General features: G+C 52.3%; 46 protein-coding genes. 29 read left to right on the forward strand and 17 right to left on the reverse strand.

Annotated features, from left to right (window positions below):
- On the forward strand, positions 1–125 hold a 125-nt coding region (locus AC3Y2E_RS23880; protein WP_379214987.1), incomplete at its 5' end, for a winged helix-turn-helix domain-containing protein.
- 190 nt (positions 126–315) lie between these two features.
- On the opposite strand, the gene AC3Y2E_RS23885 is transcribed toward AC3Y2E_RS23880, so the two are convergent.
- The gene (locus tag AC3Y2E_RS23885) at positions 316–4,071 is read right to left on the reverse strand and encodes an S-layer homology domain-containing protein (RefSeq protein WP_379214856.1); all 3,756 of its coding nucleotides are present in this window, start codon (positions 4,069–4,071) and stop codon (positions 316–318) included.
- A 546-nt stretch (positions 4,072–4,617) separates the two neighbouring features.
- Here AC3Y2E_RS23885 and AC3Y2E_RS23890 point away from each other — a divergent pair.
- The 5 genes from AC3Y2E_RS23890 (at position 4,618) to AC3Y2E_RS23910 (ending at position 11,106) form a co-directional block, all read left to right on the forward strand.
- Entirely contained in the window at positions 4,618–6,723 is a 2,106-nt protein-coding gene (locus AC3Y2E_RS23890; protein ID WP_379214859.1) for an MMPL family transporter, read from the forward strand.
- Positions 6,724–6,774: 51 nt separating this feature from the next.
- A complete protein-coding gene (locus AC3Y2E_RS23895) occupies positions 6,775–7,449 on the forward strand; it encodes a response regulator transcription factor (RefSeq protein WP_190927436.1) in 675 nt (224 codons plus the stop codon).
- Positions 7,446–8,819 (forward strand): sensor histidine kinase, encoded by a 1,374-nt coding sequence (locus AC3Y2E_RS23900; protein ID WP_379214861.1) that lies wholly within the window; start codon positions 7,446–7,448, stop codon positions 8,817–8,819. Before AC3Y2E_RS23895 ends, AC3Y2E_RS23900 begins: the two co-directional genes overlap by 4 nt.
- 24 nt (positions 8,820–8,843) lie before the next feature.
- Positions 8,844–9,242, forward strand: coding sequence for a hypothetical protein (locus AC3Y2E_RS23905; protein ID WP_379214863.1), 399 nt, complete (start codon positions 8,844–8,846; stop codon positions 9,240–9,242).
- Between the two features lie 697 nt (positions 9,243–9,939).
- Positions 9,940–11,106, forward strand: coding sequence for a DUF4317 domain-containing protein (locus tag AC3Y2E_RS23910; protein ID WP_379214865.1), 1,167 nt, complete (start codon positions 9,940–9,942; stop codon positions 11,104–11,106).
- A gap of 194 nt (positions 11,107–11,300) precedes the next feature.
- On the opposite strand, the gene AC3Y2E_RS23915 is transcribed toward AC3Y2E_RS23910, so the two are convergent.
- Positions 11,301–12,743 (reverse strand): extracellular solute-binding protein, encoded by a 1,443-nt coding sequence (locus tag AC3Y2E_RS23915; RefSeq protein WP_379214867.1) that lies wholly within the window; start codon positions 12,741–12,743, stop codon positions 11,301–11,303.
- 295 nt (positions 12,744–13,038) lie between these two features.
- Between AC3Y2E_RS23915 and AC3Y2E_RS23920 the strand changes: the two genes are divergently transcribed.
- Together AC3Y2E_RS23920 and AC3Y2E_RS23925 are read left to right on the forward strand one after the other, a co-directional pair.
- Positions 13,039–18,081 carry an S-layer homology domain-containing protein gene (locus tag AC3Y2E_RS23920; RefSeq protein WP_379214869.1) on the forward strand — a complete coding sequence of 1,681 codons (5,043 nt, stop codon included), beginning with the start codon at positions 13,039–13,041 and terminating at the stop codon, positions 18,079–18,081.
- Positions 18,082–18,295: 214 nt separating this feature from the next.
- Positions 18,296–19,009 carry a hypothetical protein gene (locus tag AC3Y2E_RS23925; protein ID WP_379214871.1) on the forward strand — a complete coding sequence of 238 codons (714 nt, stop codon included), beginning with the start codon at positions 18,296–18,298 and terminating at the stop codon, positions 19,007–19,009.
- Between the two features lie 53 nt (positions 19,010–19,062).
- Here the strand turns inward: AC3Y2E_RS23925 and AC3Y2E_RS23930 are convergent, their stop codons facing one another.
- The 5 genes from AC3Y2E_RS23930 to AC3Y2E_RS23950 form a co-directional block, all read right to left on the reverse strand.
- A complete protein-coding gene (locus tag AC3Y2E_RS23930) occupies positions 19,063–19,368 on the reverse strand; it encodes a hypothetical protein (RefSeq protein WP_379214873.1) in 306 nt (101 codons plus the stop codon).
- Between the two features lie 349 nt (positions 19,369–19,717).
- The gene (locus AC3Y2E_RS23935; protein ID WP_379214875.1) at positions 19,718–19,936 is read right to left on the reverse strand and encodes a helix-turn-helix domain-containing protein; all 219 of its coding nucleotides are present in this window, start codon (positions 19,934–19,936) and stop codon (positions 19,718–19,720) included.
- 7 nt (positions 19,937–19,943) lie between these two features.
- Positions 19,944–20,114 carry a YvrJ family protein gene (locus tag AC3Y2E_RS23940; protein ID WP_379214877.1) on the reverse strand — a complete coding sequence of 57 codons (171 nt, stop codon included), beginning with the start codon at positions 20,112–20,114 and terminating at the stop codon, positions 19,944–19,946.
- Positions 20,101–20,514 carry a sigma-70 family RNA polymerase sigma factor gene (locus AC3Y2E_RS23945; RefSeq protein WP_379214880.1) on the reverse strand — a complete coding sequence of 138 codons (414 nt, stop codon included), beginning with the start codon at positions 20,512–20,514 and terminating at the stop codon, positions 20,101–20,103. Before AC3Y2E_RS23945 ends, AC3Y2E_RS23940 begins: the two co-directional genes overlap by 14 nt.
- Before the next feature lie 383 nt (positions 20,515–20,897).
- Positions 20,898–21,488: a hypothetical protein gene (locus AC3Y2E_RS23950; RefSeq protein ID WP_379214882.1), complete on the reverse strand. Its 591-nt coding sequence runs from the start codon at positions 21,486–21,488 to the stop codon at positions 20,898–20,900.
- A gap of 173 nt (positions 21,489–21,661) precedes the next feature.
- Between AC3Y2E_RS23950 and AC3Y2E_RS23955 the strand changes: the two genes are divergently transcribed.
- From AC3Y2E_RS23955 to AC3Y2E_RS24000, 10 genes are all read left to right on the forward strand, one after another.
- Positions 21,662–22,411 carry a phosphodiester glycosidase family protein gene (locus AC3Y2E_RS23955; RefSeq protein ID WP_379214885.1) on the forward strand — a complete coding sequence of 250 codons (750 nt, stop codon included), beginning with the start codon at positions 21,662–21,664 and terminating at the stop codon, positions 22,409–22,411.
- A gap of 225 nt (positions 22,412–22,636) precedes the next feature.
- Positions 22,637–23,461 (forward strand): alpha/beta fold hydrolase, encoded by an 825-nt coding sequence (locus AC3Y2E_RS23960; RefSeq protein ID WP_379214887.1) that lies wholly within the window; start codon positions 22,637–22,639, stop codon positions 23,459–23,461.
- 21 nt (positions 23,462–23,482) lie between these two features.
- The gene (locus tag AC3Y2E_RS23965; RefSeq protein ID WP_379214889.1) at positions 23,483–24,145 is read left to right on the forward strand and encodes a DUF998 domain-containing protein; all 663 of its coding nucleotides are present in this window, start codon (positions 23,483–23,485) and stop codon (positions 24,143–24,145) included.
- Between the two features lie 176 nt (positions 24,146–24,321).
- Positions 24,322–24,756 carry a YciI family protein gene (locus tag AC3Y2E_RS23970; RefSeq protein WP_379214891.1) on the forward strand — a complete coding sequence of 145 codons (435 nt, stop codon included), beginning with the start codon at positions 24,322–24,324 and terminating at the stop codon, positions 24,754–24,756.
- A gap of 41 nt (positions 24,757–24,797) precedes the next feature.
- A complete protein-coding gene (locus tag AC3Y2E_RS23975; protein WP_379214991.1) occupies positions 24,798–26,018 on the forward strand; it encodes an RNA polymerase sigma factor in 1,221 nt (406 codons plus the stop codon).
- A 117-nt stretch (positions 26,019–26,135) separates the two neighbouring features.
- Positions 26,136–26,594 (forward strand): YciI family protein, encoded by a 459-nt coding sequence (locus AC3Y2E_RS23980; RefSeq protein WP_190927400.1) that lies wholly within the window; start codon positions 26,136–26,138, stop codon positions 26,592–26,594.
- Positions 26,595–26,623: 29 nt separating this feature from the next.
- Positions 26,624–26,965, forward strand: coding sequence for a DUF1801 domain-containing protein (locus tag AC3Y2E_RS23985; RefSeq protein ID WP_379214894.1), 342 nt, complete (start codon positions 26,624–26,626; stop codon positions 26,963–26,965).
- Between the two features lie 160 nt (positions 26,966–27,125).
- Complete coding sequence (locus tag AC3Y2E_RS23990) at positions 27,126–28,133, forward strand: DUF1186 domain-containing protein (protein ID WP_379214896.1); 1,008 nt, start codon at positions 27,126–27,128, stop codon at positions 28,131–28,133.
- 412 nt (positions 28,134–28,545) lie between these two features.
- The gene (locus AC3Y2E_RS23995; RefSeq protein ID WP_379214898.1) at positions 28,546–30,474 is read left to right on the forward strand and encodes a ligand-binding sensor domain-containing protein; all 1,929 of its coding nucleotides are present in this window, start codon (positions 28,546–28,548) and stop codon (positions 30,472–30,474) included.
- Between the two features lie 96 nt (positions 30,475–30,570).
- The gene (locus tag AC3Y2E_RS24000; protein WP_379214900.1) at positions 30,571–33,609 is read left to right on the forward strand and encodes an FIMAH domain-containing protein; all 3,039 of its coding nucleotides are present in this window, start codon (positions 30,571–30,573) and stop codon (positions 33,607–33,609) included.
- 584 nt (positions 33,610–34,193) lie between these two features.
- On the opposite strand, the gene AC3Y2E_RS24005 is transcribed toward AC3Y2E_RS24000, so the two are convergent.
- Positions 34,194–35,615, reverse strand: a complete 1,422-nt coding sequence (locus tag AC3Y2E_RS24005) for an extracellular solute-binding protein (RefSeq protein WP_379214902.1) — start codon at positions 35,613–35,615, stop codon at positions 34,194–34,196.
- Positions 35,616–36,259: 644 nt separating this feature from the next.
- Between AC3Y2E_RS24005 and AC3Y2E_RS24010 the strand changes: the two genes are divergently transcribed.
- Positions 36,260–37,000 (forward strand): Fic family protein, encoded by a 741-nt coding sequence (locus AC3Y2E_RS24010; protein ID WP_379214904.1) that lies wholly within the window; start codon positions 36,260–36,262, stop codon positions 36,998–37,000.
- 99 nt (positions 37,001–37,099) lie between these two features.
- Here AC3Y2E_RS24010 and AC3Y2E_RS24015 read toward each other — a convergent pair whose 3' ends face one another.
- A complete protein-coding gene (locus AC3Y2E_RS24015) occupies positions 37,100–37,639 on the reverse strand; it encodes a hypothetical protein (protein ID WP_379214906.1) in 540 nt (179 codons plus the stop codon).
- A gap of 331 nt (positions 37,640–37,970) precedes the next feature.
- Here AC3Y2E_RS24015 and AC3Y2E_RS24020 point away from each other — a divergent pair, with 331 nt between their 5' ends.
- The gene (locus AC3Y2E_RS24020) at positions 37,971–39,380 is read left to right on the forward strand and encodes a GNAT family N-acetyltransferase (protein WP_379214908.1); all 1,410 of its coding nucleotides are present in this window, start codon (positions 37,971–37,973) and stop codon (positions 39,378–39,380) included.
- A gap of 250 nt (positions 39,381–39,630) precedes the next feature.
- Positions 39,631–40,221 carry a S26 family signal peptidase gene (locus tag AC3Y2E_RS24025; RefSeq protein ID WP_379214910.1) on the forward strand — a complete coding sequence of 197 codons (591 nt, stop codon included), beginning with the start codon at positions 39,631–39,633 and terminating at the stop codon, positions 40,219–40,221.
- Positions 40,222–40,238: 17 nt separating this feature from the next.
- Here AC3Y2E_RS24025 and AC3Y2E_RS24030 read toward each other — a convergent pair whose 3' ends face one another.
- The 3 genes from AC3Y2E_RS24030 to AC3Y2E_RS24040 form a co-directional block, all read right to left on the reverse strand.
- Positions 40,239–40,982 carry a stalk domain-containing protein gene (locus tag AC3Y2E_RS24030; protein WP_379214912.1) on the reverse strand — a complete coding sequence of 248 codons (744 nt, stop codon included), beginning with the start codon at positions 40,980–40,982 and terminating at the stop codon, positions 40,239–40,241.
- A gap of 109 nt (positions 40,983–41,091) precedes the next feature.
- A complete protein-coding gene (locus AC3Y2E_RS24035; protein WP_379214914.1) occupies positions 41,092–41,232 on the reverse strand; it encodes a hypothetical protein in 141 nt (46 codons plus the stop codon).
- 141 nt (positions 41,233–41,373) lie between these two features.
- Positions 41,374–43,302 (reverse strand): hypothetical protein, encoded by a 1,929-nt coding sequence (locus AC3Y2E_RS24040; protein ID WP_379214916.1) that lies wholly within the window; start codon positions 43,300–43,302, stop codon positions 41,374–41,376.
- A gap of 568 nt (positions 43,303–43,870) precedes the next feature.
- On the opposite strand from AC3Y2E_RS24040, the gene AC3Y2E_RS24045 reads away from it, so the two are divergent.
- The 4 genes from AC3Y2E_RS24045 to AC3Y2E_RS24060 all read left to right on the forward strand — a co-directional run bounded on the left by AC3Y2E_RS24045 (position 43,871) and on the right by AC3Y2E_RS24060 (position 50,297).
- Complete coding sequence (locus AC3Y2E_RS24045) at positions 43,871–44,752, forward strand: helix-turn-helix domain-containing protein (RefSeq protein WP_379214919.1); 882 nt, start codon at positions 43,871–43,873, stop codon at positions 44,750–44,752.
- Positions 44,753–44,894: 142 nt separating this feature from the next.
- On the forward strand, positions 44,895–45,731 hold the full coding sequence (locus AC3Y2E_RS24050; protein ID WP_379214921.1) for a hypothetical protein: 837 nt from the start codon (positions 44,895–44,897) through the stop codon (positions 45,729–45,731).
- A gap of 323 nt (positions 45,732–46,054) precedes the next feature.
- Entirely contained in the window at positions 46,055–47,389 is a 1,335-nt protein-coding gene (locus AC3Y2E_RS24055; RefSeq protein WP_379214923.1) for an ABC transporter substrate-binding protein, read from the forward strand.
- 70 nt (positions 47,390–47,459) lie between these two features.
- A complete protein-coding gene (locus AC3Y2E_RS24060) occupies positions 47,460–50,297 on the forward strand; it encodes a glycosylhydrolase-like jelly roll fold domain-containing protein (RefSeq protein ID WP_379214925.1) in 2,838 nt (945 codons plus the stop codon).
- 479 nt (positions 50,298–50,776) lie between these two features.
- Here AC3Y2E_RS24060 and AC3Y2E_RS24065 read toward each other — a convergent pair whose 3' ends face one another.
- Complete coding sequence (locus tag AC3Y2E_RS24065) at positions 50,777–51,655, reverse strand: alpha/beta fold hydrolase (protein WP_379214928.1); 879 nt, start codon at positions 51,653–51,655, stop codon at positions 50,777–50,779.
- Positions 51,639–52,289, reverse strand: coding sequence for a TetR/AcrR family transcriptional regulator (locus AC3Y2E_RS24070; RefSeq protein WP_379214930.1), 651 nt, complete (start codon positions 52,287–52,289; stop codon positions 51,639–51,641). Before AC3Y2E_RS24070 ends, AC3Y2E_RS24065 begins: the two co-directional genes overlap by 17 nt.
- Positions 52,290–52,572: 283 nt before the next feature.
- On the opposite strand from AC3Y2E_RS24070, the gene AC3Y2E_RS24075 reads away from it, so the two are divergent.
- Entirely contained in the window at positions 52,573–53,481 is a 909-nt protein-coding gene (locus AC3Y2E_RS24075) for a phosphotransferase (RefSeq protein WP_379214933.1), read from the forward strand.
- Positions 53,482–53,684: 203 nt separating this feature from the next.
- On the opposite strand, the gene AC3Y2E_RS24080 is transcribed toward AC3Y2E_RS24075, so the two are convergent.
- The gene (locus tag AC3Y2E_RS24080; protein WP_379214935.1) at positions 53,685–54,194 is read right to left on the reverse strand and encodes a DUF4188 domain-containing protein; all 510 of its coding nucleotides are present in this window, start codon (positions 54,192–54,194) and stop codon (positions 53,685–53,687) included.
- Positions 54,195–54,209: 15 nt separating this feature from the next.
- On the reverse strand, positions 54,210–54,860 hold the full coding sequence (locus AC3Y2E_RS24085; RefSeq protein ID WP_379214937.1) for a TetR/AcrR family transcriptional regulator: 651 nt from the start codon (positions 54,858–54,860) through the stop codon (positions 54,210–54,212).
- Positions 54,861–55,159: 299 nt separating this feature from the next.
- Between AC3Y2E_RS24085 and AC3Y2E_RS24090 the strand changes: the two genes are divergently transcribed.
- The 3 genes from AC3Y2E_RS24090 to AC3Y2E_RS24100 are packed head-to-tail and all read left to right on the forward strand — an operon-like array spanning position 55,160 to position 57,009.
- The gene (locus AC3Y2E_RS24090; protein WP_379214939.1) at positions 55,160–55,657 is read left to right on the forward strand and encodes a DinB family protein; all 498 of its coding nucleotides are present in this window, start codon (positions 55,160–55,162) and stop codon (positions 55,655–55,657) included.
- Positions 55,658–55,712: 55 nt separating this feature from the next.
- Positions 55,713–56,705 carry a helix-turn-helix transcriptional regulator gene (locus AC3Y2E_RS24095; protein ID WP_379214941.1) on the forward strand — a complete coding sequence of 331 codons (993 nt, stop codon included), beginning with the start codon at positions 55,713–55,715 and terminating at the stop codon, positions 56,703–56,705.
- Position 56,706: 1 nt separating this feature from the next.
- Positions 56,707–57,009, forward strand: a complete 303-nt coding sequence (locus AC3Y2E_RS24100) for a putative quinol monooxygenase (protein ID WP_190927324.1) — start codon at positions 56,707–56,709, stop codon at positions 57,007–57,009.
- Positions 57,010–57,180: 171 nt separating this feature from the next.
- Here AC3Y2E_RS24100 and AC3Y2E_RS24105 read toward each other — a convergent pair whose 3' ends face one another.
- Positions 57,181–57,666 carry a VOC family protein gene (locus AC3Y2E_RS24105; protein ID WP_379214944.1) on the reverse strand — a complete coding sequence of 162 codons (486 nt, stop codon included), beginning with the start codon at positions 57,664–57,666 and terminating at the stop codon, positions 57,181–57,183.
- Between the last annotated feature and the right edge of the window lie 5 nt (positions 57,667–57,671).

Consider the following 57,671-nt stretch of genomic DNA (forward strand, 5'->3'; position numbering starts at 1 on the left):
CGAGAACGGTCGCCGTACACATCAGTAATTTGCGCAAAAAAATCGAGGCTGACCCTGCCAATCCGGAGAGAATCATTACGATTCGGGGAGCCGGATATATGCTGGTTGCCAGAACTGCGTTGTAAGCGCGAACTTAGCGTTAAGGTTGGTATTTTGACAACGACTGCCGCTAACACAATACAGCGATTGTCATCCCAATCAAACCTAAAGATCGAAAAGAGGGGCAGGCTGAGCGAGACGATGAACTTCTTACGATCACACAGATGGTAGCAAAAAAAAGAAAGCCCCCGATGGAATCGGAGGCTGACAGGCGGGCTATTCCAGGATAGTGACGTCGTCTATAATAAATTCCTTGGATAAGAACGTCACTATAATTCTCGTGCTGCCCGGTTTGAGCGCCGTAAGGAAGCCATTGGCATCGATTGTGGCTAAGTCCGGATCTTCAATTTCAATCGTCGCCAAAGTGGTCGCGTCTTCCCTCGATTCGTCGTCAAAGTCCGCGAAGACTAAGAGGTTAGTTGTCGCCCCTACTCTCAGCGGGTTTGAAGACAACCAGGCGTCGATGGACACCAATTGACGCGATGCCGTCACCATTACCGGCACGTTCTTTGTTAAGCCGCCATAGGTGACGACGATGTTCGTGGTTCCGTTTGCGACCGCGGTCACGACGCCTGTATGACTGACCGTCGCAACGCTCGGGTCGGTGCTCGCATATTGCGCCACTCCGGTTACGTTGAGCGATGTGTGGTCATTGAAGCCCGCCGTAATGACGAGCGCATATGTCGCACCAGCTGCCGTCAACGTAACATTGGCCGGATTGGATGTCAGAAGCGTCAAGGTCGGGGCAAGCGGTGCGATCGTCACCGTCACCGGCACGTTCTTCGTTAAGCCGCCATAGGTGACGGCGATGTTCGTGGTTCCGTTTGCGACCGCTGTCACGACGCCGGTATTACTGACCGTCGCAACGCTCGGGTCGTTGCTCGCATATTGCGCCACTCCGGTTACGTTGAGCGATGTGTGGTCATTGAAGCCCGCCGTAATGACGAGCGCCTCTGTCGCACCGGCTGCCGTCAACGTAACATTGACCGGATCGGATGACAGCTGCGTCAAGGTCGGGGCAGACGGCGCGATCGTACCCGTATATTGCTTAGTTACTGTTGCCGGAGGCGTTGCCGAATCCGTCGCGCTGATCGTAAAGTCATACGCGCCGCTCACGGTTGGAGTTCCGGTAATTGCTCCCGAGCTTGAATCCAAAGTCAGCCCCGCAGGCAGTGTTCCATTCGTCACTGCATAAGTAACGGCTCCCGTTCCTCCAGACAGCTTCGCTACGGTGCCGGTATAGAGTTGTCCTTTAGTCAAAGGTGAAATCGAGTCTGGCAAAACGATGGGCATCGCGACCGTATATTCAAATGTCGCAACCGAGCTATTCTCCGAGCCAGGCTGAACGGCGATGGCTTTGATCGTTGTACGGCTCGTAATGATTATCGGTCCCGTATACGGCGTGCTGGACGTGGTCGGCGTGCTGCCATCTGTCGTATAGTAGATTGTTGCGCCAGCCGTTGCGCTAAGTGCTACTTGCGTACCTGACACGACGGCTCCGCTAGCAGGGTTGGCTGTCGGTGTCGCGAGAATCTGTACTGGCGAGTTGCCGACATAGAAAGTGTGGTCGGCGGTTCCATGACCTATATCTAGCGTGAAGGTATAAGGGCCTTCCGGACCATCATTACCTAACGTGAGGGGCAGCGATAAAGTACCGGGCTCACCGGCAGGTGCTGCGGCGAGCGATCCGGCGGAGATCCCAGCCTGATTATCACCAATGATAGTAATTTCACCAATGTACGGTGGTAAGGGATATAGCATCAGATCGCCGTATAGATCATACAAATCGAAGTTTATATGGTAAGTATGCTTCCAGTTCGCTTGCGAGACTTCTTGCCCGTTTAGGCGAAGCGAACCTCTGAACGTTATATCTCTGGCGTACGTAGTCAGAAAGACTTGGAAATTTTTAGTGACTGTGACTTGGCTAGCCGTATCCCTCACTGTAATCGGAATTGACTTTAGCTCGGACACGGACGAAGTATCCACGACAACGATCTTACGATTGGAGTCAATTGTAGCAGGAACAGTACTGATTACTTCAAATCCGGACAGATTTGACATCGACTCGCCGTACTGATTTTTAGCATCCACCATAATGCCGATCTGAGTCCCTTTGGAAATTGTATCCCTACTCTTAACAAAAGAAATCATAACCACTCTCTCGTCAGATACATCTACATTCTTTGAACCTATGACTGCTGACGAATCGGTGTAGCTTGCGGTCACGGTGTATGTTCCGTCCGTCAATTTCTCAGCGAGGTTCAAGTAGACTTTCTCATTATCCGGGACGGCTTGAAAATCTATAGGAGAGCCATTCTTTGAGACGGATAGACGAATCGCTGCTGGATCGATGCTCCTATTGAACATCACTTCAAACTTCTTCGCGCCTACCGCCTTCGCATCCCGCATGGAGAGAGTCGTATCAGTATCAGTATTAGTATCAGTATTAGTATTAGTATTAGTATTAGTACTAGTATTAGACGTAGTATTAGTAGGCGGATTCGTAGAGCTAACGCCTGTATAAGTTGATCCGCTTGTTAATGGAAAGTTCCTCGTATTGCCGTCCCCATCGACTACACTCAACGTATTGTTCGACGAGCCAGGAGCAGTGGTAATGTTCCCGATCTCACCTTGACTCCCAATTGTGTTATTGTTCCCGAAAATAGTAACTTGACTTATGTTACCTATTATCGTGACATTCGCATCGTTCCCGGTAACATTAAGGTTATTGACATCGCCTGTTACACTCGTTTGGGAATTACTTCCGGTAACATTAAGCTGATTTAAGGCAGCTTGAATTGCAGCCCTCGCATCTGCTCCAACAGAAGCAGCGACTACAACTGGAGTCGTTATTGCCGCTGCTCCAACTCCTGCACTTGCTCCACCTGCTGCAGCTGTTGAAATTGTTGTAGTTGTTTCACTTGCTGCAGCAGGTGGAAGTGCAACTGCTAATACTTTTACTTCTTGCTTCTTAGCGATTTTTGGTGATACTGCTGCCTTCGCTTCTGCTGCAGTTATAGGTGTTATTGTCGTATTGGTGTACATCATAATATGATTTATTTTACTCTGGACATCTATCGCGACTTTAACATCACCAGATGGCTTATTCACTTCAACCTCGCCAAGATCCGATTCTACGATATAGATAGAATGCAAGCCTCCGCCGCGAATGAAAGTATCTCCGTCTACCTTAACGCCTAGAATCATGGCTTCGCCTTCGCCAATCTCCCCGCCAAAGGTTAGATTGCCTTTGATCGTCACGTTTCTTAGTAACACTCCGCTAGCGTTAAGAAGAACGTCGCCAACAATCGTCTCATGGCCAGTTTCAGGTCCGTACGCGCCTGCTTTATCATATACTACTGTGACTTTGACGCCCAACGCACGATCAAGCATGACGATCGCCTCGGCGCGAGTCATCATTTTATCGTATCCAAGCGTGCCGTTGTCATAACCGTTATATATCCCTTTAGCAACAGCTGCACCAATCATTGCCTTGCTCCAATCGGGAACTTGAGCGGCGTCTGTAAATTTGCTCAGATCGGCACTCGCGGAAGTGTCCAGCTTGAGCAGCTTAGCAATCATCACAGCCGCTTCCTGGCGTGTGACCTTATTGCCCGTTCTCATCGTGCCATCGTCATAGCCGCTAATAAACCCGGCATGCAAAGCGATTGCGACCTGCTCGTACTCCCAATTTTGCGGATCTACATCTTTAACGGTCACTTCTGACTTGTCATTCAACCCGAACGACCGGTTCATCAGAGCCATGAATTCTGCTCTTGTGATCGCTCCATCCGGCTTAAATGAGCCATCCCCATAACCATGAATAAGTCCTTTGCCGATCCAATCCGCCAGCTGTTTCTCCGCCCAATGCCCTTGGATATCTGACTTTGTACCCTCGCTTGCTGCGTAGGCAGCAGGGAGGGGCAAGCTCAGTAGCAACGCTAACAACAAACAGACTATTCGCCTTTTCATAGCGTTTTCCTCCTAAGTATGATGAATGATGTCGATTTTCAATTCTATCATGGTAGATTAGCCCATTAGTGAAACTTAAAGAAAACTTTAAGTTCGCGCTCTAGATTAAGCATGCCAAAGAAAAAGATCCCGCATACGTTGCATGTGGAGTGTCTAATATTGATAGTGCTGAAAGAATAGATGAGATGTGACAGTATTGCTCAAGCTAATAAACGATGAACCGTATTACAAAATAGTGGTAAAGGTGGAGAGTGGAGATGTCCATTAGTTTATCACTTAGTTGGTGAATAGAATTATTACAACAGCCGTGGATGTTGACCACGGCTGTTGATGTCTTAACCGTTAAATAAAGTTGTGGTTAAAGATATGGGTCTTCGATACAACCGGATTCGTGGGGCGGCGCATGCAGGTTTATTTAGAATTCGTAACAGCTTCAACTTAGTATATTTCAAAAAGTTTATTTTGAGTTTATATGAAAAGAATACAATGCAATACGTAGACTATAAGGTTCATTCGTATAGATGATTCCGAAATCAAGGAGGAATAATGAATACTCTATTAAAGTCAATAACAGATTGGGTTTCGACAAAGAGGGGCATGTGGATTACAATTATCGTTTGGCTTGTCCTCATGATTGGTTTAAGTGCTGGACCCAAATTAAGTGACTACAAAGTGACGAACTTTCAGTCATTACCTAACGAAGCACAATCCATCATTGCTAACGAAAAGCTCGAACAGTTTTTTCCAAACGATCAGGGTACACCTGGGATTCTCGTCTTTCATAATGAAAACGGGGAAATAAATGTGGACGAAGTAGCAGAAATAATGGATGCGATTCTAGCTGCTGATGTGGAGGGCATAGACGAAATCATTAATATTGCCAATCTGCCGCCTCAAGCGTTAGAATCTTTTAAATCAGAAGACAAATCAACAATGATTATTCCGATGACATTAGACGCCGCTGCTGACAGTCGTCAGATCGGCGAAACCGTTGATAAAGTTGCAGAGATCGGAAACCAAGCAGCGCAAGGATTTACTGATACCCTATTTCGAATAACAGGACCTGCTGGTATTGTGGGCGATACGTTAAAGCTCTTTGAGCAAGCGGATTTTGTGTTAATAATGGCAACGATCGGAATTATTTTATTGCTTCTAATCGTTATTTACCGTTCACCTTTATTAGCGCTCATTCCATTATTAGCAACAGCGATTGTATACCAAGTTACAAACCAGGTCATTGGCTTAATGGGGGCAGGGGGGTTAGAAATTAATAACTCGACAACCTCGATTATGAGTATTCTGCTGTTCGCAGCCGTTATTGACTATTCCCTATTCGTATTCTCGCGCTTCCGTGAGGAGTTGAATCATCACGAAAGCAAGTACGATGCTATGAAGCATGCTATGCGTGCTACAGGTAAGCCAGTATTCCTTGCAGGCGGTACTATATTCGCAGCCATGCTTGTTTTATTCTTTGCAAGTTTCCGTGATTACCAGAATTTTGCACCTATTTTCGGTACAACGATGGCAATTATAATGTTAGCATCGATCACACTATTACCAGCATTATTCACATTATTCGGTCGCAAAGCATTTTGGCCAAAGGTACCTAAGTTCGGTATATCCAAAGAAGCGAAGCATGGTTTCTGGGGCCCTGTGGCTAAGTTTGTAGTAAACAAGCCAGGATTATCAGGTGGACTTGTTGGGATTATTATGCTTGTGACAGCACTGAATGTATTTAACTTAAATTATGAGTTCGATACAGTGAAATCATTCCCGAAAGACTTACCATCTCGTGAAGGATATGAAATTGTTGAAGCCCAATATAAAAAAGGGGAATTAGCACCGACTTCGATCTTGGTAACAAGCGATAAAGCAATATCAGAAGATCAAATCAAAGCGCTTAGTTCGAGATTTATTGATGAGGATAACGTTGCGTCTGTTAGACTGATTGGTGTAACTGAGGATAGTACCGCTCTAAAATATAGCATGACGCTTGATTTTAATCCTTATTCGGTAGAAGCGATCGATTTGATCAAAGAGCTAATTAATGGTAGCGAAGACTTGTTAGCGGATGTTAACATATCTGGAGAAATTCATTATGGTGGTGTTACACCGAAATTAGTTGATGAACGTGGTGTAAATAACCGCGATATATGGTTGATCGTTGTACTTGAAACGTTACTAATACTCGTATTATTGTTCGTATTGACCAAATCGGTTAGAATGTCAGCTTACATGATGGCTACGATTCTGATTTCATTCGTATCTGCATTAGGACTCGGTATATTCCTAATTGATGTATTATTCGGGTACGATGCGGTAAGTACGCGTGTTCCTGTGTATGCCTTTATTTTCTTAGTCGCTCTTGGCATCGACTATAATATTATTCTAGTGTCACGATTCTTAGAGGAACGTAAAGTACGTAAAGTGAAGGAATCATTAGAAGTTGCAATTCGTAACACGGGTGGTGTCATTTCATCGGCTGGTTTAATATTAGCGTCAACGTTCGCAGCATTAATGACGATGCCCATCGCAGATTTGTTCGTTTTCGGTTTCATCGTTGCCATCGGTATTCTGATGGATACCTTCTTAGTTCGTGGTATGCTGTTACCAGCGGTAATCTTATTCTTCGAGAAGGATAAGGATAAGTAATCTGACAAATGCAGAGACTATGTATACAGCCTCTGCATGGGGGGGATTCAGCTGAGAATCATTGTAATTGATGATGACAAAAACATCTTAGAACTTGTAAGCATTCATCTAGCACGCCAAGGATACTTAGTGCTAAAAGCAAATAACGCAGCAGAAGCATTAGATATTCTGGAGAAGGAAGTACCTGATTTGGCAGTCGTTGACGTTATGATGCCCGGTATGGATGGCATTGAATTAACTAAAATCTTAAGTCAAGACTACGGTATTCCTGTTCTCCTCCTAACAGCAAGAGGCGAACTAGAGGACAAAACAAAAGGATTCCTAGCGGGATCGGAAGATTATGTGGTGAAACCGTTCGAACCGAAGGAATTACTATTTCGCATCGCAGTCATATTAAGAAGGTATGAAAAGGAATATCAATCGATCATTCAAATAGGTAACGTAACCATTAACCGTAAAATATTTGAAGTGTCGACGGGTGAGCGTTCCGTTATCATGCCGTTAAAGGAATTTGAATTACTCGCTTTATTGGCAAGTCGTTCGAATCATGTCGTTGAGCGGAGCACGATTATGGAGCAAATTTGGGGGCATGACTATGAAGGTGATGATCATACGTTGAATACTCATATGATGCGAGTTCGCGAACGTCTAACTCATCTTCGTGCTAACATCGAAATCAGAACGACTCGTGGTGTTGGCTATAAGCTAGAGGTTCATAATTCGTGAAAACACTTTATCGGCAATTTTTCGTCACCACTATTTTCATTATATTGTTGAGTACGATTGTCGCCTTCTTCTTGGCGAATATGTACTATTATCAGGTTACTGAGGAGCTCAATGATCAGAAGCATGTAGCAATTGCTCAAGAAATTACTAGGTTTATTGAAACGAATGAAAATGTTAATATGGAGCATTATTTATCTTCGCTTGGTCAGGTCGGCTATCAGTTCTACGTTGCAAGCGAATCGGGCTATTCCCATTTTTTTGGGAGTGAGTTTGAAGTAAAAGATTTACTGGAATCAACGAAGTTATCTGTATTTAATGGGAACATCTATCACGGAATGAAAGACTTCCCGAGCTACATCTTTATGAGCGGAATGTTTGCTAATGAGCTTGAAAACACAGTGGGTCTGCCGTTTAAATACGAAGGCGAGAACTTTGGATTATTCCTGCGACCGAATATTGATCTGCTGGTTACAGAAGTGCATATCATTTTTGCTGGAATGATTGTATCGATGGCTGTCATTAGTCTTCTTGCGATGCTCATCGTAGCCAAGCGGCTTATTCGCCCGATTACGCAGCTCACGGAAGCGACGAAGCAAATTTCGCAGGAAAAATACAATCATATGCTTGAGATTGATCGAAGAGACGAGATTGGACAGCTTGCCGAGAGCTTTAATGAAATGACGAAGCAATTACAGGAGAACGATCAGTCACGTAAAGAGTTCATTAGCAATGTGTCGCACGATTTTCAGTCTCCTCTTCTCAACATCCAAGGTTATGCGGATTTATTAAGGGCTCAGACGATTACAGAAGAAGAAAGATCAGCTTATTCTTTGGTCATCCAAACAGAAGCCAAACGACTATCGATTTTAACGAAACAGCTGTTGCTTCTTACTTCATTAGATCAGTCAAACCGTAGATTGAAGCGGGAGTCCTTCTCGTTGGATGTGCAGCTCAAAAGCTTGTCACAGAAATATCTATGGAGGATCCAAGAAAGAGGGATTGAGCTTTACTACAAAATATCTCCTGTACTTTATCAGGGTGATAAGAGCTTATTAGAGACGGTATGGGATAACTTATTTACTAATGCATTAAAATATAATAAACCGAATGGTTCCATACAAATCGAGAATGAAGATTGCGGTCCTTACGTGACCATTCAATTCAAAGATACCGGGATAGGTATTAAAGAAGACGAGCTTCCACATGTGTTCGATCGTTTCTACCGAGCAGATACTTCTAGAACGGAAGAAGGCACAGGTCTTGGTTTGACGATTGTTAAACAAATTATTGAATTACATGAGGGGAGCATTCAAGTGTCAAGTGAGCTTGACGTTGGAACTTGTGTATTGATTACATTGCCTAAGGAATGAACTTTGAAAAGGAGCGAGAACAACATGGCGTTTTACAGTAAATGGTTAATTCGCATTTCGGCAGTATATGCTTTGATTGGCGCAATGCTCGGATCGGATATAGCGGGGAGAAAAGACTATACAATGGTTCCGGGTCACGCCCATATTCTAGTTGTCGGATGGTTAACTCTTTTTGCATACGGTATTTTCTATTATGTATTTAAAGAGATCGGCATGAAAAAAACAGCTAAATTACATGCTTGGTCCAGTCTGATTGGTGGCGGACTTATGCCGCTCAGTATGCTTCTGTACTATAAGATGGAGAACACGTTTACAATGATTACGTTTATTACGTCAGCATCGATATTGTTGTTAGGCATCATTCTCTTCACCATCCTTTTATTTTTTGATAAAAAAATATTTCAAGATAAGAGCAATGTATAAAGTGGCCCCCCCGGTTCAAGAATTAATGAACTGGGGGGAATTCGCTCATGCTGCAATTGTCCGGCAACGTGCTCAATTGTGATTCAATTGTTGATTCTGCTTTGAAGAAGGCAAGGGTGAAAACGTCTCAGGCTAAAAGTGATTTACTAACGATTCAGAAGGATCTTAAATAATTACAACAAGAACAGATGGAGTTAGTTCGTCACTTGACCCGCAAAACGCTTGATGAGGAAACATTCAAAATGAGCAATGAAACATTAAAGTTCCGACATTCAGAAATTGGAAACAAGGGCAAAGGAACTGGAGGCGGTCATATCCCAAGAAGAGGATAACGAAGACATTATGAAGCAGTTCCAAGAGGAGATTAGTAGGTTTGCAAGTCTAGAAATCACAGACGAGGCAATGCTTCGTGAACTCTTTCAACGATTGATCGAACGGATTGAAATTGCAGTGGACGGCAGTATTACGATCCATTATAATCGATCCATTATAATTTCAAAAATCCGTTATTGCTAGGGGCTTAAGCTGCCCCCTAATATTTTATCTATATTAAGCACTCCACACATGTGGAGTGTGTGGCGGTGTTGGTTTGGAACGGAACTGAAGAGAAGTAACATTAACAGCCCTCCTAGCGAAGGGCTGTTATATCGTTTATACTGATAAAACCAATTTACTCTTAGGAGTTGTCTAGCGAATCATGATAAAGAAAGAAATCGCGCATATACGCAAGCAATTTAAGCTGGATCACGATATGATGACTATTGACGACATTCTCAACGTGTATATTATGAAGGATAGCAACGAGGTCTATCATTGGGAGCGCCAGGCGTTTGCTCTGGTGGATCGAGAGAAGCAGGAGCTGTATATGGGGAATTTCAAAAAACTGCTGACCGGAGAATTGGATCAGAAATTGTTCGAGTTGAAGTTTCAGGAGGAAGCAGAGGATCCAACGCGAGTGCTGCTTCACCAAGGTTTGGTGACAGGCGATCCTGAAGAATGGAAGGACCTGATGCTGCTGTTGGTGGATAAAATGTTGGTGGATGCCAAGTATGAACAGGATACAGTAGTCACGTTCATTCGTGGACAGTATTTCCGGCCGACCAAGGGCAGAAATGAAGAAGCCGAAGAGAGCGGGAAGGACGAACTGTTCGCGAATCCGTTCATTCTATGCAGCGTGAATTCCACGGAGAAGCAAAAGAAAACCCTCTTGTTCGATTATGTGGAGAGGGAATTTAAGTACAATGTCATTGTAGATCCGATTATCAAGTTAAGTTCGCCGGAGCACGGGTTCTTTTATCCTAGCGTGACGGATAACTATTCCGATGTGAACCGCATTCTGTATTGTACGGCAAAATCGAATTATCCGGATCAGCACTTCATCGAACAGGTCTTAAATGCCGAAAGATCCATGACGGCCATGGAAGAGAGGGCTATTTTCGAAGACATCGTGAAGGAAGTGGTGGGCGAACAACTCGACGTAGCCACTCTCGCACAGGTGTACGAGGAGATCCACCAGGTAATCGAAACCAACGAAGATGAGGAAGAACCCCCGAAGTTGGATTATAAAGAGGTGGAACGTGTGCTGACCGTAAGCGGCATAGAGAACGTGACGACGGAAAAAGTGGAACGCGCGTTTCAAACGATCGTCGACGATCGGAACTATGAAATGAAGGCAAGCAGCGTTATGCCGAAATTCACTTCAAAATCGATTAAGATCGATACAAAGGTAGCCTCGATTTCGGTCAGCCCGCAGGATTTAAAGTATGTGAGACAGGTGAATTATCAAGGGAAACGATGCATCCTGATTGAGATCGACGAAGATGCCGTAATCGAAGGATTTACGCTCAGTACAGAGACGTTATAGACTCAGTTGACAGCGTTGGTTCATGCGGTTGCAGCCTTTGAATAGGTCGGCGCAGAGGAGACGTTCTCCGCTTCTTCAACGACATTTCCCCAGCCGTAATCGTCTCCAAGAATAGAGACCCAGCCCGGCGGACGTTGCGAAGCGGCAGAGCGTGATTAGAGTTTACGAAGCTTAATCATTTTGATATCCGATCTCTACCCACCCAACCCATCCAAAAACTCCCCAACCCGCTTCTCCGTCGATTCCCGCGTCTCGATCCCCATCAAGTAAGAAGCAAAGATCGACTGCAGGCGGCTCTTCTGCTCCTGGCTCATGTGCAGGTCGGTGAGCAAGCTGTAGCTCGTCTCCAGTTCCTTGAAGAGTCTGTAATTGTCCGGGCGGTAGATGCCGGCTCCGCCAGCCTCGTTATCTTGCTGCTCGTCCTCTTGCGGTTCGTCGTCTTGCTGCTCAGCCGCTTGCCGCAGGGCCGGGATGCTGTAGGTGCGGGTGCGCATGTAACGCTGGGTGGCCTCTGAGGTCAGGTGCCGGATGAACAGCTCGGCCGCTTCAGTGTTCGGGGTGTGCCGATTGATGGCGAAGCCGATCGAGAGCAGCAGCGTCTTCGGCGCGTTCACGTAAGGCAGCGGGGCGAGATCGAATTCGACCGATGTGCCGCGCAGCTTGTTCAGGTTGAAGTAGGTGGTCATGATGACCGATATTTTCTGCTCGGCGAACAGGCGCTCGACGTGGATGTCGTGCTCGGACAGCAAGAGCGAGAACAGGCGCTGGCGGTGGACCAGGTCGTAGCAGCTCTGGATGCTGTCCATCAGCCGGGCCGTTTGTTCCTCCCGGTGCCGGGGGTCCAGCTCCCCAAACGTCAAGCCGCTTTGCAGCATAAAGACCGGCCAGCGGTTATCCGTCACCGGGTAGAAGTAAAAGCCGAGCTTGCCGCTGTCGCCCTGCTCCAACTGATGGAGCAACTCCATAAACCGGCTCCACGTCCATTCCCGGGGCGGGGCGGTCCAGTCGAGTTCTGCGAAGTGCCGCTTGTTATAAGCCATCACCACCGGCGAGAAGATGACCGGCTGCACGTACAGCTCCCCTTCGTAGGTAAAAGGAGGGGTCAAATAGTCGTAGATTCCTTCCGCCGGACGCAGCGGCAGCAAGTAGCTGCCGATAGGAGCAAGCTTCTCGGCCAACTGGCCGAAGTTGATATAGTTCATCGCGATCACGTCGACGATGTTGTTCTCCAGATAATAGGTCGCGACCTCGAGATAATCGTAAAATTGCAGCGGGATGAGCCGTACCTGAATGTGCGGATGGTGTGCTTCGAATTGCCCGATCAACGCAGGGAGATCCATATCGGTTGCCATCGAAGGATAATACCCGACGGATAAAGTAACCGGCTGCTGCCCGCCGGGGAGCGCTCTCACCCGAATCCCGACCCGCGGAATCCGTTCGACCAGCCCGTCCTGGACGAGCTGCTCCAGCCCTTTTTGCACCGAATTGACACTGAGCTGGTATTGCTTGCTGAGCTGCGGGATCGCCGGAAGGTAGGCGTCCGGCTCCAGCTGTCCGCTCTCGATCTGCTGCCGCAGGCTATCCACCATATCTTTCAATCGATCCCGAAAGGTCGATCGGCTAGGTTTGCTTGACAATGGGGAACCTCTTTTCCGGGAAAATCTGGTCTCGTCCTCCGATCATACCGAACGAAACTGCCAGTTGACAAGCACCGGGTCCTGTCATAAAATCACTTACATATGATACAGATATGATACAGTACATAGGGAGGAGCGTCAAACCATTTCGTTCGTTCGATCGATCCAAACACGGACTGTCCGCTTGAGAGGATTGGAGAGCAACAGAGCAGCAGCGCAGGGTGTTTTACGCAAGCGTTCTCAGGAGTATGGAGATGTGCCGCGATAAACCCATTCAGGCTACGGGAGTGATGGTATGAGCAAGCGAGTGTACAAGCAATTATTTATGGTGTTTCTCTCTTTATCGATTGTTTTGGGAGCGTTCCCAGTTTCTCCATGGACAGGAAAAGCCAGTGCTGCAACCGCAGAGCCGGTGCAGCTGCTCAACCCCGGCTTCGAGCTGGGCCGCAATGGCGACGGTACGCTTCCCGGCTGGAAGGTGACGACGGCCGCGACGGTGCAGGATACGCTGGTGGACCTGAGCACGGACACGGTTCGCTCGGGCCAGGCCAGCCTGTATTTCCGCAACAAGGATACGAACGCTTCGTTAACGGTATCCAGCGATCCGATCGCGGTATCCAAGGGCGATAAGGTGACGGTAACCGCTTACGTGTACGGGGTGGACATCAGCTTGAACTTCGGGCTGGAGTTCACGGGCTACAACGCCCAGATGACGACGACCGGCGTAACCGGCTCGTACTTGCGGGTTCCTACGACGGCGGCTGTGATCGGTAAAGGGAAATGGGTGCAGATCAGCGCGGAGTATGAGGTACAGGAAGGCGCGGCTTTTGTCGTCGCGGCGCTTAGCGGCGGCAGAACGACGCAGACGGTCGCGTATGTCGACGATGTGGCGGTATCTGTCGTTCGTGCGAACACCCCTGGACCCGGACCTGGGCCAGGGCCTGGACCGGATCATCCGTATTTGCTGAACCCGGGCTTCGAGCGGGCGGCTAATCCGGACGGGACGCTGCCGGGCTGGAAAGTGACGACGGCGGCGAACGTGCTGGACACGTATGTGAATTTGAACCAGACCGTCGTCCGGTCGGGCGCGTCCAGCTTGTACTTCCGCAACAAGGATACGAACGCTTCCTTAACGGTATCCAGCGATCCGATTGCGGTGTCCAAGGGCGACAAGGTGACGGTGACCGCATACGTATACGGAGTGGACATCAGCTTGAACTTCGGGCTGGAATTCACCGGCTACAATGCCCAGATGACGACGACCGGCGTAACCGACTCGTACTTGCGCGTCCCTACGACGGCGGCTGTGATCGGGACGGGCAGATGGGTGCAGGTAAAAGGCGAGTATACGGTGAAGGAAGGCGCGGCGCATGTCGTGGTGGCGCTTAGCGGCGGCAGAACGACGCAGACGGTCGCTTATGTGGACGACGTCGACGTTCAGATTGAGCGCGCCGGCACCGCGCCTGTAGTAGCCGATACGCTGCCTAATCCGAGCTTCGAATCGCCGCTGGTCGGCGGCAACATCCCGAACTGGGAAATCGTGCTTGGCAGCGGGACCGCCCAATTGGCGCAATCTCCGGTGCTGGACGGCGCGTCCAGCTTGTATTTCAAAGACAGCTCGGCGACGGAAGGGTTCCGTATCATGAGCGACCGGTTCAAGGTGAATCCGGGCAGCAGCCTGACGATTAATACGAACGTGTATGTCATTCGTCAGACGCATAATATTATCCCGCAAATCTACTACTATTCTTCTAACGGGACTCATCTCCGCACGGATGAAGGGTTGTTCGGCTCGGTAACGCTGGGGACGAATAAATGGTCGGCGATGCGGCTGTATACGACGGTTCCGGCGGGAGCGGCTTTTGCCCGGATCGCGTTGTACTCCGGCGAGCCGAGTGAAACGGAGGCTTATATGGACGACATCAGCGTAACGGCGGCGCCGCCGGAAGTTCCGCTGGATCGCGAGTACCCGGCTCCCGAGGCGATCGGGCCGATGGTGAACGTGAACCTGGGGCAAGCGGGCGCCATCCAGACGAATGCGCTCGGCGAGAATGAGATTTATTTCGTAACCAACGGCTTGCCGGGTACGTTCTACGTGGTCGATGCGGAGACGGGCAAACGGAAGTTCAGCCAGGTCATCCCGAATACGGAAGCGACCTGGGCGATGACGGTCGGCTCGGACCAAAACGTCTACTTTGCAGGGACGAAGGACGGGATGCTGTACCGGTACTTGCCTGCGGAGAAAAAGCTCGAGAACCTCGGCTACAACACGGCCGACGGCTGGGTATGGGATCTCGAGGCGATCGACGACAAAATCTACGGCGGCACGTACAACAGCACCTCGAGCGGCAAACTATTCGAATACGACATCACGAACAAGACGTTCCGCAACTATGGCATTCTGAAGCAAGGGCAGCAGTACGTGCGCGGGATCGCGGTGGACGGCGACTATGTGTATGCGGGCCTCGGGACGACGATCGAGCTGCTGAAAGTGAACCGTCATACCGGCGCGCAAGAAGTGGTTCCGATTCCGGGTCATTCGGGCGGTCCCGGCGGTCCGGTCGCGGACGTGTTCGTGATCGGGGATCTGCTGTTCGTATCGGTCAGTACGATCAATATGGTCGTGCTGAATAAGAACACAGGCGAGGTCCTCGCGAATTTCCAATACAGCAACATGATCTCCGAGCCGGACCCGGCCAATCCGAAGTACATGTACTACAAATATTTGACGAACCTGTACCGGTTCGACCTGACGACGTACGAATCCACGCGGATCGAGCTGTCTTACCCGCTGCCTGATACGACACGCGTCAAGGATATGACCTGGATCAAGCTGACGAGCGGGGCCAAAGCCGGGCAAACGGTACTGGCGATCGTCACCCAATACGGCGAGTATATGTGGTACGATCCAACCGATGGCAGCGTAACGTTCGTTAGTCTGGAGATCGATCCGCAGCCGGTGCGGATTCAGGCGTTCGAGGTAGGCTTCGACGGCCGTCTCTATTTCGGCGGTTACCAGCGCGGGATGAGCATCTACAACCCGTTTACGAAGCAGATCGACTTGAACGTCTCGGCCTTCGCACAGCCGGAGGGGATCGGGTTTCTCGGCGAGCGGGTGTTTTACGGTACGTATGTATCGGCGGTGATGTACAGCTATGACCCGACGAAGCCTTTTGTGATGAACCAGAATCCGAACTACGAGTACAAGATCGCGCATCAGGACCGGCCGTTCGCGATCACGTCAGGGGATAACAAGCTGTTCGTAGGCACGGTGCCGGATTACGGCTATCTTGGAGGCGCGCTCGCGATCTACGACGAGAAGGCGGACAAGTGGACGCAGTACGATCACGAACAAGTCGTCCGCAACCAGAGTATTATCGGACTGGCGTACAAGGACGGTCTGCTGTACGGCGGGACGTCGGTCTGGGGCGGGCTGGGCGTCGATCCGTCCGAGCCGGAAGCGAAACTGTTCGTCTGGGACGTGGAAAAAGGGCAGAAGATCGACGAGTTCGCACTCGACATCCCGGGCATCGATGAAACGCCGAAGATGATCGGCGAGATTTCGTTCGGTCCGGACGGTCTGTTGTGGGGAGTCGTGGACGGTACGATCTTCGCGATGGACGTGACGACCAAGCAGATTGTGAAGAGCAAAATGATCCGCCCGAGCTCCTACAACACGAGCAAATGGCTGCCTTACCATCTGCGTTGGGCGCCGGACGGCATGTTGTATACGACTTTGGCGCGTAAGATCATTGTGATCGATCCCGAGACGCTGCAGTACAAAATTATTGTGAATGACTTCTTGAACAGCATGTCGATCGGGGTGGACGGCAGCATTTATTATGCGCCGGATGCGGGAACCGACCTGGCGCGGATCGCCGTACCGCAGACCGATGCAACATTGTCCTCGCTCACCGTGAAAGGCGAGGGGGTCCCAGGGTTCTCCCCGGGAATTGCAACTTACAAGCTTCCTGCGGCTTCCAAAGATACGGTTCAAGCGACGGCGACTCAGCCGGGGGCAGCCGTTCAGGTGGAAGAAAGCGGGGAGGAAGCGAAAATAACGGTCGTCGGCACCGACGGCAAATCGACACGGGTGTACCGGATCGTGTGGGAGCAGAAGGATGACGGCACGACGCCTCCGACGGAGGAGCCGAATGAAACGGAGACACCGCCGGCCGGACCTGGCGCGCCGATCGGAGGGGGACAACAGCCTTCCCCTGGAGATGACGGAGAGAAGACGCGGGTTGTCGGCAGCAGCGATCTGATCCCGCAAAGCAACGGCTCTCTGCAGGTGAACGTGCAGGAGAAGACGGAACAGGTGCAATTGCCGGCTAACGTGGCCGAGCTGCTTAAAGAGCAAGGACTTCTGACGATCGCCGCTCCTCACGCGAGCTTGTCGCTGCCTTCGCCATTGTTCGCGGAGTTGCAGCAGAAGGCCGGTTCGTCTCAGGGCGGGATACAGTCTGTGAACGTATCGCTGGCCAAAGCGGACGAGACGTTAACGTCGCAGGCGGTCAAGCAAATCGGCGAGCAGCGGCATGCGTTAGTAACGGCACGGTCGGCATGGATGGACGTGCAGGTTACAGCGGCGACGAGCCAAGGAACGATCCGGCTGGAGCAATTCGCCGAGCCGATCGTCGTGTCCGTTAACGTCCAGGGCAGCGGGCGGCCGGAGCTGACGCATCTGTATCGCCTGTCCGAGGACGGCAAACTGGAATATGTCGGCGGGCAGCTGGCGAATGGCGTGTTGACTGCGCAAGTAACCGAACCGGGGCGGTATATCGCGCTGGAGTTGAATAAGACGTTCACCGACGTGGCCGGTACTCACTGGGCGTCGAAGGTCATTCAAACGATGGCGTCGAAGCTGGTCGCCGAAGGAGTGAGCGACGACCGGTTCGCTCCGGATGCTGACGTGACGCGGGCCGAGTTCATCGCCTTGATCGCGCGAAGCTTGAAGCTGCCGGCATCGCCGGGCGCCGCTTCCTTCGGAGACGTAGCGGCGGACAGCTGGTACGAAGACGCCGTTCAGGCGGCGGTCAAGGCCGGTCTGATCGGAGGCTACGACGACGGGACGTTCGCCCCGGACCGGACGATCTCCCGGGAGGAGATGGCCGTCATCCTCGTTCGCGCTTACGAGTACCAATCCGGCAAGCTTACCGGCGCGTCCGCCGGGACTTCGTTTGCCGATGCGGACCAGATGAGCGAATGGGCTCGAGACGCGGTTGGGCACGCAGCAGCGCTGGGTCTTCTGAACGGCCGCGACGGCGGACAGTTCGTCCCGCAAGGGCAGCTGACCCGCGCGGAAGCGATACAGGTTTTATCTAAGCTGGTTAAGTAAAGGTGATTGCAGACAAGGCAGCCCGGGAGCTTATGCTTCCGGGCTGTTTTGTTTTTGCGTTTTTAACGTTTTTTTTCGAAAAGGTTGTTGCCGGATACCCTCTAAACACTTTACTAGTAACCGGCCGATACCTGACTGTTCGAGATAAACAGGAGGGCTATCTATCTCGTCGGGAAATCAAATAGTTGGAGGGAAATGCTCATGGCGATTAATCATGTATTTAAGGAAACCACCGATTTCTTTCTACATTGTGACTCCAGTTTCCAATATTACTACAAGGAAGATCTCGGATAACATTACAGCTGTCAATGATTACGGAATGAATGGCGGCTTCTTCTATCCCGGGAATGGTTATAGCAATCCGCCGACAGAATCCCTTTCTATTGGTTGGAGCAGCATCTATGGAGACCATGGATCAACTAACGCGTACGGGAATAAATCTCGTGGCACCGTAGTTATTTTCGAGGACTACTTTGACAATTACAATTTAAAAGCAGGGATCGTACGGGCAACGTCCATCGATGATGTAAAAAACCAGCTTGGGCATAACCATCGATACAAAGCAATGATTGGTGGAGGGAGCTTGTCCCTAGGCATTACTAGCGATACGACATGGAAAGATACCGTACACGCATCTGAAGATTGGACCGCACTCTTTCCTAATGTTGCATATACTGCAAGATCGTGTCTGGGGCTTAAAATCAGCGGTGGACAATACTATGCATTTCTTACTATTTCAAAAGGTGTTTCGAGTCTTTATGCGTGTAGGAGTTATCTAACAAGTGAAGGATGCTTCGATGGTATTTTCCTTGACGGAAGCGGATCCGCACAAATGCGATGCTTGAAAAATGATAATGTAAACATCTTTGTTGAGGATGGTGACGGCCGAAAAATTTGGAATATCGTCATTCTTATTAATAAATCGTAAAAAGTTAAAGAGCGAAGAGCTTCTCGTAAGATGAAGTTCTTCGCTCTTTACTATTAAGGAGCAATGGCAAAGTAAAAATACACCATATAGCTTAATCCTATAATGACCGGCGTGAGAATTACACCTAACAAATATCCGATGAACCACAACTTTTTCATTTTCCGTTTCCATCCGAAAGCTACCCCTGCAGGGATGCTGACAATCATGGCAACCATCATTCTTAGCATATATTGGATATGCCATTCAGAAACTGAATTAGAATAATTCATCCAGCGAACAGGATCGATATAAATAATTGGTAATAAGAAATAAAGTATTGTTGTGGCAACGAATGAGACGATAACTCCTCTTAAGAGCACGATTTCCTCCCCTTCCACCCCGTATGTAATATAAACGCAAATACCGGAGAAAAAGTTGTGAAACAAAGGAAATATATAGAGTAGATCCAGTGTGAAAATGGGATTCAGCTGAGTATTGTAGATGTGCCCGTCCGAAACCGAAATGAAAAATCGGAGTGACCGCTATAAGGAAGGGATGTATATTTATACTATGGGAGATAGAAGGGATTGAGAATGGTCATTTCGATGAAAGATGGTAAATGCAAAAAAGGCATCGTAATAAAGAAATCGCTTGAAGGTTACGATGCCTAGACCGTAATTCAACTTCGGTAATATCTAAACAGGAGCTTCCGTTCATCCAATAAATTGGCTAGTTTAATGTGGAAGTTGGTGTATAGGTTGGTTTTGTTTTATAGGATAGGACAGCATTAATGACTTTTATTACGATTTCTTGTTCGAGATCGTCCTTATCCACCGGATTGGCTTTTCTGACTTCTTTTAATATAGCTGGTTTAAAATTGTTAATAATCTCAAACAAAGCGTCTTTATTACCGTGTTGAGCTTGTTCCATCAGGTGGATCAGACTCATTGAAAGTTCACTTCCTTTCTGTTTGCTCACAGATTAATTGATTTAATTGTTGGATCGTATGATTTAATGCTTCAAGCTTTTTTTCAAACCGAATCAACAGGTAGGAAGTAATAACAATGGGGAAGCCGAAGTTACCTATTGCAGTGATAGCGTATGCGAACTGATTAGTCTCGTCCATGTTCTATCATTCCTCTCATTTTTTTTAATGCCGAAGCTCTCGATTTTGAAACACTTTGTTGGGAAACCTTTAAATGTTTTGCAATTTCCGTATCATTAAACCCTTCAAAGTAGTACTGGTATAGTATGATTTTCTGCCTTTCGGTAAGCCGGGATAGTGCTTTATAGACATCGTCGTTTTCCAAAAATCCGTCACCTAAGAAGTTGTCAGACAAGCAGGATTGATCCAGTAATAAATTTTCAGTGTCACTTGAAATAGGAAAAGAAATAAATTTTTCATCTCGTCTTTTCTTTCGATAGTAATCAATGGCGCTGAATTTTATGGTTGAGCTAATGTATTTGATCAGCGACCATTCATAGTGTCTAGAAAACTGATTCAATAAATCCGCTCGATTATTCATAATAACCCCTCCCTTGGAAAATAAAGTGATAATAAATTCGAAAACACAACCTCCTTCCAAAATTTTATGGGAACATACGTTCCTTATTAATAAAATACTAAATATCACCCTACCAAGAAATAAATGTAAATATTGTAAAGTTTGATGGAGGTGGGAGTTTATCGTCAGGTTTGATCACCCTTAATCAACTACGATTCAAAGTAAGAAATGTACGAGAGAGGGGAGGGTGAAGAGGGATTAGGATTAAAGGTGGTTAGGAAATACTCTTATGCCAAATAGAAACCAACTTGTTTTAGCAGTGCGAGTTGTCCGGATAGAATCGGCAACTAGAACAAACGAGCCGCCTTTTCAGGTTTCCTGAAAGGCGGCTCGCTGTTACTCCGTTAATTTTTAAATTTACCAAAACGTATATGTGCCGGTCCGGAGGTGCTTCCGAATTGCTCTAAGACGTACTCTCCATTTATCTGACTGATTTGGCCAAGCATATGCTTTTGTTTCTCACCCTCGTTAGCAGTTCCGTTAGTTGCATATTCTTTTGCTGCGTTTAGATCACGCCAAAAAGCGACCTCTTCGCCTTCAGGAAACTCAAGTGCCAGCCGGATAAGGAATATACCCCGGGCCCCATAATCGCTCGGTGCATTTTTTACGAACACAACGCTTTCGATTCCCGTTGAATTTATAATTTCATATTCCGGTTTCGGTGTACGGGTAAGTTTGGTAAGAGTGTCTTCATACCATGCAAGCAACTGCTTATTTCTTTCCATTTCCTCCGAATAACCCTCTGCAGATTTAGGCCCCTCATCCACCTGCTTTTCTGCCAGTTGCTTCTCCAACTCAGCGATTCGCTGTTGCAGTTGTATCTCTTTAGTTGAAGGCGAGGACAAGTTATTATCTTCGGTGCATCCAGATAATAAGAACATTCCGGCCAGTATGAACAACATCAGCAGGATCGGACGATTAAATCCATTTTTCATCTGCCATCACTCTCCTCATTGGTACTTCCATATATAAGACTTCAATAATTAAAAAAGGTTGTATAAAAGAGACGTTTATTCACCTTAGTAAGCAGAACGATAAGCGGTAGCGTTCTAAATGAGATTAGAAAGGGCCCTTCTAATTTCAAATCCAAAAACGAGGTGAATCAATAATGGCAGCAACCTATGATTACGGTGCTTATACGGCGAACGGAAAGTCCCTTCATTTGAAATGGTTGGAAGCTGACATGAATGAAGTTACGGTTCGAAATGTTGGGGCAAAAACGTGCGGAAGCTCGGGTTACTATGGAGTAAACGGCACCTTCTTCGATATGGGAACTGGGGATTTGACAGGGATCGCTATAAATGGTGGAGCAAGTGTTCGTTATGCCGGGCATATGAATCAGTGGAACGTTTCAGCCGGCCGTGGGACACTGATAAAACTGAATAATAACCTGCCAGATGGAACGTTTCTTTTTGAGAAAAAAGTGTTTCAGTTTGATTCGAATAATAACATCTCTCATAACGGTTACACGGTAAATATTTCGAACATTAAATGGGCAATTGGTGGTATTAGCCTTTACGTTGGTTCTACTCTGACCGAATCCCAGTTTAACACACTGATCGGCGACGAAACACCTCCAGCCTTAACTTCCAACCGACCGCGAACCGCAATCGGGTATAAGGGTGCTAATAAAGTTGTTCTTTGCGCAATCTTCGACGGAAGTAACCTTTGGGATAGCACCAAGGGTTGTACAATCTGGGATGTGCGTACGGTGATGAAGGATAAATTTGGTTGCACAATGGCCATCAACTTGGATGGCGGAGGTTCCACGCAAATTAGCTTCAAACAAAACGGATCGAATAATTACCACCAAACGGAAGCACGAAATATTTATTCGATGGTTACAGTACCAATGTAATTAGTCGTCTTTTCCGAGGATAGCGAGGGGTTCTTCCTTCGCTATCTTTCCTTTTATAGAATAAGTAAGGACTGTTAATGGAGACCTAATCATATTTTTCTAATTTTTTTTATCGACAGTGTCGATTTTGTCTTAAGCTGTTCGTCGTCTTTATAAAGGCGCGGAAATTGCAGCATTCCGCCACAGCCCATCCATCATGAACATAGCGAAAAGGAGATATACAAAATGAACACAGTAACTTCCAAAGACGGCACCAAAATTGCCTACGATCAGGTCGGCCAAGGCCCGGCGCTCATTCTCGTAGCGGGAGCGTTCAGCTACCGGAAATTCCCGGGGCAGGTGCAACTGGCGAACCTTTTGTCGGAGCGCTTCACGGTGTACAACTACGACCGGCGCGGACGCGGGGACAGCGGTGACACGATGCCCTATGCGATCGAGCGCGAGATCGAGGATCTTCAGGCGATGATCGATGAAGCCGGCGGCACGGCCTACGTCTGGGGATTGTCTTCCGGAGCCGTTCTTGCCCTTCAAGCGGCGGCGAGAGGGGTGCCTATTACGAAACTGGCGCTGCATGAGCCGCCATTCGTAGTCGACGCGGCGGATCGTAAACCTCCGGCGGATTTCGTCAAGCAGGTTACCGGGCATATCGCGGCAGACCGCCGGGCGGAGGCCATCAAGTATTTTATGACTCAAGGGATGGGTGCGCCTTCGTTTGTAGTCGGTATGATGCGACTCATGCCCGGCGTATGGTCGAAGCTGATGGCCGTCGCGCACACGCTCCCCTACGATGCGGCCTTGATGGACGGCTATATGGACGGGAAACCGCTGCCGGCCCGCTTACGGAGCGGTGTCACGATGCCTACGCTGGTGCTGGAGGGGACGGAGAGTCCGCTTTCGCTGCGCCGCGGCGCTCAAGCTCTCGCGGACGTGCTCCCGAACGCACAGCTGCTTAGCAAAAAAGGACTGGGGCACACGAAGAAGCTCGATGCGAAGAGGATTGCGGCGGAACTGGCGGCATTTTTTAAGGGCGATACTGGCGCTGCGAAATGAGAGAAGAAAGGATGGATTCTTATGCAAAAAACATACGCAAAAGAGAGTCATACCAACGTAATTAGGTTGCTTTTGGCCGGCGGGGTGATCAGTGCGCCCCTGTTCTATGCGGCAGCGATCGCTCAAGTGATTACCCGCTCAGGATTCGATATTAGGCGTCACGCGATCAGCACGCTAACGTTAGGGGAGATGGGGTGGATTCAGAGCTCTAATTTCATACTCACCGGATTGCTCGCTGTGCTCGCGGCCGTCGGGATTCGCAGTTTCCTGCGGGGGAGCAGAGGCGGGACGTGGGGGGCGCTGCTGATCGGAATCTATGGGGTCGGTATGATGGCGGCGGGGATGTTTCGCCCGGACCCGGGTCTCGGCTTTCCGTCCGGTGCCCCGGAAGGGATGCCGACATCGATGAGCGGAGAAGCAGCGGTGCATTCTTTGGCTTTCTTTACCGCCTTTATTTGCCTGATTGCGGCAAGTATCGTGTTTGCCCGCCGCTTTGCGGCACGGGGAGAGCGCGGATGGCAAGCTTACTCGATCGCGACGGCCTGCCTTGCTCCTTTGCTGATTATATCGGGCATGGGAATGAATAGTTGGATGGGCGTCATTATGGGGAGTGCGGGGGTGGTAGCTTTCGGGTGGGTGTCGGCTCTTGCGGCCCGCTTCCACGCTGAAGCCTCCAGGGTATAGGCTGCAATGAAGTGCGACAGGAACTTGGCTTTTGGCTGCCGAACCTATAGGGTAGGAATCAAGAAACAGCGGCTGTCGATTTAGGTATCATCGGTTCGTCGTATAGATAGAAGCCGATGTCCCCGGGCAATCGTAACGGGTGGACGAGGCTCAACAAAACGCGGGAGGTAATGAAGATGAGATTTATGATGATCGTGAAAGCTACGACCGATTCGGAAGCGGGCGTGATGCCGAGCCAGGAGCTGATTGAAGCGATGCAGAAGTACAATGAGGAGCTGGTGAAAGCCGGCGTGCTGCTCGCGGCCGACGGCTTGATGTCCAGCTCGAACGGAATCCGGATTTCGTACCCGGAACCCGGTGGCAAGCCGAAGGTGGTGGACGGTCCTTTTACCGAGACGAAAGAGATTATCGCGGGTTATACGCTGATTGAGGTCAAATCGCGGGAGGAAGCGATCCAATGGGCGCTTCGCATGCCGGACCCTCACGGTTACGGACAGGGAGAGATTGAGCTCAGACAGGTATTCGAGGTGGAGGACTTGATGGCCGATCCCGAGACGCGGGCAAAAGAAGCGACGCTTCGCCAGCAAGTTCAGGAGCAGAAACAAGCGTGAACCGCTCCCGTACCGACCGAACGATCGACGCGATCTGGCGGATGGAGTCGGCAAAGGTGATCGCCGGGTTAACGCGAATGGTGCGGGACGTCGGTCTGGCGGAGGATCTGGCCCAGGACGCTCTGGTCATCGCTCTGGAGCGGTGGCCGGCTAGCGGCATCCCGGACAATCCGGGCGCCTGGCTGATGACGACGGCTAAGAGACGCGCCATCGATCTTCTCCGCAGAACGAAGCTGCGCGACCAGAAGTACGCGGAGATCGCCCGCACGGTGGACGGGTATACCGAAGAAGATATCGAGCAAGCGATAGGCGAGGAGATCGGCGACGATCTCCTTCGTCTGATCTTCATGACGTGTCACCCGGTGTTGTCGCAGGACGCGAGGGTCGCCCTGACGCTTCGTCTGTTGTGCGGACTCACGACGGATGAGATCGCCCGTTCGTTCCTCACCGCCGAATCGACGATTGCCCAGCGGATTGTCCGTGCGAAGAAAACGTTGAACCGCGAAGGTGTTCCCTTCGAGGTGCCTGCGGGCGAGGAGCTTCAGGACCGGCTGTCCGCTGTGCTCGAAGTGATTTATTTGATGTTCAACGAAGGTTATTCGGCCACATCGGGAGATCAATGGGTTCGCCCGCTGCTCTGTCAGGAGGCGCTCCGATTGGGACGCGTGCTTGCCGAGATCGCCCCTCATGAACCGGAGGTTCATGGGCTCGTCGCTCTCATGGAGATTCAATCCTCAAGGCTGAAAACGCGGGTGAACGCCAAGGGCGAACCCGTTCTGCTGATGGATCAAAATCGCGCGTTGTGGGACCAGCTGCTGATCCGCCGCGGTTTGGCCGCCTTGGAACGATGCCGGAAGCTCGGACGGCCGCTCGGCCCTTATTCGCTGCAGGCCGCGATTACCGCTTGTCATGCACAGGCGAGGAGTGCGGCCGAGACGGAGTGGCCTCGTATAGCCGCTTTGTATGAGGCGCTGTCGCGGGTCGCGCCTTCACCGATCGTCGAATTAAACCGGGCGGTGGCAATATCGATGGCGTTTGGTCCGGCCTTCGGCTTGCAGATCATGGACAGGCTGAATAAGGAGCCTTCCTTACAAGCATATCATCTGCTGCCGAGCGTACGCGGCGATCTTCTGGCGAAGCTGGGGCGGAACGCCGAAGCCTACGCGGAATTCGAGCGTGCGGCAGCGATGACACGGAATGAGCGCGAACGAGCGTTATTGCTGAACCGGGCGGAGGAATGCCGATCCGCTCCTACCGAATAATTTTTTAAGTTGCTTGTCGATTTGAAGGGTTCCCGTTCGTCGTAGTAGCAAAGGGAAGAGAGTCGGAGTCGGCGGCCACTACCGCCTGAAGCCTTTTCCCGGAAGGAGGGGACCAAAATGCGATTTATGTTGATGATCAAGGCGACGGGGTACTCGGAGGCGGGGGTAGAGCCCAGCCGGGAGTATGCCGAGGCCAGGCAGACGTGCCGGCAGTCGATGGCGCAAGCCGGTGTGCTGCTTGCTGCGGAAGAGCTGCGGCCCAGCACAAGCGGAGTGAGGATCACCTATTCCGCGCTTGGAGGAGAGCCGAGCCTGCAGACCGGCCCTTTTCCAACCGATACTGCGCTTATGGCGGAATATGCCCTGATCGAGGTGCAGTCGGAGGACGAGGCGCTGAACTGGGCGCTCCGGATGCCGGTTCCGGCGGGCCCCGGCGAGTACGAGATCGAGCTGCGGAGACTCGAAGAGCCTGCGGATGCGTGGCGGGAGCCAAGAATCCGGGCGATGGAAGCCGATTTGCAGGACCAGCTCGATATGCTCCAGAAGATGGTTCAGCCGCTGCCAGAACGTCTTTAATCCCATGAAATAAAGGAGAGTTGTGCAGGATGAATCCAGAAGTAACCGATTTTATTGAGGCTTTAAAAGAACCGTGGCACCGCGAACTGTCCGTTTCTCTACGCGAGGTTGTCCACCAGGCGATCCCCGATGCGCTTGAACGTATTCAGTATAAGAAACCCCATTTCCTGAAAAACGGGAAATATGCCGCTGTCATTTCGACATCGAAAGACGCCGTCAGCTTCACGATTTTTAATGCCGCCGCGTTGGAGCTTCCGGAAGGCATGTTCGAAGGCCCTGCGGAACGAAAAACGTTGAAGCTGCGCAAAGGGGACACGGTCCCTTCCGAACAGCTGGCCGCATGGGTCGGTCAGGCTGCTGGCACGCTATAGGCGCGGATGGTTTTGAGTTCAACTCTAGTATTGCGAGGCTGGGAAAGTAAGGAGATGTCGGATCAGGCAGTCTGGGAGCGTAGAGCTTCGGGGCTGCCTTTTCATTATTTCTACATATGAAGGAATTGCCCCCAATTCGCAATCCATTCGTTGGTCGATTATGCCGGAATATACAGGATATGCGCCGTTTGTGTCGAATCAATCAGGAAACCTAGGAGATTGTCTGTTATCGGAAATCGTGCGCAGCCCTTCAATTTGGAATAGGAGAGTAACAGCTATGGAACAGATCATGCAAACCATTCGGTATAACGAGGGTACATTTCCTCGCCAGGAACTGCAGCAAATCATCGAACGGAAAGAGGAGGCTATTCCTCACCTGCTTCAAATCATGAACGATCTGAACGAAGATTATGAGAAGGTGATCGAACGTCCGGAACGGATCGATTTCATTTACGCTTTTTATTTGTTGGCACAATTTCGGGAACAAGCCTTATTTCCGATCCTGATCGAGATTTTGTCTAAGCCCGGCGGGATTTGTGAAGAGATTTTTGACGATTCCATTACGGAAGGTGTAGGCCGGGCACTCGCCTCCACTTACAACGGGGAAATCGATTTGCTGCAGCAATTGGTCGAAAACACCGAAGCGTATGAGTATGCGCGAGGGCAAGCGTTAGTCGCTTTAGTCATTTTGGTTTTTGACGGTCAGCTCTCCAGAGAGTTCGTCATGGACTATTTCAAGCAGTTGTTGAACGACAAGCGTTCGGAGGACAGCTATTATCTGAACGCAGAGATCGTATGCTGTTGTGTTGACCTTTATCCGGAAGAGGTTGCTGAGGATATTCAGCGGTTGTATGAAGATCGGATTGTAGAAACGATGATGATCGGTATGGACGATGTCCGTAGGACCCTAAAGAGAACGAAAGAAGCCGTCTTGCGGGAGAGCGGGCAAGATTACAAATATCAGCTTATTACAGACGTCATCGAGGAATTGCAAGGATGGGCTTGTTTTCAACCCAATGTCAAGGCAGACTTTTACTCCGGGATAGAACGCAGTGCGCTTTACGAGAAACCGAAGACGAATCCGGCAGTCATAATTGAAAAGATCGGCCGGAACGATCCCTGTACGTGCGGGAGCGGTAAGAAGTACAAGAAATGTTGTGGATCGTGATTCAACGCAACTAACCACTGACCTTTGGTTCAGTGGTTTTTTAGTGAAAGGAGCCGGGGGAAACGTACGGTTGGAGGGAGGTATGCGAATGAAAGGTTCATTTCCTCGTTCGAGCCTACGAATACTTGGCTAATTTTTTAGTATCCTTAGGTTTATTAAATAGTGCAGGCGTAACCACTAATTACGGACTTATTTAAGTAATTGACAACGAAAATGAGCGGACCTATACTTTTTGTATACCAAAGGAAACCAATATTTAATATTTGGTTTACCAGCGCGGTTAGAAAGGGGGGGCTGCCATCATGATGTTCTTCAAGCTCGGTAGAATCAAATAACGTTGTTGAAGCAAACAAGCCGACACAACATCTGAAAACAGAGCAGACTCTTATTTTCACATCGGAGGATTCAGACTATGGGAACTATGACTAACCTGGGAACGCCTTTGCATCTAATCATCAACAACGGTTGTGCGGTGGGGCGCGATGAGCGCGGAAGGGTCGTCATTTATACGGTTATCAAAGGAGCGAACGACAGCACCGTATTCGCTAGCGTAGATGCGTTGACAGCGGAAGTAGGTACCTCTATTCGCATGCCTGGAGTGAGCGGGGCCTGGGGACTGCTGCAGGCGAACGACGGGTCGGTGTACATAGGGACTTATGGCAATGGCCGGCTCTATCGGTATATACTGGGCAGCGGGGAGCTGACGGATCTCGGACAGCTTGGCGATGAAACGGTTGTGTACTATTTGACGGAAAGCCGCGACGGTAAAATCTATACGGGAACGTACCCGAGCGCCACTTTGTTCTGCTACGATCCTCACTCCAATCAAGTGTCCAGTCTGGGACGGCTGCACGAAGAGGAGAAATATCTCGACTCGCTTGTGTACGATCCGGTCCACCATGCGCTTTATGCCGGCTTGGGCAGACAAACGGCCCGATTGGTCCGCATCGACCTCGCTACCGGGCAGCGGGAGGAATTGCTCGCTAAACTTCTTCCGCACGATTATTCCCGCTACCACTCGGTGTTTTGCATGGGCTATGGGCTTGGCAAGCTGTTTATCCGTCTCAGCAAACCCGACCATTTGCTGATTCTCGATACGGCGACGAATACGGTTGAATTTTATGACCCGGAGAGCGGCATAGGACTCGGCTGCAAAACGGTGGCGGTAAAGCCAGGCGACGAGGAGCATGTGTATATGGGCGGCCAAGTGTTACGCTCGTACAACACCAGGACCCGAACGTTTGGCGATAAGTTTCCGGACGAGACGGTGAAAGCGCTTCACCATTACGATGCCAAATTTATGGAGCTGGAGCATCCGGAATGGCCGGGTTTTACAATGGTATCGTCCACGGAGGGCGGGCGCATTCTCCTATACAACAAGTCTACCGGACGAACGGCCGAGTCCAGATTCCGCTATGAGGGGACGCCGGTGCAAATTCGCAGCATGTACGGAGGAGAGGACGGACAGGTTTATGTCGGCGGTTATATGCTGGGCTTCGCTACGTACGACAGCAGGTCGGGGACGTTCTCCGAAACGCGGGAATTCGGCCAAGCCGAGTCGATTTCCAGTTTCCGTGGAAACGTGTATATCGGGATCTACGGCAGTGCCGGATTATGCGAATATGACCCCGGCCAAGCTTGGAGCGCCCAAAACCCGCGCAAGCTGTGGAATTTAATGAAGGACGGGCAAGACCGGCCGTTTGCGATCCTTGGGGTAGAGCCGCTGGGCATGCTGTTCATCGGCACCGTACCCGATACGCATTCGCTTCAAGGGGCGTTAGCGGTATACGATGTCGCGACAAAAGCTCTGCAAGTGTATTCAAACCTCGTGCACAATCAAGGCGTCGTGTCGCTTCTTCATCGGGGCGGACTCGTCTATGGCGGCACTACGATATACGGCGGGCTGGGTACCAGCGGTCCGACGGAAAACGGAGGAAAGCTGTTCGCCATCGATCCGGCAACCGGCGAGAAAGCGCTCGAGATCGTCCCGGTACCCGGCCGTGGTACGGTCAGCGGTCTGCTTAACGGTCCGGACGGTTACATCTGGGGCGTCGCAGATGACCATTTATTCAAATTCGATCCGGAAACCGGAGCGATTTGTTACCTGGAAGAGAAGCTGAAGCGGAACGCTGCGAAAGAGACGGTATGGGCCGACGCCGACCTGACGATCGGGAGCGATGGCAACGTGTATGGGACGAACGCGAAGAGGCAGTTTTTTCGAATTCAGCCTACTACGATGGAATGGACGTTCCTCGCCAGCGGTTACCGGTATTTGACGAAGGGGGCGGACGGTCATTTGTACTTGTGTGACGATTCGGCGCTCTGGAGATACGAGCTTTAGTCAGGCTAGATGATCGCGGCAAGCAGAGAAAGGCATCCAGACGGAAGCGTGTTAAAAGGCGTAGCCTATTCGAATTCGGGAAAGGTTGTGTTTGGAATGAGGAAAACGGCACACACCCTGTTCGGCAGATTAGCTCTATGCATCCTTCTGATCGTTTCAGTAAGTTCCGTCTTCACCGTATCGGGACCTGTGCCTGCTTACGCCAGCGGAGATTTGTTGCACAACGGAGGTTTCGAGCAAAACCCGGGAAGCACCGCGATTCCCGGCTGGACGCCTTATGTCGGGACGGAAGCTTCGTTAGACAGCCAACTGCGGGTGGAGGGGACCTATTCGCTTCGTATCCAAGACGTATGGACCGATAAAAGCGGCGGCGTATACAGCGCATCTGTTCCGGCTCTGCCCGGAGAAATATTCAGGGCGACCTCCAAGGTGAATGTCGTCAGCGGCGGCGGGCAGATGCATCTGGAATATTTGAACGCTTCCGGCCAAAGAATTAGCCGGGACGGGATGTATATCGGACCGACGAACGGAGCATGGTTCGATCTGCAAACCGACGGTACGCTACCAGCCGGAACCGCCTACATTCGGGTGCTGCTATACTGCGGAGCGGCCGAGCTGTGCGACGTGTACTTCGATAAGGTAAAGCTGGAGCGCAGAGATTCGAATTTCCGCGGCAAATTTGACGACCCTGTCCTCATTCCGGATGCGGTACCGCTTCAACTGGGGCAGGCTGCCGCCGTTGGGGAGACGGCGGACGGCCAGATGGAGACGTATTTCTTCTCCAATGGCGCACCCGGTACGTTTTATGCGCTTGATGCTTGGACCGGTGAGCGGAAATTCGCCCAGCAAGTCCCGGGGACGAATATCGTATGGGCGATGACGATCGGGGCGGACCGCAACGTCTATTTCGCCAGCTCTAACAACGGCCGCTTCTACAAGTACGACCCGGTCTCGCAAACGCTCACCGATCTCGGCGTCAATCCTTCCGGCCGATTCGTCTGGTCGCTGCAGCCTTCTCCGGACGGCAACTATTTGTACGGGGCCACTTATCCGGGGGGCCATGTGTTCGAATATGCGGTCGGGACCGGCGTGATCCGCGATCTTGGAAATATGAAGCAAGGAAAAGACTACGCACAGGGTGTCGGGGTGACCGACCAGTACCTATACGTCGGAGTCGGCCCTTACAACGGCACCGAAACCCGAATGCTTGTCCGGTATGACCGCGAAACAGGAGCTAAGCTCGAAATTCCAACAACGAGTAAAGGCACCTTTATCCAGGACTCGCGAATTTACGGCGGCAAGCTTTTTGTAGAAAGCAGCCGATTCGCTTTCGTGATCGACGAAACGACGCATCAAACGATCGGCGGCTTTCCGTACAGCGGAGATATTTCCTCCCCCTATCCTCTCGATGGGCGTTACTTCTACTACAAGTATCTCGATAAGCTGTTCCGTTACGATTTGAATACGAATGCCCGTACGGAGATGGCGTCTTTGCCGGATTATATGAAGGACTCGGATATCAAGGCACTTGCTTGGGGAGTTCCGGCCTCAGGTTCCATGGCGGGACATACGGTTCTGCTCGGCGTTACGCTGGACGGCGAATCGTTCATCTACGATCCGCAAAGCGGCGTAGTCGAAATACCTAAGCTGGATATGGATGCCCAAGGAGTGTCTATCCAGACGATGAGCTACGGTCCCGACCGCAATCTGTATATCGGGGGGTATCATAAAGGGGTGTCGGTGTACAATACGGTTTACGAGCGGTTCGACGTGAAGGGGGAGGGGCTGCATCAGATCGAAGGTGTCGGCTACTTGAACGGCAAAGCGTACTTCGGCGTATATGCCGGGGCGCGCCTCTATGAATATGACCCGGCGGAGCCGTGGAATTTCGTAGGCAAGCCGACCGATAACCCGCATCTGGAGCATGTCGTCTCCGGGCAAGACCGGCCGTTCATTTTTGAAACGGCTGGCAGCAAGCTGTTCACCGGGACAATTCCCGCGTACGGCAAGCTTGGCGGCTCGCTGACCGTGTACGACAGCACGTACGGAACGTGGAAGGAATACGACCATAGCCGCGTCGTGCCGAACCAGAGCGTAATCGGCTTGGCGCATAAGGACGGCAAGCTGTACGGGAGCACGTCCATATTCGGCGGTCTGGGCATAAATCCTACGGAAACGGAAGCGAAACTGTTCGTGTGGGATATAGCGGGCGAACAGAAATTGCTCGAGCGGACCCTTGAGGTACCGGGACTGGAGGGCCCTCTGGTCATCGGCGATCTGGAATTCGGGCCAGACGGACTGCTCTGGGGGGCGAGCCTCGGCACGATATTCGCTCTTGATCCGGATACGCTGGAAGTGGTCAAAAGCAGAGTTATATACAATATCGCTCCCGACAAAAGCCAGTGGAGGCCGATCTACTTGATCTTCGGCGCAGACGGACTGCTCTATACGAACGTTGGCTTGTCGGTGACCGTCATTGATCCGCAGACGCTGGACTACGAACAATTCGCCAAATCGACCACGGTACTGTCCATGGACCATAACGGCAGCCTGTATTATGCCTCGAACTCCAAAGATATCGCCTATATGCCGATCCGGTTAGGCACGGTCGCCGCCGATGCGGGCGATGGCATGGTAGAATGGGGAGCGAGCAAGCCGATCGCCCTATCGGCCTCTTGGATGAACGGTCGCCCCGTCGATCTGAGCACGGCCGAGGCCAGCCGCTGGATCGTCAGCGATCCGAACGTCACGAGAGTTGTATACGGACAGCTGGAAGGGCTGTCTCCCGGCAAGGTGACGGTGGTTCCCGAAGTAACCGTGCGGGGGCGGACGGTGCAGGGCGATCCGCTTGAAATCGTCGTTCGCGCTTCGACCAGTAAGCTGGGGGCTGAGGTGGAGAGGCTGCGGGATCAAGGAATTTTGAGCCAGTCGCTGTACGCACAACTTAGCAATAATTTGCGTCAGGCCGAGCATTTTATAGGTAAGGGCAATAAGGAGAAGGCTAGCGAGTTTATGAATCATTTTGTAGAGCTGGCGACGGACGCCGATCTCGACGGAACGGCCGGGGCGGATGCAAAACGGCTCTTGCTGGCCGCCTCGCGCGATTTGATTGCTCAGTGGGGCGCGTATGAATGAATGAGTGAATGAATCAGTGAATGAGTAAAGGAATGAGAAGCGCGAAAGGCTTACATGCATGCGGCGATCGGGTCGCGGGCTGTAAGCCTTTTGCTGTACGGACAACGGTTGGGCTCGCTGCTGGCCCCCTTCGGTATTGCCATGGGATGTTGGACAGCCGACGTGTCACCAGGCACCGCGCGCGGTGTGGATGATGGGGATGGGAGTTGGATCAGGCGTGTGTTCGAGTACCAATGTTAATTCTCATGGGGGTGGGGGAGGTTCAAGCAAGGGGGCTGGAGGGAATTACGAGCGATTTGTATCCCTTATTTTGTCCAAGACCGGGTTTGATGTGAAAATAAGAGCGGTTTGCGGCTTCTATTTACCCTAATCTGGTCCTGCTTGCGGTAGTTTGGGTAAATTATGAGGCACAAACCGCTCTTATTTGTAAGAAACAAGACGGAGGCCGTCCCATAAGAGTTGCAAACCGCTCTTATCCTGAAGCAGCGGGATGTGGAATGGTCCATGCTAGCGGGAGCGCGCGGCTCCCGGCGCGTATGATCCGCTGCAGGACGGAGGCGATCGATCATGCATGCTGAGGTATTTTATCCGCCGCCCGCCGATGCTGCAAACTTATCTTCCAATTGATTCAGAATCGTATCGAGCTCTTCCAACTGCGACCAATACAGCTTTAGCTCCTGACCCATTTGCAGCAGGCAATCGATTGGTAGCTGAAGGGTCGAGGCAAAGCGGAAGGTCGGGATAATGTCGCGGTACATGTGAAACCGGTAAGGGCGGTTCGTTACGTTGTCCGTCCCGCCTTCTCCGACCCATTCGGCCGTCCGTTTCAAGCCGGGGATGCTCAGCGTGTTCAAGCGGATGTACATCTGGTTTTGGTGCGACAACATAAAGTCGAGGAACAGCTTCGCCGCGGGCTTTTTGTCCGAGCGGGCATGGATTGCGAGCGCGATCGCGCCGAGCAGCGTCTTCGGTTCCCGAAAGTAAGGGACCGGCGCAATGTCGTAGACGAACGGAGCGCTCTCGAAATCGTTCAAGCTGTCGTACGTACACAAGATCATCGACACTTTCCGGTTCATAAATAGGGCGTGCGCATCGTTGTCGTTCTCCGACAAAAAGACCGGAAACAGCTTAGGGTCCCGTATCAGGTCGCGGCATGCGCTCAACGCTTCTTTTACTTTAGAGTCGTTCAGAATGTAGCGGCCTTGCTCGTCCGTTTGAAAGACGACGTTGTGCTGCAGCAGGAAGAGCGGCCAGCGATTCCCGGAAGGCAGGTGAAAATAAAACCCGAACCGGTCGACGCCGTTGGATAAGGTGCGGCCTGCCTGCTGCAGATCGTCCCATGTCCAGCTACTGTCCGGCTCAGGCAGCTCGTTCTCTAAAAAGTGCTCCTTGTTGTAGCAAAGGATAACCGGAGTAAAAACGAAGGGGAGCGCATACAGCTTTCCCTCACAATGGAAGGGCTGCTCGAGGAACGGGTACACACCGTCGGCCGGGGTCAGCGGCTCGAGCGGGCACGTGTCTGCGTCTTCGTCTTTGTCCGGACCGGCAAAGTACTCGATATCATGAGCGTTTATCGTAAGGACGTCCAGACTGTCGTCTTGGAGACGTTGGATATTACGGGTTTTATCGTAATGATGAGAGATCGGAATCGCTTGAACGCGGATATGGCTGTGCAGCTCATGAAAAGCGTCGATCATCTGCTGCAGCTTAATTTCACGTACGAGCTTCGGGTAATAGCCGAATTTGATAACGACGGCTTGCGGATGGGCCGCTGCGGTAACCCGTGCGCCGATTCGCGGGACTTTCTCCAGCAAGCCCTCGCCTACGAGTACGTCCAGTCCTTTCCGGACCGTCTTTTTGCTCAACTGAAACTGCTCGCACAGCGACAGCTCGGGAGGGATGTAATCGCCGGCGCTTCTTATGCCCGTGACGATTTCATCCCGTAACGTTTGTATCATATGCTCCAGTCTGGTTCTGGAACCGGATCGTTTTGAGGTCGCACTCAACTGGATCACTCCGTTTATTTGCCGTTCACTTGATTTACTGGGCTAATTATACCCGATACACAATCGAATGTCATTGCTTATGACCGGCGCTGCTTCGATTGTGGCTGCCGGGCTGCTGGATCGCATCGGGTCTCATGGAGCAATAGTTAGGAGAACATATATTAGCAGTACCAATCCGACAACGACAGGCGTGGTGAGCCAGCCGGCAGCATAGCTGACGATCCATAGACGATTGGCTTTCTGTTTCCAGCCGATAACGACACCGATCGGAATGCTGATGATCATGACTGCGATTGCGATTATTCTTAATCCGAACTGGACCGTTCCATCCGAAAAACGATTGGAAGTGAGCCGACGAGCGGGATCGGTGTAAGTATAGGGGAGTATGATGTACAGCAGGATTATACTTAAAACGGAGACGAGGCTCCTCTTAAGAGCATGATAGTTTCCTCCTCTTGTATTACGGGATGGAAGTGATTAAGCATTGTGCCTCTATTAATAGGTAAACGTGAGAACTGCTAATAAAGTTGTACTACCGTCTTTAGTATAGTCCCGATTACAAAGCAATCTCACGCAGTTCTTTCTCGTCTAACTAATTAATTGCTGTGATATACTAATAGTAAACGCAGGAGGGGAGGGGGATTATGCATGTAGACCTTATTAATGAGCTAAAGGAAGAGCTGGATCGGTATAGACCTTTGCCGTCTGCGGCGGTTAGGAACCTGGATGAAGTTTACAGGGTAGAGTGGACCTATAACTCAAACGCAATCGAAGGTAACACATTAAGCCTGCTCGAGACCAAACTTGTATTAGAACAAGGGCTCACGATCGGCGGTAAAAAACTAAGGGAGCATTTCGAGGTTATCAATCACTCGGAAGCGATCAGTTACGTTCAAGATATCGTTCACCGAAATATAGAACTAACGGAGTACGTTATAAAATCGGTTCACCAGTTCGTACTTAAAAATATAGACGATGCAAATGCCGGCTGCTATCGGATGATGAATGTGTTCATATCCGGCTCTCCGCACACCCCTCCGCACTTTACACTGGTCCCGGAACAAATGGCACAATTGGCTCAGTGGTATGAGGCGTATAAAGACATCTTGCACCCGATGGTGCTTGCCGCTGAGTTTCATTTCAAATTTGTTTACATCCATCCATTTTCGGACGGTAACGGGAGAACGGCAAGGTTGTTAATGAATTTAATCTTAATGAAGCACGGCTATCCGCCTGCTATTGTAAAAGCGGCCAGCGAGGCGCGCCTGAATTATTACGAAAGCTTGGAAGAGGCCAGCATGAACGGCAACTTGGATCCCTTTCTTCATCTGATAGCTGGATGCGTGCAGGACAGCTTACAAAGATATATTGCGGTCGTTAAGTAAAGTTGCAAAGTGTAAGTCCCCCATGAAATCTACCGGGTCTCAAAAAGCGGCTGCTCTTTAATGAGCAGCCTCTCTGCCTTCAAAGACTGCTTCTCCTCATCAAAGTCTACAAACCGGATCGAGCTGCAATGGAGGGCAAAGCCGGAAGAAGTATACGTTACTTCCAAATCTCCAATAAAAACGGCAGGAGATGCTTGGGCCGATATGAGCGCCATCTTCAACGAGGATCTCGTTAAGCATCGCGTCCAGCACATGAATGTCTTCCTCGAGCACACCGGTCCCGGTTCCTTTCGTTAGGATGACAATGATTTCATCGTTTGCATCGGTATTCAGATTGGCGGCGTACAATCGGGGAGAGTAGGTGGGGTTAGCAACCGTGGCCCAGTCGAATTGTCTGCTCCGATCTCCGCTGGTAACGGTTATTCCCTCCAATAAATCGCCCTTAGGCATGCTTTCAGCCGTCAGGTAAATGTCCCGGAGAGCAGCTAACTGTACCGTTTCGGCTGCTTGTTCTGTTCCTATAGCGCCGTGAGCTTCTTTGTGCGTTATAGTGGGCGTGTAATTCCGTTCATCTGAGCTGTGTCCCAATAGGAGTACCAGCAGCCAAGCGATGTAACAAATCCGGCTTACGTTTAACATGCACCTCTCTTATGCCACGTTACGTCGGACGGACGTTTTCCTTATACAACTCCCCAAACATGGAAAAAGTTCGTTATAAGTTAAATTTATCCTTCGGGTTCCCCGGAAAAATCAATTTCATAGAAATGGTATCTTTATGCAGCTAACGATATCACCGACAATGTTTCATGAGGGAAGCACAGCACAACTACATCGAACGGTCTAGGAACCCTACTACATCTTAAGGAGTGATGATGTATGCATTCGTACATATTCATAAAACAGCCGGTGAGAGGGCTATGCTCGTGAATGAATAACACCTCTCATTAGGCATATGGGAGGTAAGACGGACATGATGCTGCTGACAAATATGATAAAAGGGCTGGAGCACGACGCACCCGCCAAACTGCTGATCGAGCGCTGGGCGCATGACGAGGGAACGTTAACGTTCTGGAGGGCGAGCAGCAATTTTGTTTACCATTTCGAGAGGGACGGTAAACGGCATTGGCTCCGGTTCATCCATGAAACGGACAAGACGGTCAGCCGGATTCAGGCCGAGCTTGATTTCATACGGTATGCGCTGGACCGAGGTTACCCGACGGTTGCGCCGGTCCGTTCTACAAGCGGAACTTGGATCGAAACCGTATTGACGGAGAACGGTCTCTATCACGGCGTCGTGTTCGAGCAGGCCAAGGGCAAGCACGTCCCGATCTCCCAGATGTCGGATGTCCATCTGGCAGAGTGGGGGAAAGCTCTGGCTTCTCTTCATCAGTTATCCGAGACGTATACGCAAGCGGCGCCACAAAGCTGGGAGGATGCGCTGGCGTTGATCTCCTCGGTGCTGCAGCGTTACCCCCGGGAAACGGTGCTTCGTCATGAACTCGAACGACTGCGAGGAGAGCTCGCGGAGCTTCCGACCGGCACCGGGCATACCGGGCTGATCCATTACGATTTCGAGACGGATAACCTCTTTTATTCCGATGAGGAATCGCGTTATTACGCAATCGATTTTGACGATGCGATGGTCCATTGGTACATGATGGATGTGACGTCAGCCATATCCGATCTTCTGGAGCAGGAGGGAGAAGAGGCAGAGCGGAGCATCCGGCTGTTTCTGGCCGGGTACAGATCTGTCCGGGAATTGGACGAATCCGATGTCCGCCTGATCCCTGTATTCCGGAGATTCGGGGAACTCTATAGGTTCGCGCGATTGCAACGCAGCGTAGAGGGGATGGATGTGTCGCTATTGCCGGAGTGGGCGGTACAGCTCAAAGAGAAGCTGCTCGGCTCCTGTGACCGGATACGCGTTCAGTTCCGGCCGACGGTTGAGCTGAAGCCGGTCGATGCGGATAATTGGTACGATTGTACGCAACTGCAAGTAACGGAGGAGCAGACTGGCGTCTTCCCGGTGCAGCCGGTCTATTGGCTGGCGGAGTCGGCTTATTGCGGGTTTACGCCGCTTGCTTTGTACACGGGCGAACAGATGGTGGGCCTGGCGGTGTACGCAGTCGATCCGGATGACGGAAGCTACTGGATCATGGCGTTTATGATCGACCGGCAGTCCCAGGGCAGAGGTTTGGGACGATCGGGCATGGAGGCACTTGTTCGTTATATGAAGGAGAAGCACGACTGCGACAAAATCGTTCTCGGCCATCGGCCGGACAATGAGCGGGCGGCCGGACTGTATGCCTCTCTCGGGTTTGTGGAAGTGGACCGGAGCCAGCGCGAGGTGATCCGGGAATTGACGGTACTGTCCAGTTAAATGAGAGCTGGGTGAGGGTTGCGGACGGTCGGCCGCGGCCCTTGTTTTTTGTTGTCAAGACATACATGGATGTTACGGATACTCCTAAAAACGGATCTATTTCGACACCAAGCGACTAATAAAATCGGTCACACGACGTATTACCTCAATTTGGTATTATTAGTAACATATTAATATAGTGAAGGATAGAGCGACAGGCTATAGATGGTTTTCGTTCACTTCAATAACGGATAATTCCCCGGAGGTTATCATGAATAAAAAATGTTTGTTTATTGTTATGTTTGCAATGGTAATCTTAGCCGGTTGCAACACCAAAAAGCCGATCATAGACGAGATTACAAAATACGAACTGCCGCTGCTTGAACAAAAGGGTCCAAATCAGATCACACATCTAATTCAACATGATGGCATGTATCGTTCGGAACAGTTCGCTGCAAATTCAATTTTAGTGATCGAACCTGACTACTATAAGAATCGGGAAATTTCTAGAGGCGATGTCGTTTCTTATAAAACGGATGCCACTGAAGAAGAGATTACAAATAAAAAAAGAGAGGAGTATGATGTTTCCAGGGTAGTTGCTCTGCCCGGAGAAACGGTAACAGTGAAGAAAGGTCAAATCTACATCAATGATCGCGTACTCGACACCTTTTATGGCAAAGAATATTATACCAACGGATTTATTAACGGAACGGACAAAGCCCTGAATCTGGAGCAGCCGATCGTACTCTTACAAGGGCAAATTCTTCTCGCGAGCGATGTATGGTGGAGAAGCGGATTCTCCGGACCTCATCTTGAAGAGTCGATTAGAGGCAAGGTCATCGGTTGGATGAAATATTCATAAAGAGGTACCTGGAGCATTCATTGCACGCCCTCTTTCACCTCAATTCCGATCTTCGTTTCCATCGTAACGAGTTCGCCATCTATCAGGTTTCTGAATACGACTCCGACCGTATACTCCCCTTTATCCAATAACCACGGTTCCGGATTCGCCGCATGGAAGGTATGGAGATCCGAAACCCCGCTTTTCATAAAGTTCATATTCATAAGAACATTCCACGATAGGGAAGAGGTGAATACGGTATTGGTGCCCATCGGCTCTTCTTTCAAAAAGTCTTGGGTAGAATCACCGGACATATTTCCCTCGGCGTCGGTTATGTAAAACATGAGGATCGGAGCGCCATGCCCGATCGTAACTTCTTGTTCTCCCGAATACATAAAAGTTCCCCATATGTCTAACGTTTCATCGGATGCATATGTTTGTTTGCCGGAATGAAGGAAAAGTGTAAAGTCCCCTTGCTTGTTGATGGAGCTTACGGCGGATTTCTTGCTCCTGGGCATCGGCGGCAGGATTTCTATGTTTCTTTCATTCTCCTGATAAGAAACTTGGCCGCCCATGCTTTCCACCAATGCTCGGACAGGCGCATATGCTTTTCCGTCATAATTCAGAAGAGGGCCATCCAGCGGCAAGGGGGCTTTATTAGGGCTCGCGGTTAGGTTAAAGGGAAGCAACGTGATCTCCACCCTATTGGAAGTCAAGGCTGGATGGGGGAGGGCGATTATGAATAACGCCAAGAACAGAAACGGTATGGACCCCTTTTTCATCAAGCACCATCCTTTCATGGGTTGGGATATTACTCATTATTGTTGAAATATGTAACTAGTATGGAAATTATATGTTTTTTTGACTGTGCAGGTCAATATGCTTAATGATCTAAAAGAGCGCCGAAGCCGTGCTTTCCATCAAAAACCGTCTCAGAATCCAAGCCGGGTCTTTAATGACAGGAGTCATCGTCGCCTGCATGTAGGTGATCGCGGCGTCGGTGCTGGCCGTCAGGACGATAACGCTCTTCAACTCGGGGATGACATAAATGAAGCCACGCGAAGACTCGAGAAAAAATGAGAAACACCCACCCCAAGCTTTCCAGCCAAAGGCGGGTGTTTAGTCTGAAATTCATCCTGGCCGTCTCTCTGCATCTTGCCTGCCCAGCCTCCCCTACAATACCCCCACCGACCAAACACCCGGAACCAGCGCTCGCAGGCAATAAGCGTCGCCGGGACCGACCGCCAGCTGAGTGACGCCGGGAAGCCTGTTTTCCTTGAGGCTATTCGTTCCGCTCACGACGAGGTTAAGGATACCGCCTGCCTGTGAACCGTTGACTACTACATATTCGAGTCCCAACGACTTGCCGGCATCCGGCAGATGGACGTCCAGGGTGCCCGTCTGAGAGGCGGGCAATAAAATTTCTACACCGGCCAGCGCTCCGTCCGTTAAGGTCACACTCTGATTGAGCTCGAAGCGGGGACGAGCTCCGGCGAATTGCAGCGTGACGCTGTCCGCCTGATTAACTCTCAGAAAGCCTTGATGGGCCGCGAGGCCATTGTGCATATGGGGATCGAGAACGGTCAAATGGCTCACGGAAGCTCCCGCCGCCGTCTGAATCCAGAATCCCGCGAACAGCTTCGGGGCTGTCCGCCTGTCGATCGCTTGAGGGCGGATCAGGGTAATCGCGCCCGGGCCCGTCATGCCTTTGCTTACATCATCCGCCGTGACGTTGATTGAGAAGCCGGACCGTTCTCCGTTGCTGGCCGGATTCGTAATCCCCTCCATATTCGGATCGATGACTGAAATATCGGTGCCGACCACCTCCGGCGCATTCGGAATCCACCGGGCCCATTCGACTCCTTTTCGTTTGGAATGGAGAATCGTCGCTTTCCGGATGACGATTTGCCCGAATATTTTCCGGTTCAGCCGGATGCCGCCGTTGGACAAGTCGGGATAGGCAAATCGGAGCGCACCGACGGGACCGTCCTCGAGGGAACGGTAGTTTTCCACATATACGTTGAAGAACGGATCGGCGACCGCCGGACCCGAGAGGAAGCCGGGCACGAGTTGCAGTCCTCCCCGAAGGTTGTGGCTCGTCTGCACATCGATTAGTGAAATATCGATATAAGCGCTCGCTACCGCATTCGGTTCGATATCGATGCCGTACGCCGGGGGCGTAGACGAGATCGCGCCTGTACGGCTGTAGCTGCCGCCGACGACTCTCCCTTGCTTCACCGCAGTGACGGACAGGCCCTGCCGCCGGTTGGAATCGGCGATGCAGTCCTGCAGCGTAATGTGCTCGGGGATCGGAAGGGTGCTGGCGGCCGAATTGTTGCCGATGTAATACCCGTCCCCCCAGAACTTCTCCGCCTTGCCTTCGATAATCGTAATATGCTTGGAGCCATTCGAAATGTAATACCCGAATCCCCATTCGCCGCTCGTCCCGGTATGCGTCTGCACATCGCCGACAATCCACGGGCGCACCAGCGTCACATGCTCGCGTCCTTGCAGATTAAACAGCACGTATTCGGCTAACCCGTTAGGCTTCGCCTGAAATTTAAAGAGCCCGTCGAACCAATGATAGCTGTTGCTGGGCGGTTGAATCCCCCCGCCGAACTTGCTGGCCGGATAAGCGGGATCGGCGCAATCGATGAGCGGGGCCAGATCGCCTTCGTAATAATAATGCGCGGCGTTTCTGGCATAGGCGGCCTTCACTCTGGCGGTACAGTCGACTCCCGATTGAACGCCCGCTTGCTTCATATGGATACCGCCGGAAACGTTCATAACCGCCACTTTGCCCGAAGCGGCGAGAGGGAAATCGATGATCTGATCCGGCGTGCCCGCGTAAGCCGATGTGCTGACCACGGTATAGACGGCCCCGCCGCCATCGCCCGCCGCGTAATAGCCGCGAGTAACGATCTGTTGCCCTTCGTGCGCAGCGGTTAAGCTTTGCAGCTCCGCGATGTCGCCGACGGTTTTGATCTTATCGTCGCCCGATGCGTCGGCGTGATCCAGGGTCAGCAGGCTGCCCGCGATCAGGGCGGCCCCGGCCGCACCCGCCGAGCCGAGCAATACCCTTCTGCTCATTTTGCGATCCATCTTGAAGCGCCTCCTCTATATCCACGAATAACGGTGCAGTGACTTCCGGTCGGCAAGCCTGGCGTGTTGCACACCAGTAGCAGGTTTACGAAAACTACGGTTGCAAAGAAAACGGTTTCTTTCCCAGTGAACTCAAAGTACCACGGCCGAACGATCCTGTATATGGAAATTATGGACTTTCGCTATGCAGAAACGGTCATTTTCCGCAGAACACATTCGGTCGGCGAACCCTCGTCTTTATGGATTGACAAATCCAGTAAATTCTCCGTATAGTCGAAAGCAAGGGATTTGTGAAGGCGCTTGCATAAAAGGTTATCCGTGATGCCGATTTGACGATGTCGTCGAAAAGCGCAGCTTCAGCGCGTGTATGCCTCTTGAGGATTGAGCGCCGCCCGTGGATGATCACCGGTATGAAACGCCGCGCGCCGGGAGCTTCGTATGGCGAGGAAAGTGTGACTGGGCGCCGGGAGCAGCGTTATGTTGCACGATAGCGGCCGTTCGACGCCCCCCATGTCGCTTACTCAGGTTACCAACCCAACCAACCAAACGGAAACGGGGTGCCGTCCGTATGTTGATCAAATCGTTAAACCAATACAAGCATCCGCGCAACTTTCCTTTCTGGATTCAGCGCAACCGCCACGATGAACGCGATATGCCCCATCTGCACATCCACGAGTTCGTGGAGCTGATCTATGTCGCCTCGGGGCGGGCAACCCACCTGTTCCAGGACATCTCCTACGAGATCGGGGAAGGGGATGTGTTCATCATCAACCCCGGGGAGAAACACGGTTATGTGGTGGGAGCGGGGCAGAGCATTCAGGTCATTAACTGTTTGTTCGAGCCCGGCTTCATTCCGATGTACTTGCTGCGCGAGCTGAGTCTGTCAGATAGGCTCGATTTCTTCTACGTTCAGCCGTTCCTGAACGGGGACGCCCGGTTTTACCATAAGCTGAAGCTGCGCGGCGAGACGGCGGATAAGACGAAGGGAATTCTCGAGGAGCTGCACCAGGAGATGCAGCAACAGAAACCCGGATATCAGGCGCTCGTCCAGCTGAGGATGACCGAGCTGTTCATCCTGCTGTCCCGGTATTACAACGAACGGAATACCAACATCGGCATGCCCAGTTCCAGCGAGCTGCTTGTCCGCCGGGTGTGCGGTTACGTCGAGCGGCATTACGATCAGAAAATTACGCTGCCGCTGCTGTCCGAGCTGTTCTACATCGGCGTCCGTCAATTAAACCGGCAGTTCAACCGCCACCTCGGGACGAGCGTGATCGGTTACGTTCAGCGAATCCGTATGGAGAGGGCAAAACGTCTGCTCGTCGAGACGGACGAGAAGATCAATCAGATCGCCGAGCTTGTCGGCTATGAAGATGCCGCCTCGTTCAGCCGGACCTTCACCCGGGAGGTCGGCTGCCCGCCGGGCAAATACCGGGAACAGAGCCGCTGATGCTTCTGGGCGGGCGGAAGAGGAGGGAGTGGCCCCATTTTCCCCTAAAAATAGGGTTTGCGTCGGAGTTACGCCGCTCTCCTCCCGGAGTATAATTGGGATAGATTGCTAACCGACTACATACAGAAAAGAGGCTGAAGCCATGCTGCCGCTATCCGATCCGCTATGGCGCGAGCTGCGCGGTCCGTACGGATCGTCCGAGGAGGTTCCCCTCCTGCTCACCCGGCTGCAGGAGCAATACGACGCCGAGGACAAAGACAAGTTGTACTGGGAACATCTGTATCACCAAAATACGCTGTACAGCTGCACATACGCCGCCGTTCCTTATTTGGCCGTGCTTGCGCACAATACCGATAATCCGGAGACGAAGCTGGACATTTATATCCAATGCGGTATCTTCGAGGCGAATAATGGGAACGGACCGGAAAACGAGGTTGCGGCTGAATATGCCAGAGACGGGATTCAGGTCTCACCCGAAACGGCTCAAGACATCTACCGTTCCTACCGGAAGGCGGTAGCCGGACTGGCGGCCCTGGGACCAACGCTGATCGACTATGTACGGAGCGAGCAGCCGGAGTCGGAGAAACGCTATTTCTTGGCTGCCGCTGCCGCCTATGCGGGTTCAAAGGCCGCGGCTTGCATGCTGCTTACGTTCTCGGGCGGCGATGAGTATGTGTTCGGCTGTTCGGAATGCGGCGAAGATGTGTACCTGTGGCCGGAGGAGCCCGAGTGCGAGACATTAATCGTGTACAAGGACGATCCGGTAAACGAGCCCGATCAGCCGGGCAGCCGGATCGAGAGAAGAGAGCCGGAGACGATGGAGGATGGCGGCTTTCGGGTGCTGTATCGGCAGGCGGAGCTTGTCGGGGATGCTACGATGCTGCACCACCTCCCCGAGCTGGCGGGGGATACGGACTGCCCGCATTGCGGGGTTCGTCAGCACATCTGGCCGGGACTGCTCCGTATATTTAACGGATAGGCCGGCGGGCTGAGCCGGACGGCTGCAAACCGGCGCCTGCCGATATACAAATGAATCATGCAAGAGGACGCCTGCGGTTTCGGGCGTCTTTTTCTTTTGGCAAGAAATGACCGAATCGGCAAAGTAAAAGTCCGGAGCGGCCATGGAGCCGCGGGAGGGGCGGCGATATAGTTAGAGTTACACGGGGCATGCCGGATCGGACGGCTCGCATCGAAGCGGAAGAAAGGAGGAGGCGGTTGGCCTGCGAAGGCTGCTTATCTATAGGCAGACGTTGACGTATGAAATCGGGATTCATCCAATACTCGGGACAAAGGGGTTATACGATGAAAAAAGTTACTTATTGGACGCTGCTTCCGGCGCTATTCGGCTCGCTGCTGACGGGATGCGCGAATGGAGGCAGCGGCGCAGAGCCCGCACCCGGCGCTAAGCCTGACGATACTCCGAAGAAGCCGGCGGAGCCGGTCGAACTGATTTTCTACAGCAATTCGGGCGAGGCGGAAGAGAGCTTTAACGGGAAGTTCGGCGACACGCTGCGGGCGAAATTTCCGGAGTATACGATCAAGTATACGCGTGCGGAGAAAGGTGCGATGATTCCGGAGATTATCGCCGCGGGCGATCGCGTCGACATCATTTACAACGTGTTCGATTATGTGCTGGAACCGCTGCTGAACTATGGGATCCAGTACGATATGACGGAGCTTGCGAAAAAGCACGGGGTCGATCTGGCGGCATTCGAGCCTTCGGTGATCGACGGAATCCGCAGAGCCGGTAGCGGGAAGCTGTACATGCTGCCGACCAGCCTGCAAGTGCCGATGGTGTTTTACAACAAAGAGATTTTCGATAAATTCGGCGTCCCTTATCCGAAGGACGGGATGACTTGGGATGAGATGAAAGCGATGTCCCAGAAGCTGACGCGCAAAGACGGGGGCGTCCAATATTTCGGCTTCGTCGGCTCGCAGCCGTTCTCGCTCAAGCTGAACCCGTTCTCGGAGCCGTATCTGGACGAGAAGACCGGGAAATCGACGTTCGAGCGGGAGACGTGGAAGAAGATGATCCAGACCGTCTTCCTCGATACGGATTCGGAGAACGCGCTGAAAAGCCAGGTACAGGCGAAAAACGCTTTGCCGAACCGGATCGGATTTACGAACACGAAAGATGTCGCGATGCTTCACTTCCATTCGGAATTCCCGATCGCCGTGCCGAAGGAGCTGGAGAAGATCGACTGGGATATGGTCGCCTTCCCGACCTTCAAGGAGCTGAATGGAGTGGGAGGACAGGCGGCCGCGGTAAGTATGAGCATTACGTCGATAGCTAAAAACAAGGACGCTGCTATGGAAGTGATCAAATATCTGACTTCGCTGGAAGTCCAGACGGCCAATTCCAAGAAAGGTGTTATGTCGGTGCTGAAGGAGGAGTCGGTTAAAGCGGCGTTCGGCCAGGAAAGCCAGTTTAAGGGGAAAAACTGGAAAGGCGTATACTTTAACAAGCTGGCTCCCATCCCGTACAGATCGGTTTATGAGCTTGAGGTGGAGCGCATCTATTCGGCAGCAATCGCCGAGGTAATCAAAGGGCAAAAAGATATCAATACAATTATGCGTGAGACGGCGGCTCTGACGGATAAGAAGGTCGCAGAGCTGCAGAGTGCGATGAAGAAATAATCCGTACGCAATGCATGACTGGCCGACAAACGCGCCGGGCAACACGAGATCCGGGCAAGGAGACGATACAATGATGGCGGATAGAGACGAAACTGTACTGGAGAGAGAGAGACGGCAATTTCTCAGGCCGGATGACGAGTTTTCCCCGATGCCGTTCTGGTTCTGGAACGATGCTTTGAATGACGCGGAAATCGTCCGGCAAATTCGCGATTTCTACAGCAAAGGCGTGGCGGGATTCGTCATTCACCCGCGTCTCGGCTTGTCTGAATCGATCCCGTACTTGTCCGAGGTTTACCTCGGGCTTGTCGAAACGGCTGTAGTCGAGGCGGAACGGCTGGGCATGAAGGTTATCCTGTACGATGAGGCGATGTACCCTTCGGGATCTGCGATGGGAATGGTCGTCCGGGACGATCCGGCCCACGCGAGCCGGGGGCTGAGGATGATCGAGCAGCCGTGCGGCTCGGAAGGATGGCGGGCGGCGCCGCTTGGGGACGGGGAGACGCTCCTATCGGTGCAGGCGGTGCGCAAGACGGCCAAGGGCAGTGTCGATCCGGACTCGGCGATCGTATTCGAGGATGAGCGGGCGGCGCAGGCATTCCGTCCGCAAGGTGGCGGAGAATGGACGATGCTGCAGTTCGTCGAGACGTATTCCGGAGGTAAAATCAGAGGGGTCTACTGGGGACAGGACGACGGGGAGCCGGGCGCACCGGCGGCGGCGGATCTGCTGAACCCGCAGGCTACGGCGTCATTTATCCGGCTGACGCATGAGGCGTATTACGCCAAGCTGAAGCGTTACTTCGGGAATACCGTCATCGCGATGTTCACCGACGAGCCTAGTATACTCGGCAGGTCGCACCGTTCCGGTCTGAAGCCGTGGACAAGCGGGTTTCTCGACTACGCGGGGCCGTTCGGCTTCAAGGAGGAGCAGCTTCCGGCACTTTGGTTCGAGGCGGGAAGCGGGACGGAACGCGCCCGCGCCGCCTACGGCAAGGCGGTTAATGCGCGCCTCGCCGAGAGCTTCTACCGGCCGCTGTCGGTCTGGTGCGACGAGCACGGCATCCAGTTGACCGGACATCCCGGCCATAGCGACGAGATCGGCTTGTTGGAGGCATTTCAGCTTCCCGGCCAGGACATCGTCTGGCGCTACATCGAGCCCGGGGGCCAATCGTTGACCGGAGCCCACAGCACCCTCGGCAAATGCTCCTCGGATGCGGCCCGGCACCGGGGGAGGAGGCGGAACCTGAACGAGTGCTTCGGCGCCTGCTTCAAGGACGACATCGGATGGAATTTTACTGCAGACGAGATGAAATGGTACATGGACTGGTTGTTCGTCCGCGGAGTTAATCTGCTTGCACCGCACGCGTTCTACTACTCGATCGCGGAGGAACGCAAGCACGAGAGACCGCCCGATGTCGGCCCGAACAGCATCTTGTGGCCGCACTACGAGCTGTTCAGCACTTACATGAGGCGGATGAGCTGGCTCATGACGGATAGCGTCAACGAGGCGAAGGTCGCGATACTATGCGAGGAAGACCGGCTCCCTTGGGAACCGGCCGTCCCTCTGTACGAGAATCAGATCGAGTTCAATTATCTGGAGGAGCAGTTGCTCGTGTCCTCCTGCGAATTCCGCGGCGGGCAGGCGCTTATTGCCGGCCAGAGCTATGCAGTGATCATCGTGGATCGGCCCGAACGGTACCGGGAGGATACGCGGGAGCGATTGCGGGCATTCGCGCAGGCAGGGGGGATCGTCGTCACGATCCTGGACGAAGCGGCGGATGTGCGCTCCGTTGCGGACCCGTTGCGGCAGGATGCGTCTCCGTCCCTCCCGGACGCCGATTCGTCGCGGCTTGATTCGTCGGAGTCTTCCGCTCCCGACGGGGATACTCACCGGGGTGCTGCGGAATCGTCTCTGCCCGATACGGGCCGGGGCCGGATCGGGGAGCTGGATAACGCTGCGGTTGTATCCGTTTCGGAGCTGCCGGCGCTTCTGGACGCGCATCGTCTCCGTTCGGTGAAGCTGCATCCGGTCTCGCCGGACATTCGCGTGAGCACGGTGCGGAAAGGCGGGCTCACCTTCTATCTGTTCGTTAATGAAGGAGAGTCCGCCTATACGGGGACCGCACAGCTGGACACGAACGGATTCGTCGAGCGGTGGGACGCTTGGGAGGGGACGACCAGCGCGCAAGGCGTGCTTGAGCCGGGCGGAGCTGCACTTGGACTTGGCGGCGTCTGTGTGCCGGTTGCGCTCGAGAGACGCGCCAGCGTGATCTACTGCGCCGATGCGAAGCGTCCGCCGGTACGGCTTGGCGAAGAAGCCGGGCCGGCCATGCCGGGAGCTGTGCCGGACCTGGAGAAGGCCCCGATGCAGGAACGTACGATCCGCATCGACGGCGGCTGGGACATTCGGGTAGAGCGGGAGGGCCGAGGCCTGGAGGCGAGCGTCGCATCCGCGCAAGGCGCGGCCACGCTCCAGCAGGTAGGCGCGGGGACCGGGGGGCCCGAGGCGGCCGCTTCCGAAGCCGGTTCTGCTGGTTCCGGCGGAGAGGCATCCATATCCGCACCCGGCTCCGGTCCTCTCGTCTCTTGGACGGAGTGGAGCGGGATGGAGCATTTCTCCGGGGCGGTCGTCTACGAGAGTGAATTCCGGCTGGAGCCGGAGGATGTGGGCGGCAATCGGGTGATCCGGCTCGATCTGGGCGATGTGCACGAGATGGCGGAGGTGGACGTGAACGGAACGTTTGCCGGCGTCCGGTTTTGGAAGCCATACCGTTACGCGGACATTTCCGGCCTCGTCCGTCCCGGGATGAACACGCTGCGCATACGCGTAACGAACAGCTTGGCGAATGCGTATAATCGCGCTTCGCTCCCGTCGGGCTTGCTGGGTCCGGTGACGGTGAGTTTTGGGTAGAAGTAACGCAAAGCGTTGAAGGGGAGCGGGGCTGTTCCGGAAGCGCTCGTATGATCCTCATATAGCCTGGGAACGCCCCGGGTTCCAAACGAAAGGACCTCTAATCCCGCTGTATTGCGGGGGCCGAGGTCCTTTTTACGGGGAAAGCCGGTTCGAAGGAGATCACCATAAATCGAAAAATGATCTTTGGAGCACCCCCTTTTGATTGAGGGCAGGAAGGGGGGCGAATAAGGGTGGTTTGCAGCTTTTATTTGGTCCGAAACCCGCTTCGATTGGGAAATAAGAGCGGTTTGGGGCTTTTAAAATCGGCGAAAAGGGAGCATACCCCGTCAGTTGGTTGAAATAAGGGGTGCAAACCGCCTTTACTCGGCTAGTTTTTCGAAAAAGCCGAAAATAGAGGGCCCCAAAGATCCTTATTTTGTGATAGGCCGGTCGTTGTTCGCATTTCGTTTTCAGTGTATAGGTTTAGACAAATCCAACTACAGCAAAAACCCGATTATTTCCCGATGGACAATCTCCGGCTGCTCGTGATTGATCCCGTGTCCGGCGTCCGGAACGATCTTATAGCGGAATCCGTCGCGGTTTAGAACGGCCATGAGGTCTTTTTTCAGCCTGATGTTATGATCGGCGATTAGGAAGATCAGCTTCTCTTTGACAGCGTCCGCCTTCGATGGATCATACTTCTCAAGCTTGTGGACGAACATCGCTTGCTGGTTATGGCTTTTCATCAACAAGACCAGATGTTCGGCGAGCAGCGGGTAGCGATCAAACACGTCGGCGCCGGGCGAACTAAGCTTTTTTAGCACTTTGTGCAGATTGCGATTCGTTGGGATTAGGATCTCCGGGAACAGGATCAGGAGGGTTTGAACCATGGATTTGAGCGGGCTCGTTACCATTCCGCCTTCCAAACAAACCGCTCTGCGAACCCGGTCGCAACGAACCGTTGTATAGTGGTAGGCGATATAGGCGCCGTTGGACACGCCCGCGATATTAACGGTATTAATCTGAAAGTGGTCCAGAATCTGATCGATCCATTTCATCGGATTAAACGTTTGTTTGTTGAACTTTTCGTTCGGCACGCTTTTGCCCGGCCCTCCGATGGTATCGACGGCGATGCAATAGAAATGCCGGGACAGCTCCCGGATGTTCAACGCCCACATGACGGCCGAATTGTCTCCGACCCCGTGGAAAAGCAGCAGCGGCGGACTTCCGGCGTCCCCGGACGTTATGCAATGGGTCAGGCCGTACGATGTCTGGATGTCATTCTCCTCATAAGGCGCCTCCCACATGTCCAGAATCCGATTATAGGACTCGATCACAGCCTTTCTCGCCGATTCGTTTTTATACACTTGGACCATACGAGCCGCCTCCTTTCCTCATGAATCGCAATACCGTTTCGGCAGAGGGGAAGGGCAGCTCCGCGGTTGTTTGCATTCTGGAGATCCCGAGGCCCTGGATGAACGAAAAGTAGGTGATCGCGAGCATCATCGGATCTTCTTCGACGATCTCCCCCGCTTGCTGGCCTTGTACGATTAGAGGAATCATATATTCGAACGGTTTGCCCATCGTGTCCTTGGAGATTCGCTTGGCTTCTTCAGGGATAGCTTCCGAGGTGGCGGTTTGCAGCAAAATCAATCGCCAATGCTGCATCGCGATACTGTCCGGAGACAGGAACGCTTCGGTCAGCCACGTTATTTTCTGCATAGGGGTTCCCGGCAGCTCGGACGCGTACCGAACGGCTTGTCCCGATCCTTCGCCGGCAAGCTCTACGATTTTTGTGAAGATTTCGTCCTTGGATTTGAAATACGTGTATACATAGCCTTGGCTGAACCCGGCGCTGGCGGCGATGTCTTTAATTTTGGCGCCGGTGAACCCTTTCTTGGAGAACACTTCTATGGCGTGAATCATAATCTGCATGACGGCCGGGTCCGACACGGATTGCTCGAAACCTTCCATAAATTTTTGCTGGAGTTGTTTGCTTGGCTCGGACATGGGTGCACCTCGCGACGAATTTGAATGAACGTTCATTCAAATTGTAACATTAGGTTTCCTTTTATGCAAAGGGAAGGACAATGAATCACCAAAAAAGAGCCGCAACAGTTAGCCCCTAGGCAGCCTGTCACAGCCCTCTATACCGCATATAAAAAGAGTCCTGAAAAAATTCAAGACTTAATTCAACATCATATCGGAAAGGAAATAATAAGTCTATACTTTATTGGGTATTTGTGTAAAAATTTTCTCGTACACTTAACATGTTACGGGAGGAGATCATCCTATGATTCCAGAACGTCTCTCTGCCTATCGCTCAAGAATACCGCTGCTGGATGAAGTGACTGAATGGTCGCTATTGAGACAGTGGTCGCTCTCCGAAGTATATCGGGTAACGCAAGCTAACGGGGCAACTCGCATTATCAAATGGGGGGGTCAAGAAATGGCCAGAGAAGCCTCTATTTATCGGCAACTGGTGAATCCTTTGCAAATCAAAGCTCCCTACTTGTTCGGTTATTATGAAGGGGAGAACAGTGCAGTTATGATTATGGAGGATGCCGGCCAGCATAACTTGGAGCAGCAGCCCAGTCGGGATCACTTTCTGGAAGCGGCAAGAGAATTGGCCAGACTGCGGCAGACCGCATCGGCTAATCTGGAGAGGAATCTCTCGAGTCATACCCTAACTTCCTACACGATATCGGCGGCAAAGTTTCTTAAACTTCTGGACGATCTGCTGCGGTCGCCACGTCTCTCCGGCAACAGGATGCTTGTAAGACTTCAACACATACTCCCTGCCGCACTTGATAGTCTTTACCGCACAGTTCCTATTACTCTCGTCCATCATGATTATCACGCTAAAAACCTGCTGATTCAGGGAAACAACATTCTGCCGATCGATTGGTCTATCGCCTATTTGAGTCCCCATCTGGGAGATTTGTATGGTTTAATCGGAGAGGCTCACAATCGGTGCGGCGGCGTACCCAAGGAGGAAGTTGTATCGGCATTTCTCGAAGAGGCTGGCCCGGAGCTGTCTCTAGAGCAATTGCACTGGCAAGTGAACATCGGCGGGATCTGCTGGCTGGTCAAAACATTAAGATGGCTCGTGTACGGGGGGACCGGCACAATCCCGGGCTCGGAGGAGTGGATCCCCGATTTGCTGCAGGATCTGGAAGATTTGGCGGAACAAATCGCATAAGGGCGGCGCCGCTGCGCTCGCCAAGTTATCGGCCGCTTGGCATCGTACTGCGCGCAGCCCCAGTGCACTGCATGACGGCGGTCGGCTGCGTGCTCCCGCTCGGCGCAAGTGCCGGAGATCGTCCGGATCATTTGATCGCGGCGTATCTTTCTGGACCCTTGCGCGTATGCGGGCACAGGGGAGGAACCCCGACTTCACTTGGCTTACCCCGGATCAGCAGGCGAAGGGACAGCCGGTTCGCTGTCGCGGCCCAGTCTTCTGCTCGCAGTCTCGCGCTTGCCGGTGGCCGGAACGTGAGCTCCCGCCTTGGCTAAGCCGGATACGGGCATGTTGTTGTACAGACACTCGTACTGTCCTTCCTGGATCAGATACGTTTCGTGGTAAATCCCGACGCCGCCGCTCGTCCCGACCTTTTGATTAAAGTTACGCCACGCTTCCAGGTGGATCGCCCCTTTCCGCGCGTAGTCCTCCAATTGCTCGAACGACCGCCAATATTGAACGACGGATACGCCGCGCCACGACAGATGGAAGCTCGCGTCCAGAAAGCCCAGCTCTTTATTCCGGTACAGCTCCTGCATCATCGGGTTCATGGCCTTTAGTACCGGCAGCCATTTGTGTACCGACCACAGCTTGTTAATCCGCATCCCGATTATAAACACCACGAAGGACCCTTCCATATGGGCCGTATACCGGCCAGGTTTTACTATGCTCACGCACGCATCGCTCCTTTACCTGTTCTCCAACAGTTGAAGATGGGCTTCATATATGTCGGCTATATCGGTGGAAGCATACAATTGGGCGGTTAGAAAAGCGCCGTAAAATATGGTGAACAATCCTTTCACCGCAAATTCCGCCGTAATCTCCGGTCTCAGCGTCCCGTCGGCGCTCGCTTCCGTCATGCACCGGCGAAACAGCTCGAACATATTGGGACTGACCGCGCCCTGGGTCTCATGGCCGGGAAACAGCAGCCGCACCTCGGCCTGGCTCAGCTCCGGCATGCACGGATGCATGTTTTTCTCCGCCAGAAAAGCGATCAGACTCGGGACGAGCCCGGCCTGGTGTCTGGACCGTTCGGCGACATGATGGAGCAGATGCCGGATGGCCCCGAACCCGCGTTTGCGCTCCTCCTCGATCTCGATGATCCTCTCGGTCAGCCATACCCGCATAAAATACAGGAGAAGATCGTCCTTGCTTTGAAAAAACTTGAAAAACGTCACCCGGGACACTTCCGCCCTCCGGCATATATCGTCGAGCATCACGTCCCTGAACATTTTATCGCCCAGAAGCGACAAAGCGGCTTCGTACAACGCTATTTTGCTTCGCGCCTTCTTCAGTTCTCTTAAAGGAATATCTGCATGTTGAATTTCGTTCGCCTCCATAAGATTAACTCTAGTAAATAAATTAACTTAAGTTAATTTACTTTGTCAAGATAAAGTAATGGCGTGCCCGGTACAGATGTTTTTGCAATATAAGTTGAACGGATTATCCTTCATGGTTAAGCTGAATGTACCGAGACAAAAAAACAGCTTGAGCTTATCGCAAAACAAGGAATCCGGAAGGCCGCAAGTAAGAGGTCGTCTCAAAAAAACCGATCGTCGTGCAAAATAACTGACCGTTTCTGTCAGGGATCGAGTAGTATACTCCATTCGAGGGTAAAAAACATCCGGGAGGAACGGTTATGTATACGACGATAGCGGATTTTGCGAAGGAATGGGAGAAGGAGGCGGAGCGGACCGAACGGGTGCTGAGCGTATTAACCGACGAGTCTTTGCGGCAGCCGATCGTCTCCGGGCGGCGGACGCTGGGCGGATTGGCGTGGCATCTGGTCACATCGGCGGGTTATATGTCCGCGCTCGGCCTCGATTTCGAAGGAGTGGCACAGGGAGAACAGGCTCCGGAATCGGCCGGCGAGATCGCCGGGGAATATCGGCGTATCAGCGCGGCTGTATTGCAGGCGGTGAAGACACAGTGGAGCGACGATCATCTCGACGGGACGGTCATGATTATGGGGGAAGAATGGCGAAATGGCGATTCCATGCACTTTACACTGATGCATCAAGCTCACCATCGGGGGCAGATGACGGTGTTGATGCGGCAAGCCGGACTCCGGGCTCCCGACGTCTACGGTCCGACCTACGAATATTGGATCGACCAAGGGATGAAGCCGCTGGAGTAATAGGTAGTTTCGGGGAGGACGAGCCGGCCGGATTCCGGAAAAGAGGGTTTGGAGAATGACCAAAGCGGACAATATGTTATCGATCCTCTGGATGCTGCGCAGCGGCAAGCGGATGACCGCCAAGCAGCTGGCGGAGGAGCTGGAGATTCACGTGCGGACCGTCTACCGCTGCATCGACTCGTTATGCGCGAGCGGGGTGCCGATCGTCGCCGATACGGGTCCGAACGGAGGGTACCGCATCCTGAGCCGGTTCGCCGACTCCCCGCTCGTCTTCGATCCGGAAGAGCAGAAGGGGCTGATCCATGCCTCCGTGTTCGCCAGGGAAGCGGGGTATCCGCATTCGGAAGCGCTGGAGAGGGCGATGGACAAGCTGAGGCGATACGCGAATGAGAAGCAGCTGGACGAGCTGGAGCGGCACGGCGGCGGCTTATCGGTCATTTATCCGCCTATCGACGGCAAGCATCGGGCGTTGCTGCAAGTGCTCGAGGAGGCGACCGGGCAGGGACGAACGCTGGAGATGGAATACGACCGGGGCAGAGGGGAGGGTTCCTCCAAGCGGCGGTTCGACCCTTACGGCATCGTGTACTGGAAAGGAAGCTGGTATACGGTCGGCCATTGCGAGTACCGGGGGGAGCTGCGAAGCTTTCGTGTGGACCGGATTGTCCGGCTGGGCGAGACCGAGGCGAGGTTTGAGCGTCCGGAAGGCTTTTCAGCGAAAGACTTTCTGCTCGGCAATCTGCTTCCGGGCTCGCAAGGGGCCGCGGAGCTGGAGACGGTGCGGATCACCGCCCAGGAGCAGGTGCTGAACGAATTGTGCCGTCACTGGCTGTTCGGGCACGCGCTGACGGAGCGGCGGCCGGAGGAAGCCATATTTCTGCTGGAACGTTCGACTTTATTGACATATGTGCCCTATTTCCTGATGCCGTACGGGACGGCGCTTTCGATCGGATCGGAGCTGCTCGTGCGGAAAATGGCGGAAGCCGGGGCGAAAGTAACTGCGCATTACGAGGCGATGTTAGCCAAACTTGAACAAGAAAAGGGAGATTAGGATGAGTAAATATACGATGTTCGGCCAATTGAAGGCACACCCGGGCAAACGCGACGAGCTGGCCAAGCTGATGCTGGAATCCGCAGATACGCTGGAGGGAATGGAGGGCTGCATCTTCTACATCATCAACGAATCGGTCGACGATCCGGACGTGTTGTGGATTATGGAGCTGTGGGAGAATGCCGAGGCGCATGCCGCATCCTTGAAAAATGAGAGGGTGCTGGCGGTCATTCAGCGCTGCCGGCCTTTGATCGCCGGGGTTAGCGGCGTACCGGTGCGCCCGATCGGGGGCAAGGGACTGTAGGCGTTTGGCTTAGCCGGTAAAATGGGATCGGATGCAGGCGGCGTCCTTCGGCGAAGGAGCGCCGCCTCCCGCATACCGGGCGGTCAGCAGGAGGCGGCACTGCGCGGGGAGCAGCAGCGTGGGTCCAAAGGCTGGGCGTAACGCACCGCATCTGCTGCCGCTATGATTGATTTACGGCTTGGGCCATGCGGCTTCCAACTGAATCCCGTTGTTATCGATAAAAATAAAATTGCGTAAACGGCCCTGATCGTATATGTCCGTCATCACGACACCGTGGCTGGCCAACTTCCTGCGGAGAGCGAGTCCGTCTTGTTCGGATCTCACAGCAAAGGCAATATGCTGAAGCGCCCCGGGCAAAAACCGGTACAGGTCCGCCGCCTGCGGATTGGCCGATAGACGTCTCAGGGCATCGGCGCTTTCGAATATCCGGGCGTCCGGGTATTCGAAGAAATGAATGCCCCAGCATTCCGTGTCTCCCGGCTTCACGAAACAATGCCTGCCGCGCTGCGCGGTTGCCGGATAAACCGGCGTCGCTTGCATACCCAACACATTCTCATAAAACGTAACGGTAGCTTCCAAATCCGGGGTGACCAAGGCGATATGATGGACGCCTTGCCAGCCTGAATCCGGGACTCCTGCTTGGGGGTGTTCCGTCATCAATG

The sequence above is a fragment of the Paenibacillus sp. MAH-35 genome (assembly GCF_058135425.1).

Excerpts from the sequence above, each read along its gene's own strand:
- AC3Y2E_RS23905 (WP_379214863.1), top strand. The coding sequence starts at position 8,844 with ATGGCGTTTTACAGTAAATGGTTAATTCGCATTTCGGCAGTATATGCT.
- AC3Y2E_RS23945 (WP_379214880.1), bottom strand. The coding sequence starts at position 20,514 with ATGAATAATCGAGCGGATTTATTGAATCAGTTTTCTAGACACTATGAA.
- AC3Y2E_RS24090 (WP_379214939.1), top strand. The coding sequence starts at position 55,160 with ATGTATACGACGATAGCGGATTTTGCGAAGGAATGGGAGAAGGAGGCG.
- AC3Y2E_RS23910 (WP_379214865.1), top strand. The coding sequence starts at position 9,940 with ATGATAAAGAAAGAAATCGCGCATATACGCAAGCAATTTAAGCTGGAT.
- AC3Y2E_RS23965 (WP_379214889.1), top strand. The coding sequence starts at position 23,483 with ATGCAAAAAACATACGCAAAAGAGAGTCATACCAACGTAATTAGGTTG.
- AC3Y2E_RS24105 (WP_379214944.1), bottom strand. The coding sequence starts at position 57,666 with ATGACGGAACACCCCCAAGCAGGAGTCCCGGATTCAGGCTGGCAAGGC.
- AC3Y2E_RS24000 (WP_379214900.1), top strand. The coding sequence starts at position 30,571 with ATGAGGAAAACGGCACACACCCTGTTCGGCAGATTAGCTCTATGCATC.
- AC3Y2E_RS24020 (WP_379214908.1), top strand. The coding sequence starts at position 37,971 with ATGATGCTGCTGACAAATATGATAAAAGGGCTGGAGCACGACGCACCC.
- AC3Y2E_RS24030 (WP_379214912.1), bottom strand. The coding sequence starts at position 40,982 with ATGAAAAAGGGGTCCATACCGTTTCTGTTCTTGGCGTTATTCATAATC.
- AC3Y2E_RS24095 (WP_379214941.1), top strand. The coding sequence starts at position 55,713 with ATGACCAAAGCGGACAATATGTTATCGATCCTCTGGATGCTGCGCAGC.
- AC3Y2E_RS24085 (WP_379214937.1), bottom strand. The coding sequence starts at position 54,860 with ATGGAGGCGAACGAAATTCAACATGCAGATATTCCTTTAAGAGAACTG.
- AC3Y2E_RS24050 (WP_379214921.1), top strand. The coding sequence starts at position 44,895 with ATGCTGCCGCTATCCGATCCGCTATGGCGCGAGCTGCGCGGTCCGTAC.
- AC3Y2E_RS24055 (WP_379214923.1), top strand. The coding sequence starts at position 46,055 with ATGAAAAAAGTTACTTATTGGACGCTGCTTCCGGCGCTATTCGGCTCG.
- AC3Y2E_RS23975 (WP_379214991.1), top strand. The coding sequence starts at position 24,798 with ATGGAGTCGGCAAAGGTGATCGCCGGGTTAACGCGAATGGTGCGGGAC.
- AC3Y2E_RS24025 (WP_379214910.1), top strand. The coding sequence starts at position 39,631 with ATGAATAAAAAATGTTTGTTTATTGTTATGTTTGCAATGGTAATCTTA.
- AC3Y2E_RS24070 (WP_379214930.1), bottom strand. The coding sequence starts at position 52,289 with ATGTCCGAGCCAAGCAAACAACTCCAGCAAAAATTTATGGAAGGTTTC.
- AC3Y2E_RS23960 (WP_379214887.1), top strand. The coding sequence starts at position 22,637 with ATGAACACAGTAACTTCCAAAGACGGCACCAAAATTGCCTACGATCAG.
- AC3Y2E_RS23940 (WP_379214877.1), bottom strand. The coding sequence starts at position 20,114 with ATGGACGAGACTAATCAGTTCGCATACGCTATCACTGCAATAGGTAAC.
- AC3Y2E_RS24060 (WP_379214925.1), top strand. The coding sequence starts at position 47,460 with ATGATGGCGGATAGAGACGAAACTGTACTGGAGAGAGAGAGACGGCAA.
- AC3Y2E_RS23970 (WP_379214891.1), top strand. The coding sequence starts at position 24,322 with ATGAGATTTATGATGATCGTGAAAGCTACGACCGATTCGGAAGCGGGC.
- AC3Y2E_RS23920 (WP_379214869.1), top strand. The coding sequence starts at position 13,039 with ATGAGCAAGCGAGTGTACAAGCAATTATTTATGGTGTTTCTCTCTTTA.
- AC3Y2E_RS24065 (WP_379214928.1), bottom strand. The coding sequence starts at position 51,655 with ATGGTCCAAGTGTATAAAAACGAATCGGCGAGAAAGGCTGTGATCGAG.
- AC3Y2E_RS23950 (WP_379214882.1), bottom strand. The coding sequence starts at position 21,488 with ATGAAAAATGGATTTAATCGTCCGATCCTGCTGATGTTGTTCATACTG.
- AC3Y2E_RS24010 (WP_379214904.1), top strand. The coding sequence starts at position 36,260 with ATGCATGTAGACCTTATTAATGAGCTAAAGGAAGAGCTGGATCGGTAT.
- AC3Y2E_RS23980 (WP_190927400.1), top strand. The coding sequence starts at position 26,136 with ATGCGATTTATGTTGATGATCAAGGCGACGGGGTACTCGGAGGCGGGG.
- AC3Y2E_RS24040 (WP_379214916.1), bottom strand. The coding sequence starts at position 43,302 with ATGGATCGCAAAATGAGCAGAAGGGTATTGCTCGGCTCGGCGGGTGCG.
- AC3Y2E_RS23995 (WP_379214898.1), top strand. The coding sequence starts at position 28,546 with ATGGGAACTATGACTAACCTGGGAACGCCTTTGCATCTAATCATCAAC.
- AC3Y2E_RS24075 (WP_379214933.1), top strand. The coding sequence starts at position 52,573 with ATGATTCCAGAACGTCTCTCTGCCTATCGCTCAAGAATACCGCTGCTG.
- AC3Y2E_RS23925 (WP_379214871.1), top strand. The coding sequence starts at position 18,296 with ATGTATTTAAGGAAACCACCGATTTCTTTCTACATTGTGACTCCAGTT.
- AC3Y2E_RS24015 (WP_379214906.1), bottom strand. The coding sequence starts at position 37,639 with ATGTTAAACGTAAGCCGGATTTGTTACATCGCTTGGCTGCTGGTACTC.
- AC3Y2E_RS23985 (WP_379214894.1), top strand. The coding sequence starts at position 26,624 with ATGAATCCAGAAGTAACCGATTTTATTGAGGCTTTAAAAGAACCGTGG.
- AC3Y2E_RS23935 (WP_379214875.1), bottom strand. The coding sequence starts at position 19,936 with ATGAGTCTGATCCACCTGATGGAACAAGCTCAACACGGTAATAAAGAC.
- AC3Y2E_RS24100 (WP_190927324.1), top strand. The coding sequence starts at position 56,707 with ATGAGTAAATATACGATGTTCGGCCAATTGAAGGCACACCCGGGCAAA.
- AC3Y2E_RS23885 (WP_379214856.1), bottom strand. The coding sequence starts at position 4,071 with ATGAAAAGGCGAATAGTCTGTTTGTTGTTAGCGTTGCTACTGAGCTTG.
- AC3Y2E_RS23955 (WP_379214885.1), top strand. The coding sequence starts at position 21,662 with ATGGCAGCAACCTATGATTACGGTGCTTATACGGCGAACGGAAAGTCC.
- AC3Y2E_RS23890 (WP_379214859.1), top strand. The coding sequence starts at position 4,618 with ATGAATACTCTATTAAAGTCAATAACAGATTGGGTTTCGACAAAGAGG.
- AC3Y2E_RS23990 (WP_379214896.1), top strand. The coding sequence starts at position 27,126 with ATGCCGGAATATACAGGATATGCGCCGTTTGTGTCGAATCAATCAGGA.
- AC3Y2E_RS24045 (WP_379214919.1), top strand. The coding sequence starts at position 43,871 with ATGTTGATCAAATCGTTAAACCAATACAAGCATCCGCGCAACTTTCCT.